The 57671-nt window shown below is 68.9% G+C and carries 46 protein-coding genes and 8 pseudogenes (1 of these 54 running past the window's edge); 25 read left to right on the top strand and 29 right to left on the bottom strand.

From position 1 onward, the window contains the following. The 3 genes from BIV25_RS28795 to BIV25_RS28785 all read right to left on the bottom strand — a co-directional run. Positions 1-487, bottom strand: the beginning of a protein-coding gene (locus tag BIV25_RS28795; protein ID WP_071375365.1) for an ATP-grasp domain-containing protein. Its footprint begins 758 nt before the window's first position; the window shows 487 of its 1245 coding nt (coding positions 1-487); its start codon is at positions 485-487; the stop codon falls past the left edge of the window. Between the two features lie 63 nt (positions 488-550). Further along, positions 551-1645, bottom strand: coding sequence for a DUF1152 domain-containing protein (locus BIV25_RS28790; protein WP_071375364.1), 1095 nt, complete (start codon positions 1643-1645; stop codon positions 551-553). A gap of 424 nt (positions 1646-2069) precedes the next feature. Continuing rightward, positions 2070-3503, bottom strand: coding sequence for a coproporphyrinogen-III oxidase family protein (locus tag BIV25_RS28785; RefSeq protein ID WP_071375363.1), 1434 nt, complete (start codon positions 3501-3503; stop codon positions 2070-2072). Positions 3504-4248: 745 nt separating this feature from the next. On the opposite strand from BIV25_RS28785, the gene BIV25_RS28780 reads away from it, so the two are divergent. The 6 genes from BIV25_RS28780 (at position 4249) to BIV25_RS28755 (ending at position 11156) form a co-directional block, all read left to right on the top strand. Beyond that, positions 4249-5544, top strand: a complete 1296-nt coding sequence (locus tag BIV25_RS28780; protein WP_071375362.1) for an acetyl-CoA carboxylase biotin carboxylase subunit family protein — start codon at positions 4249-4251, stop codon at positions 5542-5544. Positions 5545-5615: 71 nt separating this feature from the next. After that, positions 5616-6329 carry a 2OG-Fe dioxygenase family protein gene (locus BIV25_RS28775; protein ID WP_071375361.1) on the top strand — a complete coding sequence of 238 codons (714 nt, stop codon included), beginning with the start codon at positions 5616-5618 and terminating at the stop codon, positions 6327-6329. A 97-nt stretch (positions 6330-6426) separates the two neighbouring features. Further along, positions 6427-7725 carry an MFS transporter gene (locus BIV25_RS28770; protein ID WP_071375360.1) on the top strand — a complete coding sequence of 433 codons (1299 nt, stop codon included), beginning with the start codon at positions 6427-6429 and terminating at the stop codon, positions 7723-7725. A gap of 18 nt (positions 7726-7743) precedes the next feature. Then, on the top strand, positions 7744-9045 hold the full coding sequence (locus BIV25_RS28765) for an MFS transporter (protein ID WP_256256154.1): 1302 nt from the start codon (positions 7744-7746) through the stop codon (positions 9043-9045). A 36-nt stretch (positions 9046-9081) separates the two neighbouring features. Then, positions 9082-10107 (top strand): GNAT family N-acetyltransferase, encoded by a 1026-nt coding sequence (locus tag BIV25_RS28760; protein WP_071375359.1) that lies wholly within the window; start codon positions 9082-9084, stop codon positions 10105-10107. 506 nt (positions 10108-10613) lie between these two features. Beyond that, a complete protein-coding gene (locus tag BIV25_RS28755; RefSeq protein WP_143076718.1) occupies positions 10614-11156 on the top strand; it encodes a DUF6368 family protein in 543 nt (180 codons plus the stop codon). A 20-nt stretch (positions 11157-11176) separates the two neighbouring features. Here the strand turns inward: BIV25_RS28755 and BIV25_RS49600 are convergent, their stop codons facing one another. Then, entirely contained in the window at positions 11177-11686 is a 510-nt protein-coding gene (locus tag BIV25_RS49600; RefSeq protein ID WP_143076717.1) for a transposase, read from the bottom strand. Between the two features lie 908 nt (positions 11687-12594). Between BIV25_RS49600 and BIV25_RS51390 the strand changes: the two genes are divergently transcribed. Then, positions 12595-13302, top strand: a complete 708-nt coding sequence (locus tag BIV25_RS51390; RefSeq protein WP_177235442.1) for a DUF6082 family protein — start codon at positions 12595-12597, stop codon at positions 13300-13302. Between the two features lie 55 nt (positions 13303-13357). On the opposite strand, the pseudogene BIV25_RS28745 reads toward BIV25_RS51390, so the two are convergent. Both BIV25_RS28745 and BIV25_RS28740 read right to left on the bottom strand, forming a co-directional pair. Continuing rightward, positions 13358-14001 (bottom strand): annotated as a pseudogene (locus tag BIV25_RS28745) (transposase); the annotation flags it as partial. Between the two features lie 536 nt (positions 14002-14537). Next, positions 14538-15827: an aromatic acid exporter family protein gene (locus tag BIV25_RS28740; protein ID WP_143076716.1), complete on the bottom strand. Its 1290-nt coding sequence runs from the start codon at positions 15825-15827 to the stop codon at positions 14538-14540. A gap of 628 nt (positions 15828-16455) precedes the next feature. Between BIV25_RS28740 and BIV25_RS28735 the strand changes: the two genes are divergently transcribed. Further along, positions 16456-17160, top strand: coding sequence for a TetR/AcrR family transcriptional regulator (locus BIV25_RS28735; protein ID WP_071375355.1), 705 nt, complete (start codon positions 16456-16458; stop codon positions 17158-17160). Positions 17161-17273: 113 nt separating this feature from the next. Here the strand turns inward: BIV25_RS28735 and BIV25_RS54565 are convergent. Next, positions 17274-17558, bottom strand: a pseudogene (locus BIV25_RS54565) (SsgA family sporulation/cell division regulator); the annotation flags it as partial. A 353-nt stretch (positions 17559-17911) separates the two neighbouring features. After that, positions 17912-18340, bottom strand: a complete 429-nt coding sequence (locus BIV25_RS28730) for a hypothetical protein (RefSeq protein ID WP_071375354.1) — start codon at positions 18338-18340, stop codon at positions 17912-17914. A gap of 347 nt (positions 18341-18687) precedes the next feature. Between BIV25_RS28730 and BIV25_RS28725 the strand changes: the two genes are divergently transcribed. Then, the gene (locus tag BIV25_RS28725; protein WP_143076714.1) at positions 18688-19158 is read left to right on the top strand and encodes a transposase domain-containing protein; all 471 of its coding nucleotides are present in this window, start codon (positions 18688-18690) and stop codon (positions 19156-19158) included. Between the two features lie 232 nt (positions 19159-19390). Here BIV25_RS28725 and BIV25_RS28720 read toward each other — a convergent pair whose 3' ends face one another. Continuing rightward, complete coding sequence (locus tag BIV25_RS28720) at positions 19391-20293, bottom strand: LysR family transcriptional regulator (RefSeq protein ID WP_071375352.1); 903 nt, start codon at positions 20291-20293, stop codon at positions 19391-19393. Between the two features lie 99 nt (positions 20294-20392). On the opposite strand from BIV25_RS28720, the gene BIV25_RS28715 reads away from it, so the two are divergent. Continuing rightward, positions 20393-21139 carry an SDR family oxidoreductase gene (locus tag BIV25_RS28715; protein ID WP_071375351.1) on the top strand — a complete coding sequence of 249 codons (747 nt, stop codon included), beginning with the start codon at positions 20393-20395 and terminating at the stop codon, positions 21137-21139. A 114-nt stretch (positions 21140-21253) separates the two neighbouring features. Here the strand turns inward: BIV25_RS28715 and BIV25_RS47765 are convergent. Beyond that, positions 21254-21697 (bottom strand): annotated as a pseudogene (locus tag BIV25_RS47765) (transposase); the annotation flags it as partial. 591 nt (positions 21698-22288) lie between these two features. Here BIV25_RS47765 and BIV25_RS51385 point away from each other — a divergent pair. The 4 genes from BIV25_RS51385 to BIV25_RS28685 all read left to right on the top strand — a co-directional run bounded on the left by BIV25_RS51385 (position 22289) and on the right by BIV25_RS28685 (position 29470). Beyond that, positions 22289-22798: a hypothetical protein gene (locus BIV25_RS51385; protein ID WP_071375348.1), complete on the top strand. Its 510-nt coding sequence runs from the start codon at positions 22289-22291 to the stop codon at positions 22796-22798. Between the two features lie 1347 nt (positions 22799-24145). Further along, complete coding sequence (locus BIV25_RS28695; protein WP_071375347.1) at positions 24146-24808, top strand: peptidylprolyl isomerase; 663 nt, start codon at positions 24146-24148, stop codon at positions 24806-24808. Between the two features lie 331 nt (positions 24809-25139). Beyond that, complete coding sequence (locus BIV25_RS28690; RefSeq protein ID WP_143076713.1) at positions 25140-26714, top strand: sialidase family protein; 1575 nt, start codon at positions 25140-25142, stop codon at positions 26712-26714. An 83-nt stretch (positions 26715-26797) separates the two neighbouring features. Then, the gene (locus BIV25_RS28685) at positions 26798-29470 is read left to right on the top strand and encodes a glycosyl hydrolase (protein ID WP_071375345.1); all 2673 of its coding nucleotides are present in this window, start codon (positions 26798-26800) and stop codon (positions 29468-29470) included. A gap of 81 nt (positions 29471-29551) precedes the next feature. On the opposite strand, the gene BIV25_RS28680 is transcribed toward BIV25_RS28685, so the two are convergent. The 6 genes and pseudogenes from BIV25_RS28680 to BIV25_RS53245 all read right to left on the bottom strand — a co-directional run bounded on the left by BIV25_RS28680 (position 29552) and on the right by BIV25_RS53245 (position 32372). Further along, positions 29552-29908: an acetyl-CoA synthetase gene (locus BIV25_RS28680; RefSeq protein ID WP_143076712.1), complete on the bottom strand. Its 357-nt coding sequence runs from the start codon at positions 29906-29908 to the stop codon at positions 29552-29554. 594 nt (positions 29909-30502) lie between these two features. Next, positions 30503-30733: a hypothetical protein gene (locus BIV25_RS51380; protein ID WP_177235447.1), complete on the bottom strand. Its 231-nt coding sequence runs from the start codon at positions 30731-30733 to the stop codon at positions 30503-30505. Between the two features lie 68 nt (positions 30734-30801). Continuing rightward, positions 30802-31176 carry a hypothetical protein gene (locus tag BIV25_RS28665; protein ID WP_071375341.1) on the bottom strand — a complete coding sequence of 125 codons (375 nt, stop codon included), beginning with the start codon at positions 31174-31176 and terminating at the stop codon, positions 30802-30804. 74 nt (positions 31177-31250) lie between these two features. Further along, positions 31251-31558, bottom strand: a pseudogene (locus BIV25_RS28660) (YnfA family protein); the annotation flags it as partial. 41 nt (positions 31559-31599) lie between these two features. Beyond that, entirely contained in the window at positions 31600-32190 is a 591-nt protein-coding gene (locus tag BIV25_RS28655; protein ID WP_256256171.1) for a MerR family transcriptional regulator, read from the bottom strand. After that, on the bottom strand, positions 32166-32372 hold the full coding sequence (locus BIV25_RS53245; RefSeq protein ID WP_256256151.1) for a MerR family DNA-binding transcriptional regulator: 207 nt from the start codon (positions 32370-32372) through the stop codon (positions 32166-32168). The genes BIV25_RS28655 and BIV25_RS53245 overlap by 25 nt, the downstream gene beginning before the upstream one ends. Positions 32373-32524: 152 nt before the next feature. On the opposite strand from BIV25_RS53245, the pseudogene BIV25_RS53240 reads away from it, so the two are divergent. The 6 genes and pseudogenes from BIV25_RS53240 to BIV25_RS28630 form a co-directional block, all read left to right on the top strand. Further along, a pseudogene (locus BIV25_RS53240) lies at positions 32525-32741 on the top strand (ArsR/SmtB family transcription factor); the annotation flags it as partial. A gap of 163 nt (positions 32742-32904) precedes the next feature. Further along, a complete protein-coding gene (locus BIV25_RS28650; protein WP_071375340.1) occupies positions 32905-33639 on the top strand; it encodes a zinc-binding dehydrogenase in 735 nt (244 codons plus the stop codon). 699 nt (positions 33640-34338) lie between these two features. Continuing rightward, positions 34339-35469: a globin domain-containing protein gene (locus BIV25_RS28645; protein ID WP_371273072.1), complete on the top strand. Its 1131-nt coding sequence runs from the start codon at positions 34339-34341 to the stop codon at positions 35467-35469. A gap of 169 nt (positions 35470-35638) precedes the next feature. Beyond that, positions 35639-36772: a nitric oxide synthase oxygenase gene (locus BIV25_RS28640; protein ID WP_079176950.1), complete on the top strand. Its 1134-nt coding sequence runs from the start codon at positions 35639-35641 to the stop codon at positions 36770-36772. A 390-nt stretch (positions 36773-37162) separates the two neighbouring features. Next, positions 37163-37273, top strand: a pseudogene (locus tag BIV25_RS47740) (IS5/IS1182 family transposase); the annotation flags it as partial. Between the two features lie 1569 nt (positions 37274-38842). After that, positions 38843-39259 (top strand): hypothetical protein, encoded by a 417-nt coding sequence (locus BIV25_RS28630; RefSeq protein WP_071375337.1) that lies wholly within the window; start codon positions 38843-38845, stop codon positions 39257-39259. A gap of 376 nt (positions 39260-39635) precedes the next feature. Here the strand turns inward: BIV25_RS28630 and BIV25_RS28625 are convergent, their stop codons facing one another. The 3 genes from BIV25_RS28625 to BIV25_RS28615 all read right to left on the bottom strand — a co-directional run bounded on the left by BIV25_RS28625 (position 39636) and on the right by BIV25_RS28615 (position 41657). Further along, positions 39636-40055, bottom strand: a complete 420-nt coding sequence (locus BIV25_RS28625; protein ID WP_079176949.1) for an ATP-binding protein — start codon at positions 40053-40055, stop codon at positions 39636-39638. A gap of 182 nt (positions 40056-40237) precedes the next feature. Then, complete coding sequence (locus BIV25_RS28620; protein ID WP_071375406.1) at positions 40238-41029, bottom strand: zf-HC2 domain-containing protein; 792 nt, start codon at positions 41027-41029, stop codon at positions 40238-40240. 25 nt (positions 41030-41054) lie between these two features. Beyond that, positions 41055-41657 carry a sigma-70 family RNA polymerase sigma factor gene (locus BIV25_RS28615; protein WP_071375335.1) on the bottom strand — a complete coding sequence of 201 codons (603 nt, stop codon included), beginning with the start codon at positions 41655-41657 and terminating at the stop codon, positions 41055-41057. Positions 41658-42240: 583 nt separating this feature from the next. On the opposite strand from BIV25_RS28615, the gene BIV25_RS28610 reads away from it, so the two are divergent. Together BIV25_RS28610 and BIV25_RS28605 are read left to right on the top strand one after the other, a co-directional pair. Next, positions 42241-42537, top strand: a complete 297-nt coding sequence (locus BIV25_RS28610) for a plastocyanin/azurin family copper-binding protein (protein ID WP_071375405.1) — start codon at positions 42241-42243, stop codon at positions 42535-42537. 68 nt (positions 42538-42605) lie between these two features. Further along, positions 42606-43538 (top strand): metallophosphoesterase, encoded by a 933-nt coding sequence (locus tag BIV25_RS28605; protein ID WP_256256148.1) that lies wholly within the window; start codon positions 42606-42608, stop codon positions 43536-43538. A 238-nt stretch (positions 43539-43776) separates the two neighbouring features. Here the strand turns inward: BIV25_RS28605 and BIV25_RS53230 are convergent. The 5 genes and pseudogenes from BIV25_RS53230 to BIV25_RS28580 form a co-directional block, all read right to left on the bottom strand. Continuing rightward, a pseudogene (locus BIV25_RS53230) lies at positions 43777-44363 on the bottom strand (MFS transporter); the annotation flags it as partial. 15 nt (positions 44364-44378) lie between these two features. After that, a pseudogene (locus tag BIV25_RS53225) lies at positions 44379-44654 on the bottom strand (CBS domain-containing protein); the annotation flags it as partial. Positions 44655-44720: 66 nt separating this feature from the next. Continuing rightward, positions 44721-45710 (bottom strand): nitroreductase, encoded by a 990-nt coding sequence (locus BIV25_RS28590; protein WP_071375333.1) that lies wholly within the window; start codon positions 45708-45710, stop codon positions 44721-44723. A gap of 30 nt (positions 45711-45740) precedes the next feature. Beyond that, complete coding sequence (locus BIV25_RS47730) at positions 45741-46619, bottom strand: universal stress protein (protein WP_079176948.1); 879 nt, start codon at positions 46617-46619, stop codon at positions 45741-45743. 233 nt (positions 46620-46852) lie between these two features. Next, positions 46853-48229, bottom strand: coding sequence for a nicotinate phosphoribosyltransferase (locus tag BIV25_RS28580; RefSeq protein ID WP_071375403.1), 1377 nt, complete (start codon positions 48227-48229; stop codon positions 46853-46855). 171 nt (positions 48230-48400) lie between these two features. Between BIV25_RS28580 and BIV25_RS28575 the strand changes: the two genes are divergently transcribed. Next, positions 48401-48805, top strand: a complete 405-nt coding sequence (locus tag BIV25_RS28575) for an Hsp20/alpha crystallin family protein (RefSeq protein ID WP_071375332.1) — start codon at positions 48401-48403, stop codon at positions 48803-48805. Positions 48806-48865: 60 nt separating this feature from the next. On the opposite strand, the gene BIV25_RS47725 is transcribed toward BIV25_RS28575, so the two are convergent. The 3 genes from BIV25_RS47725 to BIV25_RS28560 form a co-directional block, all read right to left on the bottom strand. Next, a complete protein-coding gene (locus BIV25_RS47725; RefSeq protein ID WP_256256147.1) occupies positions 48866-49378 on the bottom strand; it encodes a V-type ATP synthase subunit D in 513 nt (170 codons plus the stop codon). A 432-nt stretch (positions 49379-49810) separates the two neighbouring features. Continuing rightward, complete coding sequence (locus BIV25_RS28565; protein WP_071375331.1) at positions 49811-50674, bottom strand: alpha/beta fold hydrolase; 864 nt, start codon at positions 50672-50674, stop codon at positions 49811-49813. Between the two features lie 240 nt (positions 50675-50914). Next, positions 50915-53356, bottom strand: a complete 2442-nt coding sequence (locus BIV25_RS28560) for a SpoIIE family protein phosphatase (protein ID WP_371273075.1) — start codon at positions 53354-53356, stop codon at positions 50915-50917. Positions 53357-53795: 439 nt separating this feature from the next. On the opposite strand from BIV25_RS28560, the gene BIV25_RS54560 reads away from it, so the two are divergent. Beyond that, positions 53796-54011, top strand: a complete 216-nt coding sequence (locus BIV25_RS54560) for a hypothetical protein (protein ID WP_177235444.1) — start codon at positions 53796-53798, stop codon at positions 54009-54011. Positions 54012-54571: 560 nt separating this feature from the next. Here the strand turns inward: BIV25_RS54560 and BIV25_RS28550 are convergent. Beyond that, positions 54572-55333 (bottom strand): SDR family NAD(P)-dependent oxidoreductase, encoded by a 762-nt coding sequence (locus BIV25_RS28550; RefSeq protein WP_071375329.1) that lies wholly within the window; start codon positions 55331-55333, stop codon positions 54572-54574. Between the two features lie 429 nt (positions 55334-55762). Between BIV25_RS28550 and BIV25_RS28545 the strand changes: the two genes are divergently transcribed. After that, the gene (locus BIV25_RS28545; protein ID WP_256256145.1) at positions 55763-56371 is read left to right on the top strand and encodes a TetR/AcrR family transcriptional regulator; all 609 of its coding nucleotides are present in this window, start codon (positions 55763-55765) and stop codon (positions 56369-56371) included. A 764-nt stretch (positions 56372-57135) separates the two neighbouring features. Here the strand turns inward: BIV25_RS28545 and BIV25_RS50475 are convergent. Further along, complete coding sequence (locus BIV25_RS50475) at positions 57136-57315, bottom strand: hypothetical protein (RefSeq protein WP_143076711.1); 180 nt, start codon at positions 57313-57315, stop codon at positions 57136-57138. Positions 57316-57671 lie beyond the last annotated feature (356 nt).

Genomic DNA, 57671 nt, shown 5'->3' with positions numbered 1-57671 from the left:
ACTGCTCGGACGGCTTCACCACGATCGGGTAGTCCAGGCCCGCTGTGTCCACCAGCGCGTACGCCTCCTCGGCGGTCCGCGCGGCCACGGTCCTGGGGGCCGGGATGCCGTGCTCGGTGAAGGCGCGCGCCATGATGCGCTTGTTTCGGCAACTCAGGGCCCGCGCCGGATCGTTGCCCGGAAGCCCGAGGTCGGCGGTGAGCCGCGCGACGAGCGGGGTCAGGAACTCCCAGCAGGCGACCACGCCGTCGACGTCCTCGGCCCGCGCCAGCTCCGCGAGGTGCCGCAGCGCGCCCTCGCTGTCGGAGAAGTCAGTGAACACCAGCTTCCCGTACTCCTTGATCTTGGCTCGGAGCGAGGGGGAGTACCAGTCCTCGAAGACGTCTTGGTGGGTGACGACGATGACTTCGACGCCCATGTCCCGGGCGGCATCGAAGACATATTCGCCGGTGTTCCCCATCGCTTCGAGCAGGAGCAGCTTGGGCATGGAGTGGTGTCCCTTCCGAGGGGTGCACAGGATGACGAGCAGGTGCAGGGGAGACGCGGGCCGTTACCGCAGGGCGAAGAGGGGTGTGGCGTACTGGTGCGGGCGCTGCTCGATGAGCCGGGCGCGGAGCGACAGTGCCGCTTCGCCGGTCAGGCCGAGCCCTTCGGCCAGGCAGCGGAAAGTGGCGTACCGTGCCTGGGAGTTGGCGTTCTGAAGCTGTTCCAGCCAGGCGTCGAGGCCGAGCCAGGCGTCGTCCACGGAGCTGTCGGGGGAGTTCCGTTCCTGGAGCAGGAGGGACTGTTCGCGCTCGCGCCGCAGCTCGGAGAATCCGCAGACGTTCCAACTGGCTTGCTCCGCCTCGTCCAGGGTGGCGGTCAAGCGCGTGTACAGCTCGTGGGCCAGCCGGTTGCGGGCCAGTACCCGGTCCAGGGGAATGCGGTAGACCCGGGCACTGGCATCGCTGAGCACCACCGGTCTGCCGGTGTCGCGTACGAAGCAGCCGCCACGCCGTCCGCGTGCCGCCGCGGCCAGCAGCGCGCTGGCCTCCGTCGGATGCCAGTCGAAGAGGTGAGCGACGCCGCGGGTATCGGCCTCGGTGAGGGTGAGCCAGTCCGTGCCCAGGTCGGGCAGCAGGTCCTGCTCAGGGATCTCGCAGTCAAGACCTGGGCCCGCGAGGTGTAGATGTGCCGGAACCCCCGCGGCGACGCAGGCGGCGATCACCAGCGCGTCCGGGAGCGGGCTGAGCAGCGTCGGCTCGTCGCCGCGTGCGAAGACGTCCCCGCCGACGTCCACCACCGCGACCTCGTCCACGGCGTACTTCTCCGCTGCCTCCGCGATCTGGCGGGCCAGTTGCGGAACGCCCCCGTACGGGCTCAGCAGCCCCAGCGTGATCGGCAGCTCGGCGGCCAGGCGGGGCAGAGTGGAACCCGCCGGGGCGATGGTGGCCGAGTCCGCCGTGATCTGCGAGAGGTGCGGGGTGAGCGGCCGCAGACCGGTGAAGTCCCGTTCGGAACGCGGACCGGGAATCGGGTCCACGACCAGCCGCTCCCACGAATAGCCGAGTACGACGGCCGGCTCGCCGCCGTGCAGCGCGTGGTGCACCAGCGTCGTGCCGATCACGTCACCGCCGCCGCCCGCGGCAATGAGCAGCTGAGTCACAACTCTTCTCCTTGATCGGTCCGGACAGGGGCGGAATCACCGACTGGTGTGCAGCGGCATGCCTTCGGCCCCCCCGTCGGTTGTCGCTCGCCCTGACTGCCGCCGGCGCACTGCCTCGGCGAGCCACGGCGGCGGGATGTCCCGCGGTCGGACGCACCCGGCTCGCCACGGCGGAACGGCTCGGCGCCATGAACAGGTCGTCGTACGTCAGGTCGCGTAGGACCGGGATTCCGGAGGGAAACCCACCAGTGGAATCCGTCCAGGGCTTCGTCGGTGCGTGGCGCCAGCGAGTCACGGAAGTCAGTGAGCAACAAGGTTGCCGCGCCGAAGGGATTTCGGGCGTACGGCGATTCCCGGTGCGGTCATCGACGCTTGATGACCGCACCAGGATGTTCGCGTGCCCGGGAAATCGGTCAGGCGCCTGTCAGGCGGTCGCGGTCTTCAGGCCCGAGATGCTGAGCGGTTCGCTGCCCATGTGCTTCTGCGCGCGCTTGTTGTCCCTGTGCAGCCCGGCGTAGTACTCACGGTCCAGGTTGATGACGTTGTCCGAGAAGAACATCCAGGACAGGATGTCGCGGTACTTGAAGCCGTCCGGTGTGAGCTGGACACGATCGGTCGGCAGGCGGCGCAGCAGGCCGACTTCCTCGGCTGCCGTGATCACCGGCTCGAAGAGATGTGCCTTCTCCCGGTAGCCGAAGCGGTTGAGTTCGCTGAGATCCAGGTCGAAGGTGTCCAGGACCAGCCGCTTACGGATGATCTCCTCGTCATCGAGGACGAAGCCGGTGACCGGGGTCAGTTCGTGGTTCTTGGCCTTGCCGATGTAATCCGCGACCTCGGTGAGGCTGGGCTTCACGCTGCCGACCATGTAGTCGACGGAACTGGTATAGCTGCGGGCGCCGGCACCGAGCCCCAACAATGGAACACCGTGGAAGGTCAGCACCTTCTGCTGGTAGCCGCCGCGTCCGAGCTTCTTGTAGCGGACGTTGGATTCCTGGATGTAACCCGCCTCGCGGAACGCGGTGTTGGCGTAGTCGTACCGCTCGTACAGATCCGGGCTCATCATGTACTGGTACGCGCCGGTCTTGGAGAACCAGGCGTCAGGCCGGACGGTCAGGAAGTAGGTGCTGATCGTTTGCGGGGCGAGTGCCACGAGTTCGTCGACCGAGTGCCGCCAGCTCTCACTCGTCTGACCTGCGAATCCCATGATCAAGTCGGTGCTGAGATTGGGCAGTTGCTTGTCCCGGATGATGTCGATGGCCTGGCGGATGACCCGCTCGTTGGCCTGCCCGCGGCCCGCCTCTCTGATCTCTGCGGGCACCAGCGACTGAATGCCGATGTTGGCCCGGGTCAGGCCCATGGAGATCAGGCCCTCCAGGGTGTCCGGCTCCTTGACGATGGAGTCGGGGGTGGCCTCGATCGCCACCTCTTCCACAGTGCTGCGCCAGTTGGGATAGACGTCGTCCAATGTCGCGAAGAGCTGGGCGAAGTGACGCAAACTCAGCAGGCTCGGAGTGCCACCGCCGATGTAGATGGTGCGCAGCCTGCGGCTCTGGATTATCTCTGTGTGATCGCGGATCTGGGTGCACAGCGCGTCCATGTACGCGTCGTACACGTTCAGGTCCTCGGAGATGACGGTGTACAGATTGCAGAATCCGCACTTGTACCGACAGAACGGTACGTGCAGATAGAGGTTGAGCTCAGGGACGGGGTGTCGCTTCAAGTCCTCTGCCCAGATTTCCTGGATGTTCCAGGTTCCGTTCAGGGGTCGGTAGGCGGAGCGGGACGGGTACGCGTAGTTGAAGGGCGGAATGACGCCCTGTTCGATGTGCCGGTCGAGGTCGTCGCGAATTGCGCTCACGTGCCTGATCCTTACATGCGGAGTTGCGGCTTCGACTACTTGTCAGTTGCGAGTGGTGCTGCAGATCCGTGCGGTCGGGGGTGAGGCGTGCCTGATGGTGCGGAGAAAGTGGATCGGTGCCGGCGCCGATTCCTCGGAGGCGCTGTTGCTCGCCCGAGTACTGGGCTGTTCACCAACTACTCGGTTCGGCAGGTGATGTGGCCGATGCGTAGGTCAACAGCAAAGGCCGTACCAGTAGAAGGGCGGTGGTGAGCGGCCCGACAGGCACAGAACCGATGATGATTGGCCTCCCGCGACCGGACGGATTTATCGCATCCTCCAAATTTGTCCACAGGCTGAGATTGTCAGTCCCGTGCAGTGCTCCGGCGAGGCGGGCCCGGCTAGGTTCGCCGGACCGAACAGAGCGACATGTGGGGGCACGTTGCGACCGGTCGAGGTTCCGTCCGACACGGGCTGGCCGCCGCTTCCGGGCGGCTGGAATCCGTAACTCATGCTTCCGCTCCCTGTGCCGGCGGAACGCACATCTGACGGCATGCCTGAGCGCCCGACCCGGCGGCCCCGCCAGCGACTCCGCTGGTGTGCCCCTGAACGGGCGCTCACCACATGTGATGAGGCGTCAGAAACCATACGGACCAGGTGCGGTGCCCTCACAGGCGGCCCCGGGCGTGACCCGGGGCGGCAGGTCTGCCGGGAGGCGGACGAAGGCGCCGCCGTAGCCAAGCCCACGATCGAACGGGGATCATCCATGACCGCGTCAGACATCAAGCGCATCGCCTACATCCGCTCGATCCCCATCTCCCGGGCAGGCCCGTACATCCCGGAGCTGGCCCGTACCGTCACCGACGCCGGCCGCGAGGCCAGGATCTTCTACACCGACGGTGACTGTGGCGCCGAGGACTTCCCCGGAGGCAGCTGGGAGAAGCTGCCCGAAGACGCCACCCCCGATCAGATCGTCGAACGCTTGCTGGCCTGGGGCGCCGACGGCGTGGTCTCCCTGTCCTTCCCGGACGAGGCCGGACTGCGTGACGCCGTGGTGAAGGCAAAGCTGGCCGGGCACGGAATCCCCATGGTCTCCAACGGGATCGACCCCTCCCGTCTGCTGGCCGACAAGTGGGAGACCAAGAAGATTCTTGCCGACCACGGCCTGGACACCCCGCAGGGCATCCTCATCGACGGCACGCTGCTGAAGAACGGCGCGGCCGACGTACCGGTGTACGCGGACATCATCCGCCTCAAGGCCGAGGAGATCGGCTATCCGCTGCTCACCAAAGCGGTGTGGGGGAGTTCGGGCAACGGCATCCGCTTCATCCGCGACTCGGCGGAGTTGGAGCAGTACCTGGCCACCCCCGACGAGGGCAACTTCGTCATGGAACGGTGCATCACCGGGGAGCTGTGCACGGTGGAACTGGTGGGTGCGGACGGCCAGTACGCGGTCCAGCCGCTCTGCTTCACCGGTCCGACCGGCGGCAAGCCCACGTTCGCTTTCTGGGAACTGCGGTCCTCCGCACCCCGGGACGCTGACGACGCGGCGTTCGAGCCGGTGGCGGAGAAGCTGAAGCAGCTCTGCACCACCCTCGGCATCACGGGTGTGATCAACCTGGACATCATCTACAGCGGCGGCACGTACTACGTGCTGGAGATCAATCCCCGGGTGTCCGGCGCCACCGCGCTCGGGGTGGCGGCCTCCGGCTGCAACACCTACGTGAGCATGACCGAGATCCTGCTGGGCCGGTGGAAGGCCCCGGCCACGCCGGTGCTCCCGCGGCGCCGCTGGTCGCTGGAGTTCCCGGTCAACAACGTCACTGACATCTTCGTCAAGGAAGCCGAACAGGTCCTCGACGTCGTCCAGATCACCCCCACGCTGGTGGTCGGCGGCCGCGAGTACGGCGGCCTGATGATCGCCTCCTGCGAGTACGGCGCCGAGACCGCCTTCCTCCGGCAGATCACGGCCCTCGACGCCGGCCACCACGTCCTCTCGCCGGAGATGCTCGGGCAGCTCGGGGAACTGCTCACCGGTCTCGCCGCGCAAGCCGTCCGCTGACGGTCCCCTGACCGCCGGAGCAGCGGAGACAGCACCTCCAGCGCCGCCCCACACGAAAGGCCCCTCGCACCATGCGCGAGCCGTACGTCCACCTGCCTGCCACCGAGATCCTTGAGTCCCTCGACGCGTTCAGCGAGACCGAGATCAAGCAGCTTCGCGGATCCTGGGAAGGCCTGCCGGTCGACCGCTTCATGAAGGACGGCGCGGGCTACCGCCGTCGCCGCTACAGCGAGTTCCACCTGAACCGCGCGGGGCTGGTCCGCGCCCCGCACGGCGCCTTCCGGCAGTCCCTTGCCGTCAACCCCCTGCACGGAGGGGTGTCCCGGGAGTTCGAACCCATCGAGCCGGAGGTGGCCGAATCCCCGCTGCTGGGGGCCCTCGTCCGGACACTGGTCACCCGGCTCCCCGGCACATTCGACACCGCCACCGGCGCCATCGGCATCCACCAGATCCGCATCATCGCGTCCCGCGACGGCAACAGACTCCCCGCGCCCGAGGGCATCCACGAGGACGGCCACCACTTCGTCGCCCAGATGCTGATGCTCCGCAAGGACGTGGAGGGCGGTGTCTCGCATGTGTACGACCGGAACAAGGCCCCGCTCTACACCACACTGCTCACCGAACCGTTCGAGACAGTCATCATCGACGACCGGCGGGTGTTCCACGGCGTGTCGGCCGTGGAAGCAGTCGGGGACATGCCCGTCGGCGTCCGGGACATGATGCTCGTCGACTTCTTCCCGCGTGCCGCCGGCGCGGTCGGCGAGACCGCTCGGGCGGCGGCGTGAGCAGGCCCCGGCGCCCGGCCGCGACCAGCACGGCGTGCGCGGACGGCTGTGGCGTCCGGCCCCGCTCCCCGCGCCGCCTTGAGCCGCGTGGCCGGCGATGACCGGACGGAACCTGCTGGAGAAGTGGGGCCTTCCCGACACGAAGGGGCACGGCCGCTTCGTCTCGGCGAACATCCTGGACAGCCTCGGCAATGGGCTCGTCCTGGCTTTCACCGTCATCTACTTCACCACCACGACGTCGCTGTCTCTCGGCTCCATCGGCGCCGCGCTCTCGGCCGGGCAGTTCCTCGCGCTGCCCACGGCGGTCGTCGCAGGCCCGCTGACCGACCGGTTCGGACCCCGCAAGGTGGTGATCGCCGCCAACATGATCTCGGCCGCCGGATTCTCGGCCTTCCTCGCCGCGGACTCCGTGGCGAAGATCATCGTGGTGCAGTTCGTCGTCCAGGCCGGATCCAGCGCCTACTGGACGTCGAGCCGTGCCCTGGTGCTGCTCGCCGCCCGCGGTGACGACCAGGCCCGGTGGTTCGGTTTCATCAGCGCGCTCCGGAACGTCGGCGGAGGTTTCGGGGTCGTCGTCGCGTCCGCAGCCCTCGCGATGGACCACGGCGGCGTCCGAGCACTGGTCGTGGCCAACGCGCTGACCTTCGTGGTCACCGCGTGCCTGATGGCCGCCTGGCGTCCGGACGCCGAGCAGAGCGCGCCGCACCAAACCGGTGCGACCCGCCGCGGCGGCTACGCAGCCGTGTTGCGCGATCTGCGTTACATGCGGCTGGCCGTGGCCAACCTCGCCTTCGTACTCGCGGCGAGCGTGCCACCGGTACTGCTCGCCGTCTACACCACCGAAGCGCTCCACGCCGCGCCTTGGTCGGTGGGCGCCTGCATCGTCGGCAACATGGTGCTGGTCGCTCTGGTGCAGACGCTGGTGGCCCGTCTGATCGAGCATCGGTCCCCGACACGGGTGCTGGCCCTGGCCGCTGTGGTCAACGCCGTGGCCTTCGCCGTCTTCGGGGTGCTGCTCGCCGTTCCGGGCTGGGCGGTGTCCACCGGTCTGCTCCTGGCGATGGCGGTGTTCACGGTTGCCGAGATGCTCAGTCTGCCGACGAGCAGTGAACTCAGCGCCTCCCTGGCACCCGAGCACATCCGCGGCCGCTGTCTCGGCGTCTTCCAGCTCTCCTGGAGCCTGGGAAACGCGCTTGCCCCCGCTGTACTCACCCTGCTGCTGGGGCAGGGACCTGCCTGGCCGTGGGTGGCCCTCGGCGCGGTGAATCTGCTGGCGGTGCCGGCGGTGCTGAGCTTGGGGGACCCCGCACCGCGAGAAGCCGGATCGCAGGACTCCGTACCGCCGCAGGCGACGCCGGCCGAGCCCGTACGGCAGGACCCGGCGTCCGCCCCGTGATGACTGGAAGGTGAAGACGTGTCAGTGAGGCGTTCCGCCCCAAGAGTTACGCAGATCGCGGGTCCCGCGCTGCCCGCGATCTCCTTCGCGGCGCGGCTGCCTGCCGCGATCTGCCCCATCGGCACTCTCCTGATGCTGACCGAGCTCAAGGGCATCGGCGCCGCCGGAGTCGCGGCCGGGATGCTGTGGTCCGGACAGGCTGTCGGCGGCCCCGTCCTCGGGCGCTGCGCCGACCGTCGCGGCCACCGCCCGGTGATCCTGGTCGCATCCCTGGCGAATGCGGCGGCCATCGCCCTCTTCGTCGCGTCGGCGCTCACCGCGATGCCGTTCGCCGTGCAGGCCGCACTTGCCGGCGCCGTCGGCCTCACCGTGCCGCAGATCGGTCCGCTCTCCCGCACCCGGTGGATCGTCCTGACCGAACCCCGAGACGACCAAGACCAGGCGGTTGCAAGGGAGTTGACCCGCCGCGCGCTCTCGTTCGACACCTCCGTCGATGAAGTGAGCTTCATGGCAGGCCCGGCGCTCGCGGGCGTGATGGTGGTCCTGATCGCCCCGGAGGCCGGACTCGTCCTGGCCGGACTGCTCATCGCTGTCTTCGGGACGCTCTTCGCACTGCATCCCACCGCGCCGGCCGGAACACCCGCCGAAGCCGCCTCCCAGGCGAAGCTGCTGCACCCCGCGTTGGTCGTGCTGTTCGGCATGGCGCTGCTCCAGGGCATGATCTGGGGAAGCGCCAACGCGGGCACCAGCGCACTCTCCGACCACCTCGGCAACACCGGCATGGCCGGATTCGTCTGGGGAGCCATGGCCGTGACCAGCTCACTTGCCGGACTGCTCATCACCGTCCGGCCGGTCGCCCTCGAACTGACGCTCCAGCTCCGCATCGCCATCACGGCGCAGGCCGTCCTGCTGCTGCCGCTGCTCGCCGTGGGCGGTTTCCCCGGCGCAACTGCCGCTGTCGCAGGCATCGGACTGGCCGTGGCTCCCCACCTCACCGCACTCTTCAGCCTTGCGGAGCAGGTCGCCCCGCTGGAGCGCATGGGGGAGGCCATGGCTTTGCTCGGCAGCGGCTTGATCGTCGGTCAGGGAATCTCGGCGCTGGCAGCAGGGCAGTTGGCCCAGCACTTCGGGCCGGCCGGATACCACAGCGCCTTCGTGCTCACCTGTGCTTCCGGAGCCGTGGCCGTCGCCGTCGCATGTGCGTTCGTACGTCCCGGGATCTTCGCCCGTCGCACCGTCGGCGCATCGCCGACGGAAGCAACCGACAGCGCCGAATCGGTACCGGCATCCGCTTCCACGGCCACCCCCACGTCCCACTGATCGCGGGCACACTCGCCGCCCGGAAGGAAGCCCACCGTGATCCTCAGTCTGGTCCGCGACATCATGGACGTTCCTGCCGCCTCCTGGGACGCGCTGGCCGAGCACGCGGGCTTCTATCTCTCCCACCAGTGGCTCGCCGCCCAGCAGCACGACCCGACCGCCGAGGTCCACTACGCCCTGGTCCACGACGACGGCCGGCTCGTCGCCGCGGCACCGCTGTACGTGGTCAGGACCGAACCCAACGACCTCTACCGCGTCCACGAACTCCTCCCCGGCCGCACACCGGCCAGAACCCTCCTCGCCGGAGCCCGCCGCGGTTACCTCAACGCCCCGCTCCTCCACCACGGCCTGGCCCCTGGCCCGCGGCGAGCAGCGCTTGACGCACTCGTGGCGGCGGCCAGGTCGCTCGCCGCCGTCCACCAGGCCCAGCCATGGTGGCTGTACGTCTCCGACACGGCCGCCGCCGAACTCGCCGACGCCTGCGGCACCAAACCCTTCCAGCTCAACGAGGACGCCCGTATCCCACTGCCCGGCACCTCCTTCGACGACTACCTCGCCGTTCTGCCCCGCAAGCGGCGCACCGCCATCCGACGCGAACGCCGTGCCTTCGCCGAGGCCGGATACGAACTGCGCACCCTCCGCCTCTCCGAATGCGCGGAATCCGCCGGCGCCTTGGCTGCTCAGCTCCAACAACGCCACGGCCACCTGGCCGACCCCGCCGTCATGACCCGTCTTCTCCAGGACCAAGCCGACAACATGGCCGGCACCGACATCGTCCAAGCCGCCTACGCCGAGGGTCGTATGGCCGCGTTCAGCCTCTTCTACCACCACGCCAACACCCTTTGGCTCCGCTCCACCGGCTACGACTACCCCGGACTCCGTGGTGCCCACGAGTACTTCAACATCGCCTACTACCTCCCCATCACCCACGCCTACGCCCGCGGCGCCACCGCCCTCCACCTCGGAATGGAATCACTCCACGCCAAATCCCTGCGTGGCGCGGTCATTTCACCACTGTGGGCGGTGGAGGGGGGAGTGCCCGGACAGGGGTGTACATCCTGAATCAGCAAAGGTTGTCAACAAGGCCGGGAGCTGGTCATCTCCCTGGCATGGCGGGGGCATACGTGCTGAGCCGGTGCTGATGGTCGCGGTGTACTGCGTCCAGGGAAGTGGTGTGGCGATGTGGAGTGCACGACTTCGCAGGTCACAGCCACCGACAGGTGCCAACGCCCGAGCAGAGGCCGCTCCGACGGCTGGGAACGGCATTTACACCACCCGAGGGATTTCGACGGTGCTCGCCGAGCAAGCGGTCGCCGTAGCGAGGTGGACCGGATTCCTCGGGGCACCATCAGGTTGCCGGGACGCGGCGGCCGTGTCCGCCGCGGTGCCGGCGGGAAGCAGACTTGGGTGTTGGAGCAGGAAGCAAGAGACTGAGATGCCGTGCGGCAGTCCCTAGGGTGCCTGCCATTGGCTACGTAGGTCAGAACGGGCTCTGGCTCAACTTCTGTGACGCCTCACGCTACGTAATCAGTTGGGTGCCGCATTGCCAAGTGGCTAGGCTCCGGGCCATGAGTGGACCGGTCCTGGTGATCGAGTTGGCAGAAGCTGTGCCGAGCGCTGCGATCCAGCGGCTCCGGGAATTCCTTGTCCGCGCCTCGGCGCGCTTCGAGGAGAAACGAGTCGGCGAGTACGACCTCAACATTCACGCGGAGAGCCTCGGGATCACGGACACGGGCGGCATCGACGAACGACGGCCTGTCATGGTTTCTCTGATGGGTCCCGGCGTCGGTGACGAGGCCATCTTCGAGGCTGAGCACGCCGACGAAGTCGACCAGCAGCCCCTCATCGGCTTCACCCCGACCCACGCTGTCGACGTAATCGCCCTGTGCAACAGGCCGGTCGACCACGTAGTGACGGCCCTGCTGACCGCCGCCGTCATGGACATCATTGGCGGCGCCGCCAACGCCGAGCTGCGCGATGACCAGGTGCCGATCGTTGCTGGCCTTCCGGGCATCGTCGCAAAGACGACAGATCCATGGCCTGCTGTGTACGGCACAGCGGAATTCCTCAGAGCGTGGGCCCGACAACCCGAGTTCCGGCTCTTGGAGTAGCCGTAAGTCATCCGGTCCGTTCAGGCCAGTAGTACGCGTTTCCGCAACAACTCAAAGCCAGCGCGGCCGAACATCTGGCGCTTGAACATCTTGATCCGGTTGACATGCCCCTCGACGACGCCCGAGTTCCAAGGAATGGAGAGTCCGGCGACGACTGTGTCCTGATCGCGTTCGAGGCCGTTGGCGAAGCCGTGCAGGCCGGGTAGGTCATCAGCACGACCAGCCGCGACCCCCTCCCGGATGAGGTGCCCGGCGGGGGCCTCCAGCTCAGGACAGTGGGCGAGGGCGATCTTCATCTGCAGCTGGGCTTCGTCGGGCAAGGCGTCGGGATGCGTGAGGATCCAGCTGCTGACGGTCCGTGCCGAGGGTGGCCGGATCGCGGGAGTACGCGGAACCGTCCGGAGTGGACGAAGGTAGTCGCGTACCGCGGCGTATCCGCCGCGGTAGCCGCGATCGGTGATCTCCTCCCAAAGCTTCCAGGCGTTGGTGCAACCGTCTTCCCAGCGCTGGTGGAGGTAGGACTTGAACATGTCCAGCTTGGTCGGGTGGTCTTGCCACTGGCCTTGGAAGAGCGCCTCTGGAGTCCTGGCGTGGGCGAATCGCTGCACGGTGCTGAGACCCATACCCAGCTGTCGGGCGATCGACCTTCAGCTGTGGCGGGCTTCGAGTGCAGCGTGGTCCTGGGCATTTCGTGCACGGGTCCGGTCCGAGGGCGACGTCGTCGATGGCCAGCACGCGCGGAACGCGCAGTGGCGGCGCCGCCCTGGGCATGAACATGCGCAGGGCGGTCGAGCGGGAGATGGCGCAGGCCGGCACACAGGAGAGACGGGCGCCCGCCTGGCCCGCTAACTCCATGACGACGGACCCGAGTTGGTCGGCCAGGCGTTTCGCGCGACGCTGATAGCGCTCCGCGACGCCGGGAACCTCCTCGCGGAGGGTCTGTCGCGGGCAGCCGAGCACCGGGCAGACCAGGCGCCGGATGCGCACCGACGCCACGACTCGCAGTCCTTCCACCGGCACGTCCGCGCCCCCCGTCCGTGGAAGCCATGCACCCGCCCCGTGAACTGCCTACACACCGGGCACGGCGCCGGATCATCCCGGGTCCGAGCCGTCCCCCGGGTCAGCTCGCCCTCGTGCGTCACGCCCTCGACGACGAGGGCCGACAGTCCAGAAGACACCACACCCACGATCTCGTTGACATCCTGCACACCAAAGGGCTGTCCCGTAAATGATCTGCCAGGTGGCGCGGCTGTGGGCTGCCCGGCTGTCCGTCGAGGGGGAGGTTGTGCGGGCGGGCGGTGTTCGGCACGGCGGCTGGAAGTAGGCTGCCTCAGGCTCGGCCTAGCCACTGGGGCAGGCTCGTCTGGGGGTGATTCACCTGATAGTTCGTCATGGGTCCGCTGCTGTGGCATCGGCGGCCCGCCGAGTCGGCAGAGCCTTGGGGCTGGTCGCCGCTGCTGCGGTTGCGCTGACAGTGGTGCTGTTGTCGCCTTTCGTGCTGGAGGAGCTCTCGGGCTCCAAGGGTGTGGACTGGAACCGACTGAGTCAGATCGGCGCTGCGTACGGCTTCACGTCGGCGATCGTCTCGGCGCTGGCCCTGGCCGGCGTCGCAGTCTCCCTGGTCGTCCAGAACCGGCAGGCCAAGGCGGAGCAAGTCCAGGGGATCCGCAGCTACTACCTTGAGCTGGTCCGGCCGGAACTTGACGACATGGCGCTCTTCCAGCCCGTTTGGGGTGACACGGACATCGTCGATCCCCACGCGCAGAAGCGGCATGTCTATGCCGACCTCATGATGAACTACGCCTGGATGGGCTTCGAGATCGGGACCATTCGGGAGAGTCTGCTGCGGGACATGCTCGCCGGGATGTTCACCGGAGAGGCGGGACGGCATTACTGGAGCCGGGCTCACACCTCGTGGATCGCCAGTTCGTCCGGAAGCCGTGTCGGTCGTCGCTTCCTGGCCATTGTGGGCGAGGAGCACGCTCGCGCTGTCGCTTCCGGACCACCGACTCGCTCACCCCTCGCTTCCCCTCCGCCTGCCGTGCCCGTCGCGGGGGCGTCGCCCGCGTTGCGGACATCGGTCGGTGCCCTGATCGGTCTAGGCGCCGGCCTGGCGCTCGGATCGCTGCTGCGCGGCCGACGCTAGGGGTGTCCAGCAAATGATCTACGGAGTGAGGACTGACCAGCCCGTTTCTCCGTGATCCGGCCAGGGTGAGGCTGTGCAGGCGGGCGATGCCGAACATGGCGTGGTGGATGCCGTCGCCTTTCAGGCGGCAGTCGCGGAGGATGTTCCACCCCTTGATGCGGGCGAAGACGTGGTCGACGCGGGCGCGGACCTTGCGGCGGGACGCGTTGTGTTCCTCTTTCCAGGCCGGGAGTTCGGCCCGGCCGCGCTCACGGCGGTGCGGGATGACCAGGACGGTTCCCTGGTAGCCGCCGTCTGCGATGACCGTGGTCCTGCCCACGGCATCCTTCGCGCCGGACGGATCTCACGCCTTTCAGCCATTGCGGTTGCCGGGCGGCGACCGGCCGACAGCAACCACGAGTCGCGTGTCGGCATCGACGCCGACTTGGTGGTTGGTCGAGTACCGGTGGCCTTTCGGCTGCTGGGCGATGGTGTGGACGCGGGTAGGGACCAGGGTTCCGTCCACGATCAGTACGGCGTCCTTGCGGAACCTCCTGCGCGGCAGGACCGCGAGCGGCGGGCCGAGATGGTCGCGCGGTGGGCTGCGGAAGACTTCGAGATGCCGTACAGCGAAGCGAGCTGCCGCAAGGTTGGATTCGTCCGGCAGCACGCAGCCACCGGCAACAACCAGTACTGCAGCGGCAGGTTCCACGGCCGGCCAGACCAGCCACAGCAAGGTCGTCTCAAAGACCAACGCTGTGGAACGATGATCGGCATGGCAGGTCAGGTATGGGTGTCACTCATATCGTTGGGCGGCGATGTCCTCGGCGGCGTGTTGTCCTGCCCCGTTCAGCACAGGACTCGGCGATCAGCTGCACGTGCCGAACAGCGACGGCAGCGGATCGCATTGTCGGAGACCGACGGGCGGAACGGCTGGCGCTGCTGGAGCGGTTCATCGAGGTATCGGCAGAGGCGGAACGCTGCGCTCACGCCTTCTCGTCGATCGCTCCGGGCGTACGCAGATGCGCCCAGGACTTCATCCTCGTCTGCGATGACGGCAACATCCGTCTTCTGATGCTCCACTGGACATCTTGGGAAAGCAACTCGGCCTGCCCGCCGTGGAACTGACCGAGTCCTGCACAACGGGCGCGCTCGGCGGGGTACTTGATCGCTCGCTGCAGACACTGCGGTCGTACGCCGAGGGTAGGTTCTTGCGACACGACCAGTGGGCTCGGCTGACGGACACCGGTCCGACATCACCCGACTGTGCACTCACCCCGGGTTGAGCGGGGTGTGGGTGACACGTCGTGCCAGATGTTCAAGCGGATCGTCGAGTGCGCGCCGGGAACGTCGGCGATCGCAGCCGCTCGTGTTTCTTGAGGCGGCTTGATGCTGTTGTCGAGGTCGGTAAGGAGACGCTCGGCATCAGTGACCAGCGATCCATAGACGTGCCACGCGCCCAGCTTGCCCCATGCCCCCCGCTCGATGAGATCGGTCATTGTGGCGTGCCAGGCCAACATGCGATGGATCGCTGTTCGCAATTGCCGGCGGGCGTCGGTTGGCGCTGAGCAGGCCGCCGTCCCGGCAGCGGCATACGTGGTGAACACCTGTCCTGCCAACTCAAGTGCCTCCCCGTATCGGACGGCGAAGCCGTGCGTCAGGCCGTCGAACGCGTCGCGGTCGACGTGGTCGGCCAGAGTCCTGGCGATGCCGCGCACCTGAAACGAGGCCGTGTGGAGAACTTCCAAGGCGTATGCGTCGACCGGCGACATGGGCTGCCGGTGCGCGGCTGTCCGTGCGTTCCAGCGCAGACTCTCCGCTGCCTTCTGCACCTCCTCACGAGCGTCCGCGGCTTGCTGCTCCAGGTCACGTGCCCTATCCAGCCAGGTATGCGCGTGGCTCGGAGACAGTCCTTTCCCCAAGGATTGGCCCATGTCCTGCAGTAGCGTGCCCGTGCAGCGCGCCAGACTGCGCACGGCGGCATCAGACTCGCCGAGGTATGTCGGCGGGAGGATCAAGGCATTCACCGCGACTCCCACCGCAGCGCCGGTGAGGGTGGAGACCGCCGGGAGGACCACATGTCCGACCGGAGCTGCGGCGGCAGCCGTCAGGGTGATCACCGCAGTTGATGCGACTTGGAGCCGGTCCTCGCCGTTGCGGCGCCCGCCGGTGAGCAGTACCACCGTCAGGACGGCCACGATGGCCCCCGAGGTGGCCCCCAGTAGCCAGGCAGCGACAACAGCCAGGGAGACCCCCGACACCTGGATTGCCACCCTTCGCACAGCATGGACCACTGAGCTGTACACCGTGGACGCATTGACCATGACCAGTGCAGAGGCCACGCCCAGGAACTGTTGCTGCCCTGGCAGCCACAGGGCGATGAGCTGCCACGTGAGCACGGCCGCGATCAGGCTTTTCACTCCATGGCGCAGGAGGTGATCATCCTCGCTCGCACGGATCGCACTGATCCGTCGCGATACTGCCGGCCAGACCCGCGGTATTTCTGCTGCGCGTCCGTGTCGCCAGCCAAGGAGAATATGATCCATATGTAGGAGAATGTCATATTTAGTCCTTGGCTTCAGTGGCGTGCTTCACAGCATCCGCTTGGGTGGGAAATTGTGCAGACAGGCGGTCCGCAAGTCCTGTAGATCGGCAGCCATCGCCGTAGCCGCTGGGCCGGCTCGCCAGGCGTGAGCCGCAGGTGCGGGTTCGGCGCATGCGCGCCGATGGGCTCGCGGGATCCGGACTGGCTGTCCCCGCAGCTGGAGATGGTGAGGCAGGGGAGGGTGAACGTTGTCGGGAGTACGGCGTGAGCCTGAAGGGACGCGGCGCCTGTTCGATGTGCTGCGCGTAGGTGTGCAAAGGTCGCCGGATCAGGCGGCCGCCCGGTCGCCGCGGCTCCTCGCTGTCGCTGAGGGCCTCCTCGGTCGGTCGTCGCATGGGGTGACTGGTGGGGCGCCCCCGTTTGTGTGTCTGCCACGCCTTCGGCGTGCTCCGAAGATGTCCGGGCCGCGTCTTGGGCGTGCTGGCTCGCTTCCGGGCTGCCGGTGTATTCCAGTCCGGGAGGAGGTGCCGTGCGGCCTGAGGCCGCCCCCCGACCTGCTCGGGCTGCGTCCGTGCCGTGAGTGGGGTCACATCCTGAATTCGAGGGGTGCCTCATGTTAGCCTCGATGCATGAACCACCAGCCTGTTCCGCCTGCGCCTCCAGCGCCGGCCAAACCGTTGCGCCGCGACGCGCAGCGCAACAGGGACGCGATCGTGGCCGCCGCGCGCAAGGCCTTCGCAGAGCAGGGCCTGGAAGCCTCCCTGGAGGGTGTGGCCCGTGAGGCAGGCGTCGCGATCGGGACGCTCTACCGGCACTTCCCCCGCAGGCTCGACCTGATCGAAGAGCTCTTCACTGCGAAGTTCGCGGACCTGCTGGCCGTCGCCGAAGAGGCGGCGGCCATGGACGACGCCTGGGAAGGCTTCTGCCGCTACCTGGAAAAGCTCTGCGAACTGCAGGCCTGTGACTGCGCCTTCAACGACCTGGTCTCGGCCCGGCTGCCTGTTCACACATTCGGCAGCGGAATGTATGAACGCACGAAAGAACGGGCCGCTCAGATCTTCCACAACGCCCAGGAGCAGGGCGCCCTCCGCGAGGATGCCACTCCGGCCGACCTCGCTTTCGTCATCTGGTCCCAGGCCGGGATCATCGAGGCCACGCGTGCCGTCGCCCCCAACGCCTGGCGCCGCCACCTGCACCTGCTACTCGACGCCTTCCGCGCCGAGCGCGCCCACGAACTGCCCGAGCCTCCGCTGACCCCGCAGCAGTTCGACCAGACCCTCACCACTGTCGAGTGCCCCGAAGAGGAATGCGGCGAGTGCCACGAGGAGACGTGAGCCGCGGCGGATGAGATCGCCGGGGGCCTCGACATCCGGCGAGGCGTTCGGTTTTCCGCCAGCAGTTGTGCCAGCTCGGCGTTCAGGTCGAGTCGGCTGGATTCGGCCCCTGACGGCACCACGGACCGTGTCTCGCGCAGGAAGGATTCCACGCCCTGTGCGGGGAACTCGAGCAGGGCCGATCCCGCGGGCGAGAGGAGAGCGACGAACAACGCCTCGCGTCCCGGTTCGCCGGCCGGCCACATGTACACGTCTCCATGCCCGGTGTGCTCGCTCAGAGCCTGGGCCAGCATGTCGCGACTGAAGAACCACTCGGCTGTTTCACCCTCGCCCGGCGAGTGGAAGACGGCACGGACGGCATAGGGATCGTCCGCCTCGTATCGCAGTGCCACCCACATCGGCACCGACAGGTCGTGGGACACGACAAGCTGCACGGGCAGGTCGTACGCCACGGTTCTGACCGATCTCACTTTCCCTCACTCCCACATGCCTGTTCACCCGGCACTGTGATCGTCCCCCGCGTGCCTCGAGGCGCGGGACATGGCGGCACCGCCGGTGCAACCGGAAGCGTCGGAGGACGACGGCAGCGCACGCGGTTCCCACGTGTCGGCCGTGTTCGGCCAGGGTGCGATGTCTTCGGACCAGGCCTGATGCCGGCTCGGCGAGCGGTCGGTTTGACGAGTCGCAACGACGCGATCCCCGGCCATGCCGTTGCGACTCGTCAAACTGACCGTTACGGCCTGCGGTCGCATCAGCGCTGGTGGAGATACCAGGCGACCTGGTCCAGATACCAGCGGTCGCCGCCAACGCCGTACCACGTCGTCGCCTCATGCCAACGGTGCCCGTCCCAGACGAACAGGTGGCGACCGTCCCATCGTTCTTCCCGCATGCGGGAGTGGCGCCGGTCGTCGTGGTGGCCCTGGCGGTTGTCGTTTGTGTGCCAGCCTCGGGGCGCGCCCCAGCTGTCGCCCTGTGCCCCGTGGTGACCGCCCGCGTATGCGTCCTCGCGCTGGCCGTCATGGTTGCCGCCGGTAGTGAAGGCGGCGATCGCGGACCGGGTGTGCTCTAGGGGCTGCGGGGCCGTCGCCGCCGACGCCGAGCCGCCGGCTCCGAGAAGGGCTCCGCCTGCCAGGGCCGTAGAAGCAACAGCGATCGAGATGCGCCTGATCCACCTGTTCATAGTCATTTCCTCGTGATGTGCCGCGATTCCGCCGATGTGGCGGCCGCTGTCATGTCCGTGGTGTGTGGTCCGGAATTCCGGATCAGCCGGGTGCCGAACCGTGGAGGACATCCGGAGGGGATCCTCATGTTCGGCTCTGCCCAGAGTACCCGAGGGGGGCCTCATGTTTATGGTGAAGGCCATCACAGCACGTCGGAAGGGGGGACTGACACGAGCGGCGCGAACACGGGCGAGACGGCGGGCCCTGGGTCTGACCTGCTTCGGCGGACATCCGGGATCAGGGATTGAGTGAAGCTTCCCCAAGGCCGGGTAGTTAGCCGCCGTCGCTGGCGAACATCATCCGTACCGTGACTGTGGCCGCGGGGCGATTCGCGCCCGGCCATCTGGGAGAACTGACGCCGATCATGCCGTTCGAGCTGGTCGATGCGGTCTTGTCGGAGACTCGGTTCATGCAGTGGAGGCTGCGTGATCTGCCCTCACGGGTCGGCGTCTACTTCCTGTTGGCGGTGTGCCTCTTCCCTGAGATCGGCTACCGGCTGGTGTGGGACAAACTGGCGGTCGGCCTGTCGGGGATTTTGGTTGTCCGCCCGAGCACGAAGGCGCTCCGCGATCTGCGCCGCAGGCCGGGCAGCGCGCCGGTGCGGAGGTTGTTCGAGGTGCTGGCGCGGCCGTTGGCCCGCCCGACCACGTCGGGGATGTGGTTCGGCTCGCATCGGACGGTGTCGTTCGACGGCTGCAGCTCGATCAAGGTGCCTGGCTGCGAGCGCAACCGGGGCTGGCTGAGGCGGTGGCACGCTCACCGTGATCCGTGCCGATGACAACTGACACATGTCCGTCGCGGTGAATCTGGGGAGATGGAACACGTTCGACTCCGTCGGTAAGCCGCAATCCCTGTCCGCTCGGTGGCGTACTTGCGTGGAGATCCACGGCTGACGGACCGGATGGGAAATCGGCGGAGTCGGGCCCACACCGACCGGGAGCGGTCGACAGCCCCGCTGACCGTGCAGCGCGGCGACAGCCATGTGGAGCACCTTGCAGAGGCAATGGGGGTCAGCTGACCGGCAGTTCGTCATTCTCCCGTCGGGAGGCAGCGCCGAGCAGTGCACGTGCGACGTCTTCCAGTGGTGCGAGCAGAGGGTTGGGGTCGTCAGCACGGGTGACGAGTACGACCTCGCAGGGATCGATGTCGATGACCGGCACCAGGGCGATGTCCTCGCGCACGGTGGCGCGTTGATCGCCGGCAGGGAAGATCGCGACACAGTGGCCGGTGGCGATGAGTTCCAGCTTGTCCTCGTAGCTGTCGTCGATCGCGGGCGGGGGTGGTGCCGGGCGGTCGCCGACCGCCTTGGGCGTGCTCCAGACGACCGGAGTGCTGACGCAGGCCACCAGTTCCTCGTCCGACAGAGCCCGCAGGCTGACAGTCTTCTCTTTCGCCAGATGGTGGCTGGCCGATGTGACGAGAACCCGCGGTTCCTCATGGAGTTTGGTCACCCGGAAGTGGTCCGTGGGGAAGGGCAGGGGTCTGTACGCGACGAGGGCGTCGACCCGCCCCTCGGCGAGGGCGTTCGTGTCCCGCCAGTCGAGGTGCCGGGTGCGGACCTGGCCGTCGGGGTGCCGGCGGCGCAGTTCCTGCACGCAGGCGGTGATGACCAGTCCTTCGGCGTAGCCGATGGTGATGGTGCGGGGCTGGGCGGCTGCTCTCGCCGTGCGAGCGGCTCGCTCGGCCTCCTGGAGCAGGATCCGGGCTCTGGGCAGGAAGGCCTGACCGGCGTCGGTGAGGCTGCTGCCCTGCGGCGAGCGGTCGAAGAGCCGGACACCGAGCTGAGCTTCCAGTCGCTGGATCTGGCGGCTCAGCGACGGCTGCGCCAGGTGCAGTCTGGTGGCGGCCCGGCCGAAGTTGCCGTGCTCCGCCACGACCGTGAAATAGCGCACGAGCCGCAGATCGACGTCCATTCGCCCAGGGTACGTCGCGTGTCGTCATACGCCTGGGACATGACGGCATACGGAACAGGTCTTGGACAGGGCGCATGGGTGGATATTTGGCTTGAGGGCATGACCACTTATGACGGCAAGAAGATCGTGATCACGGGTGGAAGCAGCGGTATCGGCCTGACTACGGCCCGGCTGTTCGCGGACGGTGGGGCGCGCGTACTGATCACCGGCCGGACCCGATCCACCCTGGACGCCGCGCTGGAGCAGTTGGGGAACGAGGCGATCGCCGTCCGCAGCGACGCCGCGCACCTGAAGGACATCGAGGCGCTGGCCGGCACGGTCCAGGAGCGGTTCGGCTCGGTGGACGCGCTGTTCGTCAACGCCGGTGTCACTGCGTCCGCGCCGTTCGAGTCGACGACGGAGGAGATGTACGACGCGTTGTTCGGCATCAACACCAAGGGCCCGTACTTCACGGTGCAGGCGTTGGCGCCGCTGTTGCGCGAGGGAAGCGGCGTGGTCCTCACCACGTCGGTGGTGAACGTCCTGGGCCTCGACGCGCTCAGTGTCTACTCGGCGAGCAAAGCAGCCCTGCGGTCGATGACGCGCACCCTGGCCCGCGAGCTGCTGCCGCGCAAGGTGCGCGTCAATGCCGTGAGCCCCGGCCCGATCGACACCGGCATCCTGGACCGTACCTCGCTGCCCGCCGACGTCGTCGAGACGATGAAGGACACCTACCGGAGCACCAACCCCATGCAGCGGCTGGGGACGGCCGAGGAAGTGGCCGCCGCGGTGGCGTACTTGGCGTTCGGGGCGACCTTCTCGACGGGAACGGAGTTCCCTGTCGACGGAGGGGCTTCGCAACTCTAGGTGCTCCGACCGCATGGGTTCACCGGTCGTTCAGGGCGTGGCGGCAAGGGGGGGCGTCCGCCTCAGCGGATGTCCCTCTCGCTGCGGATGCGGGCGCGTTCGTTCTACGACTCAGCGGTGTCGGCCCAGTCGCTCGGCGGATTCGATGCCCTTGCGGGCGATGCGGTGGCGGATGTCGCGGGAGGTCAGCCATCGCCGCAGGTGCGGGTAGTCGTAGCCCTTGTCCCCGTGCAGCTTTGCGGGCCGTCGGTGTCGGCGGCCGCGTCGGGAACGGATGGGCGGGATGCCGCGGACGAGCGTGATCAGGGCCTGGCTGTCGTGGAGGTTGGCGGCCGAGATGCCGATCGAGAGGGGCAGGCCCTGGCGGTCGAAGATGAGGGGGATCTTCCATCCGTTTCTGGCCGCGGTCGGTCGGATTCGGTCCCGTCAGCTGCCCCCTTTGAGAGCGCGGACGCTGACGGAGTCGATCGCGCATCACGACCAGTCCAGCTCACCGCGGGAGCCGAGTTCGTCCAGGACCAGGCGGTGGAGCCTGGCCCACACCCTGGCCCGGGACCACCGACGAAGCCATCGCGGATGAACTCCTCCTTCGGCGCTGCTCCGCCAGCCTCGGTCCAACTCGTTGTGAGCCGCCGGGGTGCAACTCCTGTGCTGCAGGGAGCACTTCGCGGTGACCTGGATGCAGGACCATCCACACGCACTCGGAGAGCAGGGATGGGCGGCGGCCGGCTGCCTGGTGATGCCCGGACCATCCCCGCAGGGGAGCCACGAGGACGACCTCGCCGCCGCCCGCACCAGGATCCGCCGAATGATCCGCGAAAAGAACGGTCGGGAGATCACTTGACGCGGCCAACCGCCCGGCATCATCTTGGCCTCCCCCGTCTGACCTCGTACAAGGACGGACCTAGGACGGCCGAAGGATCTGTGTCCGTAGCCTTGAGGCGTCAGTGGGCTGGCGGTCCGCCAACGCAGCGCAGAGCTCGCGCACGTCCGGAACAGCCACCGACCCGAACTGGCCGAGAGGACACAGGCGAGCGCCACAAGGAAGGCAACCGGGCTGGCTGCGACGGCTCACGTGCATTCCCGCCGGGCCTGACCCGACGACGCCATCATGAATTCTCTGATAGTTCGTCAAGCAATGGGGGGACAATGAAGGCGAAGATCAGGTCCGCGCTGCTGGCGGTAGCCATATCGGCCGGTTCGACCGTCGGCCTGGTGGGGGCGCCCACTGCGCAAGCAGGCACCTGCACGGAGACCGTCGGCGCCGTGATGGAGGTCGTAACCACGGCCGGGTACGACCTCGGCACCTTCTACCAGGGCTACGACTTCTGCCAGAAGCGGGCCTACGCGGAGTTCCACTTCAAGGACCTGTGGGTCTCACAGGTAGCCTCGTCCAGCAGTCAGGTCTGGATTGTCAGCGGCGCGTCGGGTGATCCCGGGATGCACCACTACAATCCGGCGGGCGTCGAGTGGTGGGACGCCGGCAGCCAGGGCATCCACAGCACAAGCAGCGAGGACTACGAGGCCGGCTTTTACCTGAACTGGAACGGCAACACCTGCCAGGGGTACAGCGACTGGTACTACGGCAGCGGAACCCAGATCGGCTACGGCGTCGGCGGCCCCAGCTGCAAGAAGATCGGCACCGGCGCGACCCCGTGACGAGCCCCTCCGCCTCCACGTCGGCTCCCGGACACTCGCGGACCGGCGCGGAGGCGGACGGGCATACGCGAACGTTCCCGTGGACCGGGTGTCGGGTGCGGGCGGGCCGGAGGCCGTCCCGGCCGCAGCCGGTAGCCCGTGAACGGGGGTGACCGACGGCTCCCGGCGCTCGGCCTGCTCGCCGGCCAGCTGCATCACGAAGGGGGTCGCCCATGGTTCCCGCGACGCCACGATCTGTTCGAGGTGGCGCTGGCGAACCCAGCCATCACCGTGCCGGGAGCACAGGCATTGCAAAATCAACTGCTGGGCACCGGCAAGGCGGGTCGGAAACGCTGCCGCCAGGGCAAAGGCGAGGTTCGACGGATCCCGAGGCCGCTGCACGACACGAGGACAGGCGGCGATCATCTCGCTGCCTCAACTACCCACCACAGCGTGCGGAACAAGCCTGGGAGCCTGTCGTGCCTCAGACTGTTGCAAGCTCCTCACCAGCTATAACTGCTGATGCACCCCAGATGATGATCTCGATCGTGGCCTACGTCGAAGCCTGAGCAGCGAACAAGCAGCACCCCGTACTGTGCGACGGCGATTCCTGGGGTTATGCCTGCCTCTTACTGAGGTCGGGGGAGGCGGGAGTGGTGGTGTCGAACATGGCTTCATGAGCGGGAGCGGACGTGCGGCGAGCCGAACGGCGGTGCTCGCGCTACCGCCAGCTTTCCGGTGGAGTATCCGCGCGCACCGCGTCCACGAGCGTACGTTCCGCGGCGCGCAGCAGCCGTAGCGCCACCGGATCCGCGAACTGACCTGCAACCATCCCATCCGTGACCGCCCGCCCCTGGCAGAAGCCGTGACCAGCGGCGATCGCCAGGAAGCCTGCGGTGGCAGGTACCGGACGGCTCCGAAGCGGAGTCGACAGACCGTGATCGGCTACACCACCACGGGGGACACGGCCGTTGCCGATCAGCAAGGCGGAGAAGGACTTTCGGCGAGAGGCCGGGTTGGAAGCGTTGGAGGACCGATTCGAGGTGCTGGGCATCGACCCGGTCGATCCCCGGCGAGCGTCCGTGGTCTGAGTCGCGGCAGCCGAGGAGCAGGCCGAACACGCGAGTGCCATGCGTCCGGTCCATCGCCGGAAGGCTGGGGAGTGGTCCAGGGATGCAGCCGCTGTTCTCGGGCACGGGGGCGAGTCCTCCTCGTGCGGTCGACGGAGTTCCCGCGTAGGCGCCCGGTCCTCGAGGGCTGCCACGTGGGGACGGTGCCCGGAGCGAGGGTTTCACCGGGACGGGGGAGCGGGCAGGATGAGGCGGCCATGACATGCTCATACGGTGCTGATCCGAAGGGAACCGTCTCGTGCTCCGTAAGCCAGGCGCCCTGCTCGCCGCCTCCGCCCTGCTCCTCCTCGGCACCGCGACGCAGGCCGCGGCTGACACCCCGCCCCCTGCCGCGCCGTCGGCCGCCTGCACCTACACGCCGGCCGTTCCCGCAGACAACTTCAAGGGGATACCGGTCTTCGATCCGGTGAAGGCCGCCAGGCCGTACAGGGCGACGCTGCGCACCGGCCAGGGCGCGATCACCTTCCGTGCACTGACCGACAAGGCTCCCTGCACCACGTACTCCTTCAAGTTCCTCGCCCAGCGTGACTACTTCGACCGCTCGCACTGCCACCGACTCACCACCGCGCGCATCTACGTGCTCCAGTGCGGCGACCCGACCGGCACCGGGAGCGGCGGTCCCGGCTACTCCTTCCCCGACGAGAACTTGACCGGGGCGACCTATCCTGCCGGGACGGTGGCGATGGCCAACGCCGGGCCCAACACCAACGGAAGCCAGTTCTTCTTCGTCTGGAAGGACACCAAACTCTCGCCCGCCTACACGCCGTTCGGCAGGGTCACCGCGGGCCTCGACGTGCTCCAGAAGATCGCGGCGGGCGGCGAGGACGACCAGAACGGGCCGGGAGACGGCTTTCCGTCGCTGCCGGTGAACATCAAGCGCGTACAGATCAAGAGCAGGTAGTACGGTCCTGTCCCGGTCCCTGCTGCAAGCCTCGTCCGTCCTGGTCATGGTCGGCGTCGTACGTGAGAGTGTCTGGTGTCGAGAGAGCGCTGGGCGCGGACTGACATGATTGGCGGAATGTGTGGTGGCCGGGTGCAAGCCTGATCCCCGTATGTGGATCAAGGTGGAGTTGGAATGCCGGTCGTGGCAGCTGACGATGGATGCAGGCCGTGGAACCAGGCCGTCGGGGAAGGGCCGGCACTGATCTTCCCCGCCCGCTCCCGTGGTGAATCCGGCGTACTGGCCGCCGCATTGGCGGGCCCATACCGCGTCGTCCGCTACATGCCGTGTCGTGGTGGGGTTGACGGAACTGCACCAAAACCGCGCTCCGAACGCCGCCTGCGACATCAGCGGCGACGGGACCGGCACCAACTACGCCTCGGCGGAGGACGAACCGTACGTCACCACAAGCCCGCGCGACCCGCGCGACGCCGTCGGGATCTTCCAGCAGGACCGTTGGTCCACCGGCGGCGCCCGCGGCCTGACCGCCACGTACACGCACGACGGGCGGCACTTCACCGAGACTCCGCTGCCGTTCTCGCACTGCGCGCCGGGCGGGCTGAACTACCAGAGAGCGTCGGACGGACGGATGAGCACCGGGCCCGACGGCACGGTCTATGCCAGTGGCCTCGTGCTCGACGCCACCGACGCACGCAACGGCGTGGCCGCCTCGACTTCGTACGACGGCGGGCACACCTGGAAGCACACCACGCCGCTGATCGACGACACGCAGGCGCAGTTCAGCGACGACAAGAACTCCGTCACCGCCGACCCCGTCCATCCCGGCGTCGCCTACCAGGTCTGGGACCGCATCGACGAGGACGATTCCGCCAAGGTCTACGACGGGCCCTCTTACATCTCCATCACCCGCGACGGTGGGCGGCACTGGTCCAAGGCCCGCCCGTTCGTGGACACCTCGGTCGTCCCGCACTCCCAGACCATCGGCAACGTCATCGTCGTCGATCGACGCACCGACACCCTCTACGACGTCTTCGACTGGCAGACCTACGACATCGACTACGCCACCGGCACCTTCACGCCCACCGACCTGCACTTCGCGGTCGTGAAGTCGACCGATCAGGGCCGCACCTGGAGCAAGCCGGTCACCGTCGCCAAGGACACCTCCGTACCCGAAGTCGACCCCAACGCCCCCACCGACTCGACCAAGTCCCTGCGGGCGGGCGGTGACCTGCCGAACGTCGCGGTCGATCCGCGCACCGGTGAGCTGTACGTCGCCTACGAGGGTTCCGACTTCAGCGGTGGCACCTACGACTCCGTGGAGCTGACGCACTCCGTCGACGGCGGCCGGACCTGGTCCGCCGCGAAGCGGGTCAACCAGGTGGCGTCGGCGCCCGCCTTCACCCCTCGATCAGCGTGGACGCGCGGGGCTCTGTCGCGCTCACCTACTACGACCTGCGCTACCTCACCGCCGGGAACACCACCACCTTGCCCACCGCTGCCTGGCTGGTCACCTTCCCCCGCGGCGCGGAAGACCGCGCCGCCGAGCGTCGCGTCTCCCGTGTCTTCGACTGGCTCCAGGCCCCCTACGCCGGAGGCCACTTCCTCGGCGACTACGAAGGACTCGCAGAGGACACCCCATTCGCCGTACGACCGCTGTTCGTCGAGACCAACGACAACGCACCGCAGAACTCCACGGACGCCTACAGCGGGATCTTCCGCACCGGCGGGGGACTCGGACCGATCGCTGCGGCCACAGTCACAGCCACGCCGCGAGCGAAGGCGCCTCTGGGAGCCCGGCCGCACCGGCTCGTCCGGTGACCGAAGATCCGGCCCAACGGAACTGGGGCGAGCGCGACTTCGGGCTCACGTGAGGCGCGAGGTAAACAACCCGCCATTTTTCCTGTGAGCCCTTTGTGTGACTGTTGTGGTCACGCCAAGATCCCTCTGCGTCGGGGTACCCCCATATGCCCGGCGCAGGGAGGAGAGGGCATGTTGCCCCCGAAGCACCAGCGACGGTTCATAACCTGCACCGTCGTGGCCGTCGCGTTCGGACTGGTAAGCACCCAGTCGTTCGCGGCCTCGCACGACACAAGACCGCGGCCGTGGCAGGCCCGTTACCAGGCCGCCATGGGCCGGCGGCACGTCGAGGCAGTTCACGCGGGCCACGGCATGTCCGCGTTCGCCGCGGAGGGCGACGACGGCGGGGCCGACGAGGCGGAGAACTCCGCCGAGTCGACGGCTCAGTTCACCGAGGCGCGCATTGCGCCGGGCGTGGTCGCGCCCGGCGCCTACGGGGCGGCCTGGCAGCAGCTCCAGTCGATGCGGCACACGTCCGGCGGCTGGGACCACGTCACCAAGAAGGCGTACAACTCCGACGACCCGCGCTACCGCGATGTGAACTCCAACTCCAGTGGCGGCGCGGGCGATGTGACCGGCCGGATCACCGGCATCGCCGCCGACGACCAGGGATATGTGTACGCGGGCGGTGCCAACGGCGGCGTCTTCCGCTCCACGACCGGCGGCGGATTCTGGAAGCCGATCTCCGACAACCTGCCGTCCCTGTCGACCGGCACCCTCTCCCTCGACGCGCAGAAGCGGCTCTGGTACGCGACAGGGGAGTCCAACACCGGCGCGACGTCCTTCGTCGGTACAGGTGTGTACGTTCTGAAGGACCCCCGCCACGGACAGTTCCAGCCCGGCGACCGCGTGGGCGGCGCCGAACTGGAGTCCACCGTCATCCACGCTCTGCGCTTCGCCGGCACCAAGGTGTGGGCGGCGACCAGCACCGGCGTCTGGTCGCACTCCACGACCACCCTGTCCGGGCCGTGGAAGCAGGAGTTCGCCCCCAACCCGGACTATCTGCCCGGCGGTTCGAAAGCGGACGACCCGAGCGCGCCGTACAAGAACATCGCCAACGACATCGCCGTCGACCCCAAGGACCCGAACAAGGTCCTCCTCGCGGTCGGCTGGCGCGGCGGCGACACGTACAACGGCCTGTACGCCAAGCAGGGTGACGGCAGTTGGAAGCCGGTCAGCGGACTCGGTGACCTGCCCACCAGCAGTGACGACGTCGGCAACATGACGTTCGCCGCGTCGTCGGACGGCTCGCGCCTGTACGCCATCGACCAGTCCCCGGCGCAGACGACCGCGAACCCGGACAGCGGGCTCAAGGGCGTCTACGTTTCGAAGAACGGCTCGCCGTTCGGGCCGTGGACGCAGATCGCGGACTACAGCAAGCTCAAGGCGTCCGGATCCGCCCTGCAGAGCGCGGGCGACATGCCGGGCATTCAGTCCTGGTACAACCAGTTCCTGCAGGTCGACCCGGCCAACGCCGACCATCTCTACCTCGGCCTGGAAGAGGTCTTCGAGACCAAGAACGCCGGGTCTACCTGGACAGTTCCGGGCCCGTACTGGAACTTCCCCTTCCCCTGCTGGAGCAACGACCCGGCGAAGCAGACCGGTGACTGCTCGCCCACCGTCCACTCCGACCAGCACGCGGTCGCCATCGGCAGCTACCAGGGCAAGACGTGGGCGTACGTCGGCAACGACGGCGGCATCTACCGGCGTCCGCTCAACGGCGCGGTCGACTCCGGCGGTCACGCCAAGGACTGGCAATCCCTGAGCGACGGCACGCTCGACACCCTGCAGTACTACTCCGTGGGCGTCGGCAGGGACCTCACCTACGGCGGCATCTCGGTCACCGGCGGCCTGCAGGACAACGGTCAGTCCATCCTGCGCGGCCGTGACAAGGTCATGGGCTCCAACTTCGGCGGCGACGGCGGCGACACCATCACCGACCCCGCCAACGGCTGCAACATCGCCCAGGAATACGTCTACCTCGACATGTGGGTGACGCAGGACTGCGGCGTGAACAACGGCGCCTGGTCGACGGACCCGAAGAAGGCCACTGAGTACGAGGTCGCCCCGCCGGACAAGGACCAGGGCGGCGACGGCGCCCGCTTCATCGCGCCGATCACCGCCGACACCAAGGACTCCAACACCTGGATCGCCGGCGGCCGGCACGTGTGGGTGAACACCAAGGGCTACGCGATCCGCTCCGGCAAGGAATGGGCGAACGCGTACGATCTCGGCGCGGGCCGCACGGCAACGGCCGTGGCGTCCTCCGGCGGCACCGTGTACGTCGGCTGGTGCGGACCCTGCAACAACCAGAGCTTCACGCGCGGCATCGCCGTCGGCAACGCCGACGGCACCGGCTGGCACCAGCTGAACCTACCGGTCGCCGGCACCCTCCCGAACCGCTACATCTCCGGCTTCGAGATCGACCCGGCCGACGCCCAGCACGTCTACGTGGCGATCAACGGCTTCTCCCGCCGCTTCACCGAGGGCCCGGGCGCCGGCGTCGGCCACATCTTCGAGTCCAAGGACGGCGGCGCGAGCTGGACGGACATCTCCGCCAACCTGCCCGACGTCCCCGCCGACACGGTCAAGCTCCTCCCGAACGGCGGCCTCGCCCTCGGCACCGACCTCGCCACCTTCTACCGCCCCGCCGGCGCCTCGAACTGGCAGGTCCTGGGCCACAACCTGCCCACCACTGCCGTCATGCAGCTGCGCCTCGGCCCCGACGGCAAGCTGTACGCCGCCACCCACGGACGCGGCATCTGGTCCTTCGACGTACGACGCCTCAAGGCCCGCAAGGACTGATCGCGACTCCTACGCTGCGCAGCACGACGACGGCTGGTGCTGCCCCGCTCATGGGGCGCACCGGCCGTCCGGCGTTCGGTTTCACTGCACCGGATACGCCGCGACACTCAGCTGCAGCGTGAAGAGCGGCTCGCTCGCGGGACCCCAGGTCACGGACGCCGATCCGATGCGCGCGGCACGCACCGTGACCCGGATGCCACCCTTGCCGTCGGTGACGGAGGAGGCCACCAGCGCCAGCATCGGGTTGCTGCTGCGCGGCTGCGGCCAGGAGCCTTGGGAGCGAGGCTCCAGGACGACGGTGACTGCCGTACCGGACCGCACGCACAGGCTCCGGACGGAGGCGTCCCCGGCGCTGTGGGTGACGGTGACGGAGCCGGCGATGCAGTTCGACGACGGGCTGGCCGTAGCGGTGCCCCTCGGCGACGAAGACGCCGTCACCGGAGGCGCTGCTGTGGACGACGGCGCGGATGACGAAGCCGGAGGCGCTGTCGTACCGGTGCCGTTCCCGGACGGCGTTGTGGAGTGCGGGTCGGCGGAAGGACGCGCCGGTGCCGAGTCGGACTGCGAGCCACCGCCACTGCTGCCGCAGGCGGTCAGAAGGCAGGCGACCGCAACCGAAGCGGCCGCGAACCACGGCCGCGTGTGCCCCGGCCTGCGTCGACCCTGCTCCACCACCGTCACCACCGCCTCGTCACATCCCCGCACGCCACTGTGACGTCCAGGCCCGGCGCCCGGTTCCTGTACCCGTAAACAGACGATGCTCCCCGGTGTTGCCGCCGGAAGCGCACCCCGAGTGGTCCTGGATCAGCGCCGGGCCGGAGCTTGGCGCGGGCGTACGGGACAGACCGACGGCCAGGCCCAACGCGACGGACATCACTGGCTGTTCACCCCTGGCGAGCCGTACGAAGGCCCCGTGCCCTCCCGCGCTCGGGGCGGGCAGGGTGCGGCGCCGGTGCCACCAGCCGATCCCGTCCCGTCCCGCCGGCACCAGCGCCTTTCCACCTGGGTGCTGGTGTCCGGCTTCCGCCCGCGTCACGCCGCGCTGGCCATCGCCTGGACCGCCGTTACCGCCGTGGTGATGTTCGCCCTCGTGGCCGGCAAGGGCCGTCCCGGCGTCGCCTGGCCAATCCGGTACTCACCGTCGAGGGCCGGGTCACCCTCATCGACGGCCTGGTCGCCGCTGCCGTACTGCTGGGTCTCCTGCCCAACTCCTTGGCCGGGCTGGGGTGGGCCGATCCTGCCGACGGTTACGTCCTCGTTCACTACGCCGTATGCGAGGTGGGGGAGATCTTCTGCCGCGATCACTGAATCGCGGGACCTTGTGCCGGGACTCAGCCGGTGGGTGTCGCGCGAGGGAAGAAGACACGGACGGGTAGCAGAAGCCCGACCATCGACAGAACGATGAACACCACCTGGTGGACATGGTCCTTGCCCGGGGGCAGCCCTCCCGCCAGGTGCGCGATCCAGAAGACCGGGTAGTACCACTGTGCGTACCACGCCCACCGTTCACCTCGGCGGAATGGTACGAGGGTGATCAGCATGCCGAACAGGCCCATACCGGTAGCGGCCATCCCGTCGGCCCGCATCAACCGTTCATCGCCGGAGCCCGGCGCCACCGTGGCGACGACGCCGAAGGCCAGGATGCCGACGCCGACGATGAGCAGGCAGACCCACGATGTCTTCAGACCCGCACTGTCGTGTTGCACGTGTGCCTCATACCCGTTTCGGCGAAGGTGACGCGGTACGCCGCCGTTCCGAAGGCGCGACCCTGAGATGTCGTGAGCGCCTTGTCGGCGAGGCAGACCGCCGCACCGGTCAGGTCGTGACGGTCGGGACCGTTGCCGTCGGCGACCCTGCCCCAGGCGACGGCCCCGGCGACGAAGATCCGACCGTAGCCGGAGAGGACGCGTCCGAAGTGGGCGTCGGGCTGGAACGTGGCGACGAGGCCGTACCAGCCCAGCGCGCTGACGCCGGCCCGATCCACAGCCAGCCGAGGTGTTCACGTGCTCCCTGCCGGACCAGCCAGGCCCCTCCGATCTCGAACAGGGCGGCAACGACGATCAGGGCGATGGAACGGGCGACGAGCACGGTTGGGGTCTTCCCAGGGAGAGCGGGTCGGCGGGAGCCGGTCAAGGTGACGGGCCCAACAGCTCGGTGAGCAGGCCGGCTCCGTCGGCGGGGGCGCGAACCTCCAAGTGGAGGACCGGACCGTCGAGTTGAACGCGGAAGTCGAAGAACGGACAGCACTGCTGCTCAGCAGCAGCCAGTACGACGACTCGGGCAGCTCGGTCGGTGGGTCGGGTGAGCCGAAGCCCGTCGGCCATCGGGCTGCGCTCGGCGCCGTCGATCACCTCGTGCCAGGCGGCGGTGCGCTCGGCCATGCCGTCCCTGGGCAGCGAGCAGGCCACCGGCGCCGTCCGCCGCCGCTCCGCCTCCTGCTCGGCGGCCTCGCGGCGGGGAGCGAGCACCATCCCGACCGGCTGCCTGTCGGGCGCCGGCGCTGCGAGGAAGCCGCACTCCGCGTCACACCTGCCGGCCCGGTCGGGAAGAGAGTCCAGATGCTGCAGCGCCTGGCGCAGCGAGGAGGTGAACGATCTCAGCTCGGCCGTCCGCTGCTCGGCCTCGGCCAGGCGGGCGGCGATCCGGGGGCCTAGATCGGCCCTCACCTCGCCACATGCCCCGTCCTCCCACACCGTCAGCAGTTCGCCGACCTCTTCCAGCGGCAGGCCCAGGTGCTTGGCCGCGCCGATGAAAGCCAGCCGCTCGACCGCGGCTCGCCGTACACCCGGTACCCGGACGGGGTGCGGTCGGCGGGCAGCAGACCGGCACCCTCGTAGAAACGCAGGGTGGTCGCCGGGACGCCGCTGCGTGCGGCGAGCTGGGAGATGCGCAGGGCGGTCATACCGGCGCCGGTAGACCTTCGACTCGGGTCGAAGGCCAAGGGTGGTCTGACGGTCACGGGCTCGGGACAGTCGCGATTCCGGCTCCGGCTTGGTGAGGTTGGCGACCTTGGTGGCGCCGGCGGCGGTGCCTGCACCAGACGGCTGCTGGCCCCGTGGGGAGTCGAACGTCAGCTTGCTGACCGAGCGGTGTGAGACGTCCCCGGACAACGGTGAGCCAGCATCTGGCGAGGCTGCGGCTCGCGGGGCTGGTGGAGACGCAGCGCGAAGGCCGGTGCATCTACTACGGCCTGAGCGCCGGGCGCCTGCGGCGGCTGGTGACGGAGGCCCTCAGCCACGCCGACCACCGGGTGAGCGGGCAGGCCCCGCACGGCTGCCCCGGTGGCTGCGGCTCGTCCGATCTCGACGTATACCGTCGTTCGCCTGACGGTTCGTCAGTGGAGCAGCGGGCCGACCACCCCGGGTCGCGGCACATGGGCAGAGCTGGTCGCTCTGCCCGGCCACCTGCTCGCACCCGCACCGGCTACTGTGCCGTTGGCGGACGCGGCGGCCCTTCCGCTGGCCGGGACGACCGCCTTGCAGGCTCTGTGTGCCGCGGAGTTGAGCGCCGACGAGCGCATTCTGGTCGTCGGCGCCGTCGGAGCCGTCGGCGGCCTGGTTGTCCAACTCGCCCGCTTGGCCGGCGCCCACGTCGATGCCCTGGTCTCCCGGCCGGGCCATGAGCAGGCAGCGACGGAGCTCGGCGCGGAGCGGGCCTGGCACCGCCCGGAGCACCTGCCCCGCGGCCGGTATGAGGACGTCCTCGACACCGCCGGAACGGACGTGACTGCGGCCCTCGCTCCCGGAGGGCGTTTCGTCTCCGTCGCCGACCACCCCCTGCCCGACGTGCCACGTGCCCGAAAGAGCCACGTCCAGGAGAACGCCACCGACCTCGCCCACCTTGCCAAGCTCGTCGACACCGATGTGCCACGGCTGCGGATTGCCGACCGCTTCCCGCTCGACGACATCCGCACTGCCCACGAGAGCTTCGAAGCCGGCGGCCTCCTCGGCAAGGTCCTCATCACCCGGCCGGGGACACCGGCAACCCCTGCTGCTCATGGCCCGGGCGACAAGCGCAGATGCCGCAGAGCATTCACTGACGCCTCGTCCTGCGACGGAAGCCTGACGGGTACCGCAGCCGCGGTCAAGCTCGCGATCGGGCCGCACGAGGCCCAACGGAGCGCCCTGGATATCCGGATTTACCGACTGAGATCACGTTCAGCTCGATGAATTCACCTGGTATTACGCTGTCATGAGTCATGCCTTCTGAATCCGTCGCAGCTCCCGAAACCAACTGGTTTCAGGTGGCAATGCGGGGCGAACCTCGGCACCTCACCGACTGAAATGGACGTGTATTTCCGCGAGTTACTGGCCTGAGAGGCGAGGGCGCGAGAGATGCGGTGAGGTCGTGCCTGCCCTCTGGTTGACGGGTGAAGATTGTGTATTAGGGTGAATGCGTTCCTGTCGGTCAACCCCGAACGGCAGGACACCCCAGGGAGTTCCGTCCCCGTCCGTTGCCAAGTCGCCCATGTGCGACCGAGTTGACCCGTGGCGTCGTATCGTGACGGCGCCAGAGCCAAATGACGGACCCTTTCTGGGTGCTGGGTGGGCATCCGGCACAGCGGAACACTGTGTCGGCCATCGGCCTGTCCCCGGCAGTCGCGGCCTACTGCGCAACGGACGCGACAGTCCCCGCTCCCGACTGCCCTGACACCGATATTTCCCCATGGTGATGACGATTCAATCTGAAGCGGGAGGCGCCCGGTGATGTTTTCCCGTGCGTCGCGAGGACGCCGTGACGCGGCGGATGCCACGGCGCAGTCACCGGAATCAACAGCGCCTCCTTCCGTTCCTTCGCCCCCGACGCCGAGCCCACTGCCGGACCTCGTTCCGCTGACCGCGGAGGAAATCGACCTGATGCGCGCGAGCGTGGCCGTGGTCGGCCCGTATGCAGCGGACATGACGGTGTATTTCTATGCCATTCTGTTCACGCGCCACCCCGAGGTGCGTGGGCTCTTCCCGGACAATATGGACGTGCAGCGCGACCGGTTGCTGCGCGGCCTGCTGCAGATCGTCGACCTCGTCGACGACCCGGATAACCTGATCCGGTTCTGCGGCCGGCTCGGTCGCGACCACCGCAAGTTCGGTGCGTTGGACGGCCACTACCCCGCGGTGGGCGACTGCCTGCTCACGGCTCTGGCCCGCTACGCCGGCCCGGCGTGGAGCCCGGAGCTGGCCGCCGCATGGACGCACGGATACGACGTCGTCGCGCAGGTGATGACGCACGCCGCGAGGGAAGACGCCCGCACGGCGCCCGCGGTGTGGGAGGCGGAGATCATCCACCATCTGCACCGTGGCCACGGAATCGCGGAAATCACGGTGCGGCCCGACGCGCCCTACCCGTACACGGCAGGCCAGTACGCGAGCGTGGAGACGCCCTGGCACCCCAAGGCGTGGCGCTACTACTCGCCCGCGCACGCACCGCGATCGGACAACACCGTGACCTTCCACGTGCGTGCGGTCGCCCGGGGCCAGGTCAGCCAGGGCCTGGTCTACAGTGCCAAGCCCGGGGACGTGGTGCGGCTCGGACCCACGCAGGGCGACATGACGCTCGACCCGCGCACAGACCGGGATCTGGTGTGCGTGGCCGGCGGGACCGGCATGGCCCCCATCAAGGCCCTGGTCGAGGACGCGGCCCGCACCGGGACAGAGCGCTACGTCGACGTCTTCGTCGGCGCGCGGACCGCCGAGGAACTCTATGGCCTGGACGACATGCTCAGGATGTCCCAGCGGCACCACTGGCTTTCGGTGCGGGCCGCGGTGTCGCACGAGCGCATCGCGGGGCTGGAGGGCACCCTGCCTCGGGTGCTGGGGGAATTCGGTCCGTGGTACCGGCACGAGGCGTTCCTCTCCGGGCCGGTGGACATGGTCACGCAGGCCAGAGCCACCCTGGCCCGGCAGGGTATCCCGCAGGAGCGGATCCATTTCGACCCCTTCGACGTGCCCGCACTCGAGGCCGCGTTGCTGCCCCGGCGGTTGCGGGAACCGCCCGAGGGCTGATCGTCCGGCCCGATCCGGCCGACCCCGACCCCGCCATACGTCCACTCGCGTGCCGCGTTCGCCCGCCGAGCACGGATGCGACCCGTCCGCTCCCGGCCTAGCGTCCGCCGGACCACCACGGGCGCACCCGACCCGTGTGAGTGCCAGACCCCGAGCAGGAGACAATCCGGTGCAGCTCCCCCCTTGGTCCGACTCAGCTCGGCGCCGCCCGTCGGCGCAGGAGGCCGTTCTTGCGGCCGCCGAGGTGTTCATCCGGCAGTACGCCGCCGAGAATCCGGGCGACGGCGATCCGCGCCGGCGGCTGATGGAGGTCACCGCGGAGGTGGAGCGCTTCGGCACGTACGAACACACCCCCGCGGAGGTGGCGTTCGGCGCGCGGGTGGCCTGGCGCAACGCGGCACGCTGCATAGGCCGGCTCTACTGGAACAACCTGATCGTGCGGGACCTTCGACACGTCACGCATCCCGACGACATCGCCAGTGAGTGCTTCGAGCATCTGCGGATCGCCACCAATGGAGGCCGTATCCGGCCGGTCATCAGTGTCTTCGCCCCCGATCGCCCCGGCCGTCCCGCCGCCACGCTGCTGGGCGAGCAGTTGGTGCGCTACGCGGACGACCCGCGCAGCGCCCACCGGGTGGCGCTGGCCCGGGACTTGGGCTGGAAGGGCGGCGAAACCCCTTTCGAGGTGCTGCCGTTGCTGGTGCAGCCCGGCTCCGGCCCGGCCCCGGAGTTCTACGAGGTCCCCGAGGACGCCGTGCTGGAGGTGCGGTTGACGCATCCACACCATCCCGGGTTCGCCGACCTCGGTCTGCGCTGGTACGCGGTGCCGGCCGTCAGTGACATGTCGCTGGAGATCGGCGGGGTCACGTACCCGGCCGCGCCCTTCAACGGCTGGTACATGGGCACCGAGATCGGCTCGCGCAACCTCGCCGACACCGACCGCTACAACCTGCTGCCCGCCGTCGCCGAACTCTTCGGCCTCGACACCCGCAACGAGCGCACCCTGTGGCGGGACCGCGCCCTGGTCGAGCTCAACCTGGCGGTCCTGCATTCCTATGAGCAGGCAGGGGTGAGCATGGCCGACCACCACACGGAGTCGCGGCGGTTCCTCGCGCACGTGGACCGCGAGGGGCGCCATGGCCGCCCGGTGCCGACCGACTGGAGCTGGATCGTCCCGCCGCTGTCCGGAGGAGCGACCGCGGTGTTCCACCGCTACTACGACCCTGAGGACCACGACCTACGGCCGGCCTTCGTGCACCGGACCGCAGGAGCGCCGGAGCGATGCCCGTACGGCACGGCGTGAGTGGCCATTCGATCCGGGACCCGTACTCCAGCATGCGCAGGCTGCGCCGGGATCCCCCACACCCGCGACGACATGTGGGCAGACCAGCTCCTCTGGCGTACGACATGACTACGTCAGCCGAGGTCCAGCAGAACGGACGGCACGGAGCCCGGAAGACACCTGCCGTGACAGCTCGGCGGCCTGCGCCGGGGGAGCGCGGTCGCCGCCCTGGGCGCGCACAGTGGCCAGTCCTCCTCGTAGTACGCGCGGGCGGCCTCCAGCTTCTCCTGGAGGCCGCATCGGCGACCGGCCGGACCACGCCGAACTTGCTCCGGCCGCTCGGCACGCCTGCTTGTCATCTGGCCGACGCCGTAGGCGCGCGCAGGTACGGGGCGGGGCACATGGAGTGGGATTGTTCCGGACGGACCGCGGGAGATCGCGAAGCCGCTGATCCCTCCGCCGAAGGTGCGGCCGCAGGGCGGCGGGACGCAAGACACACCTGACGAGACGCTGTTCGCATCGAGGCTTGAGACATCGGCTCGCCCGAACGGCCAGGCTTGTGCTGCCCGCCCCGCTCGCCCTCAGGCGCTGCGGGGCTCTGCGTGCAGGACAGTGAGTCGATCCTCGCCAGGTTTCCCGGGCCCGAGACGGCCTGTTGGGGCAGCCGCGGCGTCGCCACGTTGCCGGACGGCGACAACGAGGGTCCGGGGCGCTGCTGTGTCAGTCGGTGGACCTCGCCGGAAGCCATGGTTCGTGCCATCGCGGATGTCCGACGACGAGCTTGCTCGCTCCTGCGGTCCCCAGGTTCCCTGCCGGTGGCGCTCGGGTTGCCGGGCGCCTCCAGCGGCGGCTGGACGATTCGCCGCGTCTCATCCACCGACTCCTCCCGGGTGAACAGGCTTGTGATGCCTTGCGCTGCGTCACTGGGAGCCGTCAGCTTCTCTCGTACCGGGAGATACACGCGTGACGCAGCGGCGGTGAAGTGGCTCTTCCGCAAGCTCCTCAAAGGTCTTGAGTACGTCCCCCGTGTGATCGTCACGGACAGGTTGCGCAGCTACGGACCTGCCCAGCGGCAGGTCATGCCCTCGGCGGAAGAACTTCCGCTCCAGCGGTGCAGCCCAGAGATTCCTGTCCGCCTTCTCCCGGATCTTCAGCCACTTCCGACCCCGACGGCATCTGATCACAGCCAGTGACTACCGCACCGAGATGACCGAACGATTCCTCATCTGGAAGAACGTCACCGGCATGGCAACGACCGGCTGACCGGGACGCTCCCTCGGGCCAACCCGCACCCGCAGCACGCCCCCACCCACCAAGCCCACCCATAACTTGACGACACCCTCATGGGTACAGGCGGTGGCCACCGGCCACCCATCGGCGTCGAGCGCCGCCCCTGCACCCGGGCACGCACTCGCCATCACCCCCGTACCCCACCACGCCTGGTATGCCTGGCTCGCCCCAGCGCTGCTACTCCTCGGCTTCGTCACCTATCCGTCAAGCGACCTCCTGCGCCGGGGCCCGGTCCTGAGCCCGGCGCGGTGGCTGGCCGGCCTCGGCCCGCTGGAAGTCGTGGCGACGGCCGCCTGCCCGCCGTCTTCGTGGCAGGCAACGGTGCAGCGGCGCCCGTCATATGGGGCCGTCCGGCTTCGTGGCTGGCGGTGCAGGCGCTCTCCGTCGCGGTAGTGGTGTCCGTCTGGGCCTCGGCAACCACACTCTGGCGCCGACGGCTGACACCGAGCTGGGCGGTCTGGCTGCGCCAGGCCCCGGCCGGACTGGCCGTGGTCGGGTTCGTATCGTGGGCGGTGTGGTGGGGTATGGCCGGGTGACGACCATCGCGCCTCTACGACTCCGGCACGACACCTCGGTGGGTGTCTTCCGGATCGGAGCCCTTGTGCGGCAACCGTCCTCCTTTTCCGCGGGCAGGCGTCGCCTCTTCCGCTCACTCGTCTGCACCGTCGGGGGCGACGGCGAGCGCCCGCCCGCCGAGGCTGGACGTGACACGAGTGCGGCGCGTTGCCGATCCGGAAGCCCGACCGCCGGGGCCGCGGCGTCACAGACACACATGCCGATGGAAGGAAAGGGTGCCGTCGAATGTCACACCACGCCGCGAGGAGGCCGGCGGCCACCTGGTGGGTAGCCAGGTTGGCGGGAGCCCTGCTGTGCCTCGCAGTCGCCGTCATTCATGTCAAAGATCAAGGCGGCGTCACGGCGACGAGAGACCCCCACTACATCGGTGTCGCCTATCATGTCCTGGAGATCGTTGCCGTGATCGCTGCTGCGCTGCTCCTCGTCGGCCTCGTCCGGCTGGGGTGGCTCCTGGCGGCCGGGGTCGCTGTGGGCCCCCTGCTGGGGTACATCCTCTCCAGGGGGCCGGGACTGCCCCACTACAGCGACGACATCGGCAACTGGACGGAACCGCTCGGGTTGCTCAGTCTGGCCGTGGAAGGAGCCCTACTCCTTTTGTCGGTACCGCTCTTGGTACGGAGTCTGCGCCGCAGAACCTACTAGGACTGCTCCGGGGACGCCGGTGCAGGCTTTGCCTCAGAAGCGGGTTTCGTGGAGGCCTCGGCCTGCCGCCGTCCGGACAAGGCGGCGCGTCAGGTTCGTCAAGGGCTGACCGGGTTGTGTGCAGGCGCGGCCTGAGTGGCGGCGGCCACGAATGAGGCGACCAGCGGCCGGCGGTCCTGCTCGACCATTGCGGTCCGGAGCGTGAGCCCGCAGCCATGGCGGGACGGATCCCTGTGATGGTGACGATGGGCACTGGCCCGTGGCGCGCACCGCCACGTGACGTACGTGCGACGATCTACGGCGGCGAGTACCAGGTGAGCGGGGCGAGCTTCGGCTCCGGAACACGGCTCCGTCGGAGGAAGTCCCCCGAGGCCGGTCATGCAGAGCAGCGGAGGCAGGCGCGGACTTCCCGGCCGGTGTGCGTCTGGCGGATCTCGGTCGACTGCGCGAGGTACGAGACGATGCCGGTGCCGCGTCCGTGTTCGTCCGGGGCGACGTCGTACGAACCGTGCTCCACGGCGGTTCCCGAGTCGCTGACGACGATGTGCAGCGCGCCGTGGTCGAGGAGGAGTACCAGCGTCATGCACTCCCGGCCGTACTGGGCTGCGTTGGCGGTGAGTTCGTCGACGATGAGAACGGCGGAGTCACGCTCGTTCTCCGGAACGCTCCAGCACTCCAGCAGGTCCGCCGTGAAGTGACGCGCGGCGGACACATGCGCCTCCCGCGCGGGCAGAGTCAGCGTCGCCCGCTGGGAACAGGGCCGTGCACTGGCGCGCTCGGAATCGGTCGCAAACATGGTCTTCTGACTCTTCTGTGTGGTGGAGGGAGGTCGGACCAAGGCGAGGACCACCGGGAACGTGGCGGCGGTCGGTACGCCGGAACCTGTATGTGAGCGCTCACCCGGTAATACGCATGGCGACCGGTATTCGGTTCGCGGGATTTGTGTCCTGTCCCCGATTTATTGGATTCCAGATGACCTCATGCCCGGATCGTGACCAGCTTCTGGCCGTTCCCGGCGATGATCTCGAAGTGGTCGATGGCTCCAGGAGCCATGGGAACCGCACCTGGAATCCTCGTTCCGGCCGGGTACTTGCCGGCCCGCCAGGTGGCGGCGTCCGTCCTCGTCCCACCGGGCCCGATCGCCTGCAAGTGGCAGATCACGCCGGCTGGTGCACCATGCGCCGAGACCTGCAGGACACTGCCCCAGGCCGAGGGGAAGACCTTCACCGAGGCGGTGACTCCGGTGGACGAGTCGTTTCCGGAGAAGGTGCGCGACGGAGTCGGCGCGGTAGGTCCCGGCTGCTGGGCCTGACCTGTGACGGATGTACTGGCCGCCAGCCAGGTGCCGCCGACTGCCGCCGCCGCGACCAGCGTCAGGGAGGCGGCCGCGCCGGCCACTTGCAACCGCCAGGTCCTGCGGCGCCTGGCCGCGGCTTGCTGGAGCATCCTGTCGAGCAGCCCCGCCTCGGGGGCCTGCGGTTCCGCGGACACGCCGGACGGTGCCTGAGGTGCGCCCTGCGCGCTCTGGGCCGCCCGCCGCACCAGGCGGTCGGCCAGGTCCTTGTTGCCGGCGGGCACCGTCCGTCCGGCCGCTTCGTCCGCTGTGACCATCGCGAGCAGTGCCGGCAGTCCGGCGAGTTGCTCGTGCTCCGCCCGGCATGCGTCGCATGTCGCCAGGTGGGCATGTACCTGTTCCATCTCGGCCGGGGACAGCGCTTCCAGGACGTACCCTCCCAGAGCCATCCGCACTGCGTCGTGGTCCGTGTTCATGGCCGGCACCTCCTGCATGCCTCGCTCATGGCTCGATGCCCCGTTCCTGCAGTGCAAGCCGGAGGGCGTGCAGGGCGTAGTACGTTCGCGACTTGACCGTGCCCAGCGGGATGCCCAGCACGCGTGCGGCCTCCGCCATGGTCCGGCCCCGGTAGTACGTCTCGACCAGTACGGCGCGGTGGTCCGGGGACAGCGTGCGAATGGCGTCGGCCACCGCCCAACTTTGCAGCGCTTGCTCGATCTGGTCCTCGCCCACGGTCTGCTGCGCGGCCCGCTCCAGGGCCTCGCCACCGGTCTCCGCCGGCCTGGCCTGCCGGGCCCGGTGAGCGTCGATGACCAGGTGCCGGGCGACCGTGAACAGCCAGGCCCGCGCAGGACCGCGTCGCGGTTCGAACGCGGTGGGGTGTTGCCACGCCCGCAACAGCGTCTCCTGCACCACATCCTCGGCCCACTGCCGGTCTCCTGACGTCAGGCGCAGCGCGTAGTGGAACAGGGGACCAGCGTGCTCGGCGTACAGAGCGCGGATCAGTTCCTCGTCCGTCGCTGACACGGTCCCTTTACCAGAGACACGGTGTGCGGAGCGATTCGTATCAGCCGGTTGACCATGTTTGCGGGCACTCCATGGCATAAGTCGAGCATTCCCTATATCTGCTCTTTTGTCGTGCCACATGATGTGTGTCCTGTGACATCTGTGGCGACTGATTCGACCCTGGGAGATCGCAAGGGACTCCGGCAAAAGGTGTGTCCTGGTCGAACCGGGCGGCACTGCCGTCCGTGAAGTCGGACAAGAGCAGAAATGCGAGGCGGAGTGCCGACCAGCGTCGCCGTGCTACCGCCGTGACATGCCCCCGCTCGCCAGGCGCGCTGCGGGACGCGCGGCCGTCGCACGCGGATCCCGGACGCGCCGGATCGTTGCGCGTGCTCGGCCATCACTTCCCCCTCTTCCTGATCGGTGAGGAACGAACACCATGTATCCGACCTTTGATCATGCCGGTCGGCGCACACGCGTCGCGGCCGGGCTCACAGCCATGACGGTAGCCGCGCTGGGGTTGCTGAGCGCGTGCGGCCAGTCCCCACACTCCACCGCAGTCGGTGCCATCACCCCTGGTCCGGGTCAGCGCCAGGTGGCCGGGATGCCCGGTGCCTCCACGCCGGGACATACGGCGAGCAACGCCATCGGCGCCTCGCCCATGCCTCATACGCCCATGCCCATGACTTCGCCCAAGGCGGGCGCATCCGATGCTCCGGTGGCCGCAGACGCTGTGGCGATCAAGAATTTCGCGTTCTCCCCGACCACGCTGAAGGTCAAAGTGGGCATGACGGTGACCTGGACCAACCAGGACGCCGACGCCCACACCGTCACCAGCGCCGCATCGGGCGGACCACTGCACTCGCCCGCTCTGGCGACCCATGCCACGTACAGCTACCGGTTTACCGAGCCGGGCACCTACGCCTATCTCTGCACCATCCATCCCTTCATGACGGCCAAAGTGGAGGTGACCCGATGACCGGGTACCGTGACGCTCGGGATCCAGTCCCGGGCGGCGCTGCCGACCAGCCCACCGAGGAACACGGCATGTCGCGACGTCAACTCATCAGGCACGCCGGATGGTTCGGCGGGGCCGTCGTGTTGACCGTGGCCGGCGGAGAGGTGTTCAGCCACATTGCCGATCCCCGGGGCACCAGTGCCGTAGCTGCCGCGGAAGGACGCGGCGCGGGAACCAGCAGCGTCCTGCGGTTCGTACAGGTCTCCGACAGTCATATCGGCTTCCACGGTCCGGCGAACACGGACGTGGTCGGCTCGTTCACCGAAGCGATCGACCAGGTCAACTCGCTCGGCTTCCGGCCCGACTTCGTCATGCACAGCGGCGACCTGACACACCTGTCCACGGCGGGCCAGTTCGACCAGGTCAGGCAGATGATGACCAGGTTGTACACGGACCGCGTCTTCACCGTGCCCGGTGAGCACGACTCCATCGGTGATGCGGGCCGCGCATACCGGCAGACCTTCGGGAAGGGCACGCTGGGTGAGGGCTGGTACAGCTTCGACACCCACGCAGTGCACTTCATCGCCCTGGTGAACACTCTCAGCCTGGAAAAGCTGGGTCATCTCGGCACCGAACAGATCGACTTCGTACGCAAGGACCTGGCGGGACTGTCGTCGGACACCCCGATCGTGGTCTTCAGCCACATCCCGCTGTTCGCCATGTACCCCCAGTGGGGCTGGAGCACGGACGACGCTCTGAAGGTGATCGCACTCCTGCGCCGGTTCTCCTCGGTGACCTGTCTCAACGGACACGTCCATCAGCTGTTCACCAAGACGGACGGCAACATCACCTTCCACTCCGCCACCACCACCGCCTACCCACTCCCGAAGCCCGGACGGGCCCCGGCCCCGACCCCCCAGGTCGTGCCCGCCCGACAGCTCAAAGCCGCGCTGGGTATTCGCACCGTGGGCTACCATCAGGGCGACCGGGAACTGGCGGTCAAGGACAAGAGGCTGGCCTGAGCAAGACCGCCACAATCAACGGAGCAACCGTCCCGTCCCGGCCCGCACGTGTCCCGACGTGCGCCGCACCGGCCTCCGTGCGTGCCGCCGCCTTCGTGGGGGACTTGCGCACGGCCCGCCCCCACGGCTGGAAGACCCACCTCGCCGACCTGGCCGGCGAGAGCGGCCTGGAGATCACCGTGTGTCATCCGCCGCCCGGCACGTCACGCCGTTGTTTGCGTGGTCAAGTGGTGCTCGCCGAGATGTTCTCGGCCATCGGGGCGCCCATCGCGACCAGGATGTCCCGCCAGTGGTTGCGCCGGACAGCGATGAACGGCGGCTGCTCGGCCCGTTGCTCCGCCTTGCACCGCTCAGCCTTGGCCAGAGCCTCCTTGAACAGCGGGGACTCGTCGACGGACAGCCCGATCCACAGGCCGATCATGACCAGCACGGCGGAGAGCAGGAAGGGCACCCGCCAGCCCCAGGAGTTGGAGGCGTCGTCGCTGAGCACGGTGGTCATCAGGGAGAGGATTCAGACGGTGAGCAGGTTGCCGGCGGGTGCGCCCCCTGAGGCCAGGACGCCCAGAAACCGCGTTGCTTCGCATCACCGTGTTCGGACACCAACAGCACCGCCCCGCTCCACTCGCCGCCGAGGGCGAAGCCCTGGATCAGCCGGAGGGTGGTGAGCAGCAGCGGCGCCGCGACACCGATCGTGTCGTAGCCGGGGACGCAGCCGATCAGGGCGGTGGAAAGGCCCATCGTCAGCAGGCCCAGCAGATCCGCCAGTTGCCGGAAGACGTGAAGGAACAGGTCGTCGATGGTGAGCACGCCCACCACTCGGCCCGAGTCCAGGACCGGCAGCCGGCGGACGCCGGTGCGGCGGAACGTCCGGTAGGCGGTCTGGAGGTCGTCGTCGGCCTTGACCGTGACTGCCTTCGCCGACATGACCGCGTCCACCCGTGCCGTCAGGTCCAGGCCGCTGCCCAGCCCGCGCAGGGCGAGGTCGCGGTCGGTGACGATGCCGTGCAACGCTCCGTCCTTGACCACGAGGACGGAGCCGACGGCGTATGTGGCCATCCGGTGGGTCACCTCGGACAGGGAGACGTCCGGTGCCACGCACACCGGCGGAATGGTCATCACCTCGGAGACTTTCATTAGGGCTCCTGCCTGCCTGCCCGGTCGGGGCTGCGCGCGGGGCCCGCGTCAGAGGATGTCGAGCAGATCGGCCACCGGTCGCCGTGGGCTCGCGGGTCCCTCGGGTCCGTGGCCGAGCCGGATCACCATCTGGACGTGGGCCATGGCCGAGCCGGGGTCGCGGACGGCCCATCGGATCTCCGGCCACTCCAGGGGCTGGGACGTGACCGACGTGACCAGCCCGTCCGTGGTGGCCTGGAGCAGGACCCGCTCCAGTGCCTGACCCGCGCGCAGCCAGTGTGCGGGCTGGTCGTGGGTGGTGCCCAACAGCGCGATGTTCGGGTGTTTCTCGAAGGGGGCCCAGCCGCGTCCGGGCACCGGGCGGCCCGCGGCGAAGTCCCGGACCGGGGCCGAGGTGCCGTACTGGCGAGGACCGAACGCGTCCGTGGCGATGCCGTCGGCAGCCCCGCCGCTGTCCGACGGTTCGGTACGGGTCCACCGTGCCGTTTCCTCGCGCATGTCCGGATCGAGGGCCTCCCTGCCCTCGGCGTCCCGTACCAGTTCCAGGATCGACTGCACGTGCCAGGCGCCGGGGAACTCCAGGTGCGCACCCTCGGCGCGGGCCGCCTCGTACAGCCGGTCTCGTAGGAGGGCGGGGATCTCCTCGTCGCGGTAGGGCACGCGGCTGGAGTGACGGCGTTGGATCGCAGGGGACAACCGGGTGAGCGCCGCGTCGGGTGTTCCGGCGCCGCACAGGGCGACCTCGGCGAGGAACTCCGGGCAGGCCGGGTCGGGCAGCAGCCGGACGACCGGTGCCAGCCCTGCCGCCGCGGCGGCCACGCGCAGGTTGAGCAGCGCGGCGCCGCAGCCGATGTGCAGGCCCCGGTTGTCCGGGTCGGTCCGTGGCAGTGTGCGCCTGAGGTCGGCGTACAGGCGCAGGACGCCGCGCTCGCGCAGGTAGCGGAACGTCCAGGGCTGCGTGTTGTGCAGCGAGGGCGCCGCGCCGGCGTCCCTCACGAGCGCTGTGACAGTGTCCACAGCAAGGGGTTGTACGGTCACGGCGGCCTTCCTTCGTGCCGGTCCGGTGGTTCACCGGGGTGACGGGACGGCGATGACCGGGCAGCGGGCATGGTGCAGCACACCCTGGCTGACCGAGCCCAGCAGCATGCCGGTGAAACCGCCGCGCCCTCGGGTTCCGACGACCAGGCCCAGCGCATGCGCCGAGGCCTCGGTGAGGACCTGGACGGGATGCCCGACGACCAGTTCGTGACGCAGGTCCACCTCGGGGAAGCGGTCGCGACGGCCTGCCACGATCTCCGAGAGCAGCCGGCGGGCCTCCTGCTGCGGCCCGTGCTCGTCGAAGACCCTCAGCAGGCCGGGCTCCCACACGAGCAGGGCCCGCAGCTCGGCGCCGTGCAGGGCCGCCTCCTCGAACGCCACGTCGACCGCGGCACCGGAATGTTCGCTGCCGTCGACACCGACCACGAAGTACACGGGCTCCTGAGTGAGGTGTTCCGGCTCGGGCACCACCACCAGCGGACAGCGCGTGTGAGCCATGACCGGCAGGGCGACGGACCCGGAGCCGAACACCTCCCGGGTCCGGCTCAGATGACGCGATCCCAGCACGACCGCGGTGGCCTCGCGACTCTGCTCGCGCAGCACCCATGCGGGGTCACCCTCCGTGAGCAGGGTGTCCACCTCAAGGTGCGCGTGCCGGGCCGCGACGAAGCCCGCGGCTTCCTCCAGCACCTGCTTCCCGGCCTTGTGCAGCCCCTCGTTCCACTCCTCCCAGGACGGCGGTACCTCGCGGCCGCGATAGCCCCTGGTCGGAACGCCCTCGGCATGGACCGCCCGCAACGGAAGCCCACGGCGAGCGGCCTCGTCGGCGGCCCAGGCCAGCGCCACCCGCCGGGCCGGATCGGGATCGACGCCCACCACGATCGGCAGGCGGTCACCGGGCCGGGACATGGTCGCCTCCAGCCGTCAACTCGCCGGGAGAGCAATCCGGCCCCCAACCGGCAGCTGGTACAGCCCTCTCCTCCAACGGTGCGAAAGCGGGCATCACCCTCGGCCTCCTCCAGGCGGCGGCGACGGAAGAGCGCTGCCGCCGATTCCATGAAGGCCCCGCTGCGGCCGGCCCGACATGGGCCATTGGGCCCCACAGCAGACCTGTCGGCCCCTCGCACCGGGGCCAGGACCGGTCACCGCGGTCGGGCGGGGAGCGCGGAACCGGTGCGGACGGCGGCGTTCCGGTGCGGCCGGGCTTCGATGCCGGAGCGCACCGTGGCGGTCAGATGCTCAGGAGCCGGGGACCGGATCGGCGAGACAGGATCTGGATCCTCGATCCTCTGCGCCGGTCCGGGCAGCGCCGCAGCATGCTCGCGGAATCGCTCGCGGGCGTCCTGCCAGTGGTCCGGCGGCCCGGTCCGGCGCCCGTTGCGCATGACGGTGCGCAGGAGTGGCTGCGGGGAGTCCGGCGGGTCCTCCTGCGCCAGGGCGAAGACATCGGGAAGTCCCGTCCGGCGGAAGATCTGCTTGCGGCCGGGGGCCGTGATCTTCGCCGAGGACAGTTTCATGACGGGCCGGCCTGCGTACTCGACGAGCTTGTACGCGGCGTCCAGATACGGGGCGTCCGCGGCCACGCCCACCCGGGTGCCCACGGCGTACACGTCGATCGGTGCTCCGGCGCGAACCAGCCGGTCCACGCCGTACTCGTCGAGCCCGCCGCTGGCCACGATCCGTACTCCGGGCAGCCCGGCGCTGTCCAGCAGGGCCCGCGCCCGCCGGGCGAGCGCGTCGAGGTCGCCGCTGTCCAGGCGGATCGCACAGCCGGGGCCGCGCCGGAGATCGGTCAGTACCCGGGCGGCGATGCGCACGCCCTCCTCGGTGTCGTAGGTGTCGACGAGGAAAGTGACCGGACCGGGGAGGCTCAGTGCGAAGGCGCGGAAGGCCGCCTCCTCGCTCGGGAAGGCCTCGATGTACGCATGGGCCATGGTGCCCGAGGCCGGGAGGCCGGGAGCGACCGCGGCTGCGACATTGCTCGTGCCCGCGAAGCCCACCAGCGCGCCCAGCCGGGCGGCCCGCATCCCCGCCCACGGGCCGTGCGTACGGCGCAGCGAGTAGTCCACCACCGGCCGTCCGGCCGCGGCCGGCACACAGCGCGCCGCCTTGGACGTCACCACGGTCTGATGGCAGAGCTGGTTCAGCAGGTATGTCCCGACGAGCTGGGCCTGCGGCAGGGGCGCGGTCACCTCCAGCAGCGGCTCCCCGGCGAACACCACATGCCCTTCCGGTACGGCCCGCACCTCGCCCCCCTCGAAGGCGAGGCCGACCAGGGGCATCAGATCGTGCACCGGACGGTGCAGGGCGGCGGCGAAGTCCTCGACGTCGTCGCGTTCGACGCGGTAACGGGCCAGGAAGTCCAGGGCGGCCTCCAGGCCCGCGGCGACCAGGAAGCCCCGGCCGGGCGGGAGATCGCGGACGAAGAGGCTGAACGAGGCCGGTGCGCGCATGTCCTCTCGGAGATAGGACAGGGCCGTCGTCACCTCGCAGAGATCGGTGGTGGTGACGTCGGACATGGTGATCACCGCCGAGGGTGGTGGTTTCCTCGTCACCAGTCTGATCGCGAACATACGGCGCAAAAGGGGACTTCGGGGACCTGGCGATGGGCCGTTCGGCCTCAGCAGCGGGTGAGCGGGCGCGCTGCACTGGAGGTGTCGGCGGACGACGACAACCGAGGAGGTACGGCGATGGCCACACTGATACGCAGGCAGAGGTTCCCGTTCCCGGAGATCCCGGACTGGTTCGAGACGTTCCCCAGCAGGCTGACCGTGCCTGCGGTCCGTATCGAGGACTACATGCAGGACGACCGCTACGTCATGCGCGCCGAGCTTCCGGGCATGGCCGCCGAGGACATCGATGTCGTGATCGGCGACGGGGTGTTGACGGTGCAGGCCGAACGTACCGAGCGGGAGGTGGACAAGAGCCACAACGAGATCCGCTACGGCGAGATGAGCCGCAGTGTGACGCTGCCGCCCGGCGCCGACGAGGACGACGTCAAGGCCGACTACACCGACGGGATGCTGACCGTCAGCGTGGGTCTGGGCGCCCAGAAGCCCGAGGCCAAGCACGTGGAGATCCAGCACGGCGGCTGACGAGGACGCCTTCGTCCGGCGGGCCCGAGGGGCCCGTCGCCGTCGTTGCCGCTCCCGCCGTCATCGTGCGCCGCGGCGCGAAGCGGCCCAGCGGCGCCTGACCGCGTCCTCGTGCTCGCCCTCCTCCAGAGCCAGTTCCACGGCCTGAAGTTCCCCACGCAGCCGTGGGATCCAGCGCCGGCGCAGGGCGCGGACCCGCTGCCGGGTACGTACCGCCTCGGCGGCGAGCAGCTCGGCCGCGGCCTGGTGGGCGGCGTACTGCGCAGCGGCTTGTACGGCAGCGCGACAGGCCGCCTCGGCATGCGCCAGCGCGGTGTTCGGCGGCGTGCGTTCGCCGGGGGAGCGGACGGGATCCGTCCAGGAGACGGTCGCCGGATGCCGTACGCCCATCAGCGTGGCCCACCCGATGTCGACCCGGCCCCGGTCGACCGGCGCCGCCTCGCCGAGTGCCCCCTCACCGCCGAGCAGCACCCCGCGCCCCAGCCAGCCGTCGGCCTCGACGAGTCGCTCCCAACCGCCTGCCCCACCCAGACCAGCACGCAGCCCAGATGACCATGGTCCGGAAAGCGTCACCGCCGGGCCTCGAAGGGGGCCTGCCTGGAAGATCGTGTAAGTCCGTGACGTGACAGTCTGGGCGCAGGCTCGACCCCGGGGGCCTCTGGCCCAGCCTGTGATCGGCCGGCCATGAGCCGCTTGCGCGGTTCGCACACGGCATGTCGTCGCAGGCCGGAGGCCCGGAAGCCAGGGCCCGTCACGGCGCCTCGGGCAGCGGGTGGGCCACGGCGTCATCCCGGTCCGCCGGCAGACAGCAGCACCTGCTCCTGCTCCCGGACTCGTGGTGATGCGCTTGCTGTGACCAGCCCGGGCCCCCGGGCCTGCACGCCGCAGACGTGTGAAGGTTGAAACGCCGTCTGCGGCTCCGCGCGGGTGACGGGAGAATGGCTCGACGAAGGTTACGTCTGCCTCGGCACTGTCACCGCTGCTGCCCTCCTCATCTGGCTCCGATCATGATTCGGCAGGCAGGAGCGCGGCGATTTCACCCAGCACCCGGGCTGCCGGTGCCGGGTCGACCAGCCACTTCAGGTGGCTGCTGGTGAGCGTACGGACGTCGTAGGGGTTCTCCGGTGTCAGCGCGTCGCCCTCGCGGATCATCCGGTCCTGCATGGCGAGCGGCACGCTGGTGTCCTCGGCGAGCCGGACGTACGTCCTGGGGATCCGCCCCCAGCTGTCGGGCTGCGCCCGGTCCTCGGGTGTGCCGGCGTCGAGGTTCTCGTCGGGCTGGAAGGTGTTGAGGAAGACCATGAACTCCTCGTCCGTCCCGTCGGCGAGGAAAGCCGCCTTGAAGGCCGCGAGGACGCCGGCGTCGGCGGTGCGGAAGTTGGAGCGCAGCAGCCCGAGCTCGGCGGGGTTCCCGACCATCGCCGATGCCAGCCCTGTGGCGTCGACCGTCGCCATCTCGGGCTCGGCGTAGTAGGCGCTGACGTCGAGGTCCACGGGGCACCAGGCGGAGACATAGACGATGCGGTCGATCAGGTCGGGCCGCTGGTTGGCTGCGACGGTGGCGGTCATGCCGCCGCGGCTGTGGGAGACGAGGATGACGGGCCCGTTCCGCCTGGCCCGTTCCAGTATCCCGATGAGGTGCGCGGCGTTGTCGGCGAGCGTGACGCCCTTGATTACCCCGGGTGCGGTGGCGAGACCACCGAGATCCTGCGGCGCCTGATAGGCCCGCGGGTACGTCGCGGCGAACCCGTGCCCCGGAAGATCGACGGCGACCGAACGGTGTCCGAGGAGGCCGAGTTCGGCCTGGAGCGGCGCGAAGGAGAAAGAGTTCGCGAAGGCTCCGTGAACCAGTACGAACGTCGGTTGCATCTGTCCACACTCACTTTCTGGTCCCGTGCGACGTCGGCGGCGCGCGCGTCACTCTTCCCGACGCCGCGAGCCACCTCACGGCCGAGGAACGAGACGTCGTCCTGCGGCGCACCATCCAGCCGCAGAGATGTCTTCGTGCATGGCAAGCGTCAGCGGTCAAGCGGCGGAGTCACGAAGGCAGCGCGCGAACGACTGCCCATTGTCCGATGATCCACACTACTCAGTGAAAGATCATCCGCACTACCCGAACGAACCCTTCCGCATGTGCACTTCCCCAACCGCCCCCGCACGGCCCCGGCTTCGAGGGGCGGGCCTTCTCAGCACCACTGTGACGCGGGGACCCCTCCCACCACGGCCAGGTTTGCGGGCAATCCAGTGTGAAACCAGTGGACCCCGGGCCACTGTGATCGGGAAGCCCGAGACACGGCCTGGAATGCTCATGAAGATCTTGGTGGGAGGTCGCCCGGCCGGGCTCCGTCGCTGATTCCGAGGGCTCTGGATGGCAGAACCGGCCCCTTGATCGCCTCTACCTGATGCTGAACGTGGACTGGAGTTGAACCCGTTCCAGCGGTCCTCGTGGTGGTGTTCAGGTCGTGAGGGCCTCGATCGCCGCGTGAGGATGATCAGGTCAGAGAGTCTGCGTGGTCCAGACCGTCTTGCCGTCGCGGGAGTAGCGGACGCCCCAGTTCGTGCGAGCTGGGCGATGATGAACAAGCCGCGTCCGCCTTCGTCGATGGTCTTCGCGTGGCGCAGCCGCGGCGCGAGGGGATTGCCGTCGTGGACCTCGCACGTGAGGATGCGGTCCTTGATGAGCCGCAGCCGCAGCGGCGGAGTGCCGTAGCGGACAGCGTTGGTGACCAGTTCGCTGACGACCAGTTCGGTGGTGTAGGCGGTTTCCTCATCCACTCCCCAATGGGCGAGCTGGTGTTGTGTGTGGGCGCGCGCTGTCGCGACGGCCCTGGGATCGTGGTCGAGATGCCACGCGGCGACCCGGTCGGCGGGGAACGTGTGGATGCGGGCGAGGAGGAGGACGACGTCGCCCTGGCCGGTGCCGTCCCGCAGTCGGTAGAGCATGTCGTCGCAGAGTTCCTGCAGTGGCCGATCGGGGTGGGTCAGTACCTGCTGGAGTGTGTCCGGGGACGGGGAGGTGTGCAGGAGGGGCGCCGTGCAGAAGGCGAGGACGCTGCCGTCGGGGACGGGAATCGTGGTGGTGGCGAAGGGGGGCCCTTCGGCTGTGCCCAGGGGAGGTCCGCTGGGCAGGTCAAGGGTCTCGGCTCTCCCGTCGGGATGGGCGATGACGGGTGGGGGGTGGCCGGCCAGGGCGATGGTGCAGGTCTGGGCGAGGGGGTCGAGGACCGCGTACGAGCAGCTTGCGGTGAGCGGCATGCGGTCGCCGGGCGGCAGAGACGCGCGTTCCCGGGCCAGGCTTACGACGGTGTCGTTGAGCCGTGCCAGGAGTTCGTCGGGATCCAGTTCGAGTGCGGCCAGGGAGTGGATGGCGATCCCCAGCTGTCCCATGGTGGTGGCCGCGTAGATGCCTTGCCCGGCGACGTCGCCGACCACCAGCGCGGTGCGCGCGCCTGACAGGGCGAAGGTGTCGAACCCGCCGCCCCCGCCGGTCTCGGAGGGCACGTGAAGGTGTGCGGTTTCCACGGCCGTCTGCGACGCCGGGGAGAGAGGCAACAGATGGCGCTGGATCGTCAGGGCGATGGTGTGTTCGCGGGTGTAGCGGCGGGCGTTGTCGACGCACAGCGCGGTGTGAGCGGCCACTGCCATGGAGACGGTGACATCGCCCTTGTCGTAGACGTCCGCCTGCTGGGTCCGGTACAGGCTCAGAAGTCCCAGCACCGTGCCACGCAGCGTCAGAGGCACTGTGATGAGGCTGCGGGCACCGGACGCGCGGATCGCCTGGCTCCGCTGCGGATCGGCGGCCAGCCAAGGCGTGTCGGGGCCCAGGGCGATGAGGCGGGGCTCAAGGTCGGCCAACGTCTGGGCGTATGGCGTCGGGAACGGCAGAGCGCGCACGTCACCCACCGGATGGGCCTGGATCTGCTCCTCGCCGCCACTGCGGCCGAAGGCGACACGGCGCAGCGGCACTTCCCGCTCCAGAGGGCTCGGCGGAGGGTTTTCGCCACGTACCACGGCGTCCACCACTTCCACGACGGCGATGTCGGCGAGGTTGGGTACCACCTCCCGCACCAGTTCCTCACAGGTGGCCACCACGTCGAGGGTCTGTCCCACGTGTCTGCGAACCGAGCGGAGGACGCGCAGGCGGGCGCATACCTTTTCGCGTTCCGTGACATCGACCATCTCCGCCAGTACCCCCCAAATTCGCCCTTGCGAATCCTCCAGGCGAGATGCCGAGACAGAGAACAGGTACTCCGGCCCCGGCGCGCCTTTCGGACGCACACCCACCAGCTGCCCCCGTGCGGGAGTGCCGCTCTGCAGCACGTCGGCCAGCATCGCCTCCACCTCACCGGGTGCGGAAAGGTCGTATACGTCGGTGACGTGCCGGCCGACGGCCGGCTCAGGGGGCACTTTGCGCAGAACAGGCCTGGTGAGGTTGACCCGCAGGACTCGCAGATCCGTGTCCAGGATCAGCAGACCTGTGGGGGACTGGTGGAACAGAGCTTCCACTACGGCAGCGTCCTCGACGGGCGAGAAGGCTTTGTTTTGCGCCATGGCAAGTCCACCTCCACTATCCAGCCTGCGCCCGGCTTCCAGGCGCTGCTCCCTCGCTTCGTGAGACGTGTGTCGGAGGTCCGTGGGGCGGCCATGGGTCTGGGCGGCCGCCCTGCTCGGTCTGGGGCGCCGTCTGAGTGTGTCGGAGGTGTGTCGTGAACGCTGAGAGACAGCGGGAGAGGGGGAGCCGGTGAGACAGACTCCCACCCGGCCACGGACCGATCGTCCGCGGCCTTCCTGAACAGCTGTGTCGGGTTCCGCGTCGGCTCCCGCGGGCGGTGGAGTCCGCATGGACGGGTCGAGTCCTGAGCGATCTTGAAAACCTTGACGGCGCGAGCCACCGTGGGTTCGCATCCCGCATCCCGCATCCCGCATCCCGCATCCCGCATCCCGCGCCCAGCGCCCAGCGCCCAGGACGTTCCCCCGGACGGACTGCGACGTGCAGGCGCACCCCAGTAGCGAAAGGACCTTCCATCACCCGGAGGTCGGTGACATAACTCTCTGCTACCAGTCGATACAGCTCGACGGTACTCCTGGGCACCGCCTCGTCGTGTTCTTCGCCGCGCCAGTCAGCCCCGCGCACGCCACGATGCTTCTCCGTGACGAGGGGGTCGGCGAAGCGGACTCCGAGCGCGTCGAGGAGGACCGGAGCTGACGAGGGTCGGCTCCCGTGGCAGAGGTCAGGGCTTGACGAGGACCTCCAGCCTCGCGGTCCGGCTCGATCTTTCCTTCGAGGATGCCGGGAAGCAGTTCCTCCATGTAGGCACGGGCCGGGGCCACACCACCCGTGATGGTGACGTACTTCGCGAAGTCCATGAAGCCGAAAGGGATCTCGCCGTATTGCGGTACGCCGGCCCCGCTGATCGCACTGCCGGGGCGGACGACGCCGAGGCCCATCTCGAGGGCCGACAGGATGCCGACGCACTCAAGCACGGCGTGGGTGCCCATACCGTCGGTCCGCTCCCACACGTGGGCGATGCCTTCCCCGCCGCGCTCGGCGACGACCTCGGTGGGCCCGAACTCGACTCCGAGGTTGGTGCGGTCCCTGCGCCGCCCATCGGAAAACCCGACCATGATGGGGCCTCTGGCGTGGTTGCCGCCGTGCGGCCGTGCCCCAGCAAGCAGACACGGACGATGGTGTCGGCCGGCGCGAGAGGGGCGTGGGCCGCCACCGTGCCTCCATGCCCGCCTCGGAGTTGGCCGCCGGGACGGCGCTCAGACCTGCTCGGTGGGGCGTACGAGCATCTCGTTGACGGCCACGTGCCGGGGGCGGGTGGCGATGTGGCCGATGGCGTCGGCGATGTCCTGGCTCTGCAGCCGCTCGATGTCGCCCAGACCGGCGACGATCAGCTGTTGGACGGCTTCCGAGTTGTGCATGCGCAGTTCGGTGTCGACGCTGCCCGGCTCGACCACGGACACGCGGACGTGCTGGCGCCCCAGCTCCTGGCGCAGCGCCTCGCTGAAGCCGGTGACGCCGAACTTGGTTGCGCTGTACACGGCGGACATGGCGAAGGCGCTGCGGCCGTTCAGCGAGCTGACGTTGATGATGTCGGCGACCTGGCGCGGCGCATCGGTGGCGGCCTTGACCAGGTGGGGGAGGGCCGCGTGGGTCGTGTACATCAGGCCCATGAGGTTGATGTCGATCATGCGCTGCCAGTCGGTCAGGTCCGCGCCGGGGGTGGGTCCGAGCAGCATGAGGCCGGCGTTGTTGACCAGGATGTCCAGGCGGCCCAGGCCTTCGACGGTCCGCTCGACCGCTTCTGTGGCGGCCTGGGCGGTGGTGATGTCGGCGGGTACGACCAGAGCCTTCCCACCCGCCTCGGAGACTGCCGCGGCGAGCCCGGTGAGCCGGTCCTCGCGCCGGCCGACCACGGCCACGGAGGCGCCTTCGCGGGCGAGCTCCAGCGCGGTGGCATGGCCGATGCCGCTGGATGCCCCGGTGACCAGGGCGACGGTTCCTTCAAGACGCTGCGTCATGGTTCAAGCCTTTCGACGAACGGTCGCGTTGTTGCGGGCCGAGCGGGATATGGGGGACGAACGGGCCTGCTGGCCAGGGCCGTGAGGGGTGGACGGCCGGTCAGGCCGGGCTGCCGCGGTTCTTCGCGGTCTGGGAGGGCGAGACTTCGTGGCCCTGCAGCGAGCGAGCGCCACTGGCGACACTGCCACCCAGGCGCTGCACAACCATCCTGGTCGGCAACCCCGCCCGGAAGATCGAGATGCCACCCCTCGGAGGTAGGAAGACCGGTCGTTCTACTTCTCGACAATAACCCTGCCGGCATCCTCGCGCCAGCGGATGAGCGGCGCGTGGGACCCCTCACGGCGGCGGCTGCCCCGGACGAGCCTCGCGGACGTCATCGCGGCAGATCTGATGCGAGACCCGGTCGGAGCCGAGGGCACAATGGGGAAGTGAGCAGCACTGGGCAGAAGAACACCGACGCCAAGCACTGGGAAAGCACGATCGAGGCAGACCTGCCGCCTCGCGAACGTCTGGTCAGGGCCGCGTCGCGGCTGTTCTACTACGAGGGCGTACGCGCGATCGGCGTGGAGCGGCTGATCGCCGAGGCCGGGGTGACCAAGGCGACCTTCTACCGGCACTTCGCCGCCAAAGACGACCTGGTCGTGGCCTATCTCCTGACCAAGGACGCCTACTACAAGGACGTGGCCGAACCGCTGGCCGACGGGCATCCGCCAGTGGAAGCGATCGACCTGATCTTCGAGGCGATCGCTGAGCACGCCCGCGAGCGCGGCTTTCGCGGGTCGCCGTTCATGAACGCGGCCGCCGAGTATCCGGACGCCACCCACCCCGTCCGCGGCTTGGTGACGGCTCACCGGGACTGGATCCGCACCCTCTTCCAGGACCTGCTCACCCGGCTCGGCCACGCCGACCCCAAGTCGGCCGCCGGTGCACTGCTGATGCTCTACGACGGCGCGATGGCAGCCGGCTACCTGGACGACTCGACGGCCGCCCACAAGACCCTGCTTGACGCGGTCCGACTGATCCGATCGGGAGGCTGACCCCATCGAGGGCGCGCGAAACACCGGCTCCCTCACCGCGGCAAGCCCTGCCGTCCGCCAAGCCCTCGACCGCCCCGGCCTCAACCCTGCCGGACCAGAGCGGCGAACTGCCCGCCCCGTAAGACCTCAGCCGACTGCCCCTCGGACGGACACTGCCCGTGAGGCGTTCGTGGCCTGACGCGACAGTGAGTCCTGGCCTACCCGCGCTCCCTGCGTGTCACCGTGTCGCCGGTGGTGATCACCTCATCGCACCTGCCTCGCGTACGGGATGACGGGGATCCGGTCGATCAGCGGTGCGTAGCGGGAGTGGAGCGGCACGCCAGGGAAGGTGTCGAAGGCACAGGTGGTCCCGTCGGAGTTCGGGAGCTCCTCGGAACGGTTCGGGAGCTCCTCGGAACGGAAGGTGTCGCCGCCCATTTCGCACGGACGGAGACCGTCAAGTCGCTCGCGCTGCCCAGGACTTCACGGGGCAGCAGGACGTACGCGCCGTCGGAGGTGGGTGCTCCGCCGGGCAAAACCTGCGCCGTGCCACCGTCCGTGCCCGCAACGGACCGGGCTGTGGAGGCGTCGACCAGGGGCGCCGTGATGGCGTCCCGCCAAGTGGTGTAGCCGATCAACTGGCCAGAATGCCCAGGTCACCGCTGCATCGACCCGGCTCGCGGCCGCCCGTGGTGCTGCGGCAGGTCAGCCGGGCGCAAAGCGGGAGCGGTGTGCCCGCGGGGTGGCCAGCGCGCGGCCTTCCGGAACGCGTCGAGCAAGGTCGCTTACACCACGAGGCGGGACACGATCGGCGCCGTGGAACCGTTGCCGGAACTGTCGGCGATCTCGCCGGAGGCGAGGTCGTCCTCGTCGAAGGTGTAGCGGGCAGCCGGCGGGCCCGCGCCGGGAGTCGGAGCCACGGCGGCCGGGGCGCCGCACCGGGCGGATTCGTCAGTGCAATGCATGGATCGCGTTGCGTCCTCAATCCTTCAGTACCGGCATGCGTCGAACCGATAGACCATCTACGCCACACCTCGTCGAACCGGTTCGGCGAAGCTAGCACCGGACAACCCCGCCAGCAATCCCTTCGACGCGATCTACCGGCTCCGGATCCGACTCCGCCCCGGGATTACCGGATTGTGTCGGGGGTGTTGACAGGCCCTACGGGCGATTCCTACCTTCACTTCATGCGAACCGGTTCGACAACCCGGAGATCGCCTCTTCATCGTCCCCAGCCCCAGGCGCCCGGCGCTATGTTCCTCCCGGAGCAGCGAACCGGTTCGAGCAAGGGATGGTGTCCCTCGTCGTGGTGTACGGGATC

Source organism: Streptomyces sp. MUSC 14 (assembly GCF_001866675.1).
In the GTDB taxonomy this organism is placed as follows: Bacteria; Actinomycetota; Actinomycetes; order Streptomycetales; family Streptomycetaceae; genus Streptomyces.
Note: the sequence above shows the minus strand (reverse complement) of the source record. Positions and strands in the feature narration are given on the sequence as shown.

Bases quoted from the DNA above. Each gene is read 5' to 3' on its own strand.
- BIV25_RS28780 (WP_071375362.1), top strand. From the start codon at position 4,249: ATGACCGCGTCAGACATCAAGCGCATCGCCTACATCCGCTCGATCCCC.
- BIV25_RS28775 (WP_071375361.1), top strand. From the start codon at position 5,616: ATGCGCGAGCCGTACGTCCACCTGCCTGCCACCGAGATCCTTGAGTCC.
- BIV25_RS28770 (WP_071375360.1), top strand. From the start codon at position 6,427: ATGACCGGACGGAACCTGCTGGAGAAGTGGGGCCTTCCCGACACGAAG.
- BIV25_RS28755 (WP_143076718.1), top strand. From the start codon at position 10,614: ATGAGTGGACCGGTCCTGGTGATCGAGTTGGCAGAAGCTGTGCCGAGC.
- BIV25_RS49600 (WP_143076717.1), bottom strand. From the start codon at position 11,686: ATGTTCAAGTCCTACCTCCACCAGCGCTGGGAAGACGGTTGCACCAAC.
- BIV25_RS28740 (WP_143076716.1), bottom strand. From the start codon at position 15,827: ATGGATCATATTCTCCTTGGCTGGCGACACGGACGCGCAGCAGAAATA.
- BIV25_RS28735 (WP_071375355.1), top strand. From the start codon at position 16,456: ATGAACCACCAGCCTGTTCCGCCTGCGCCTCCAGCGCCGGCCAAACCG.
- BIV25_RS28730 (WP_071375354.1), bottom strand. From the start codon at position 18,340: ATGAACAGGTGGATCAGGCGCATCTCGATCGCTGTTGCTTCTACGGCC.
- BIV25_RS28720 (WP_071375352.1), bottom strand. From the start codon at position 20,293: ATGGACGTCGATCTGCGGCTCGTGCGCTATTTCACGGTCGTGGCGGAG.
- BIV25_RS28715 (WP_071375351.1), top strand. From the start codon at position 20,393: ATGACCACTTATGACGGCAAGAAGATCGTGATCACGGGTGGAAGCAGC.
- BIV25_RS51385 (WP_071375348.1), top strand. From the start codon at position 22,289: ATGAAGGCGAAGATCAGGTCCGCGCTGCTGGCGGTAGCCATATCGGCC.
- BIV25_RS28685 (WP_071375345.1), top strand. From the start codon at position 26,798: ATGTTGCCCCCGAAGCACCAGCGACGGTTCATAACCTGCACCGTCGTG.
- BIV25_RS53245 (WP_256256151.1), bottom strand. From the start codon at position 32,372: ATGACCGCCCTGCGCATCTCCCAGCTCGCCGCACGCAGCGGCGTCCCG.
- BIV25_RS28630 (WP_071375337.1), top strand. From the start codon at position 38,843: ATGTCACACCACGCCGCGAGGAGGCCGGCGGCCACCTGGTGGGTAGCC.
- BIV25_RS28625 (WP_079176949.1), bottom strand. From the start codon at position 40,055: ATGTTTGCGACCGATTCCGAGCGCGCCAGTGCACGGCCCTGTTCCCAG.
- BIV25_RS28620 (WP_071375406.1), bottom strand. From the start codon at position 41,029: ATGAACACGGACCACGACGCAGTGCGGATGGCTCTGGGAGGGTACGTC.
- BIV25_RS28615 (WP_071375335.1), bottom strand. From the start codon at position 41,657: ATGCCATGGAGTGCCCGCAAACATGGTCAACCGGCTGATACGAATCGC.
- BIV25_RS28610 (WP_071375405.1), top strand. From the start codon at position 42,241: ATGACTTCGCCCAAGGCGGGCGCATCCGATGCTCCGGTGGCCGCAGAC.
- BIV25_RS28605 (WP_256256148.1), top strand. From the start codon at position 42,606: ATGTCGCGACGTCAACTCATCAGGCACGCCGGATGGTTCGGCGGGGCC.
- BIV25_RS47730 (WP_079176948.1), bottom strand. From the start codon at position 46,619: ATGTCCCGGCCCGGTGACCGCCTGCCGATCGTGGTGGGCGTCGATCCC.
- BIV25_RS28580 (WP_071375403.1), bottom strand. From the start codon at position 48,229: ATGTCCGACGTCACCACCACCGATCTCTGCGAGGTGACGACGGCCCTG.
- BIV25_RS28575 (WP_071375332.1), top strand. From the start codon at position 48,401: ATGGCCACACTGATACGCAGGCAGAGGTTCCCGTTCCCGGAGATCCCG.
- BIV25_RS28565 (WP_071375331.1), bottom strand. From the start codon at position 50,674: ATGCAACCGACGTTCGTACTGGTTCACGGAGCCTTCGCGAACTCTTTC.
- BIV25_RS28560 (WP_371273075.1), bottom strand. From the start codon at position 53,356: ATGGCGCAAAACAAAGCCTTCTCGCCCGTCGAGGACGCTGCCGTAGTG.
- BIV25_RS28550 (WP_071375329.1), bottom strand. From the start codon at position 55,333: ATGACGCAGCGTCTTGAAGGAACCGTCGCCCTGGTCACCGGGGCATCC.
- BIV25_RS50475 (WP_143076711.1), bottom strand. From the start codon at position 57,315: ATGCATTGCACTGACGAATCCGCCCGGTGCGGCGCCCCGGCCGCCGTG.